47 protein-coding genes, 3 tRNA genes and 3 rRNA genes (1 of these 53 cut by a window edge) are annotated in these 57,671 nt (G+C 33.7%); 39 read left to right on the top strand and 14 right to left on the bottom strand.

The window, feature by feature from the left end; all coding sequences use genetic code 11:
• Positions 1-1,018 precede the first annotated feature (1,018 nt).
• Entirely contained in the window at positions 1,019-3,535 is a 2,517-nt protein-coding gene (locus CGEO_RS08975; protein WP_075540044.1) for a TonB-dependent receptor plug domain-containing protein, read from the bottom strand.
• A gap of 731 nt (positions 3,536-4,266) precedes the next feature.
• On the opposite strand from CGEO_RS08975, the gene CGEO_RS08970 reads away from it, so the two are divergent.
• The 11 genes from CGEO_RS08970 (at position 4,267) to CGEO_RS08920 (ending at position 13,829) form a co-directional block, all read left to right on the top strand.
• Positions 4,267-4,980, top strand: coding sequence for a TorD/DmsD family molecular chaperone (locus CGEO_RS08970; protein ID WP_075493120.1), 714 nt, complete (start codon positions 4,267-4,269; stop codon positions 4,978-4,980).
• On the top strand, positions 4,970-5,155 hold the full coding sequence (locus CGEO_RS08965; protein ID WP_075493121.1) for a twin-arginine translocation signal domain-containing protein: 186 nt from the start codon (positions 4,970-4,972) through the stop codon (positions 5,153-5,155). The genes CGEO_RS08970 and CGEO_RS08965 overlap by 11 nt, the downstream gene beginning before the upstream one ends.
• 25 nt (positions 5,156-5,180) lie before the next feature.
• Entirely contained in the window at positions 5,181-8,000 is a 2,820-nt protein-coding gene (locus CGEO_RS08960) for a formate dehydrogenase subunit alpha (protein ID WP_172658134.1), read from the top strand.
• 9 nt (positions 8,001-8,009) lie between these two features.
• Positions 8,010-8,612 (top strand): formate dehydrogenase FDH3 subunit beta, encoded by a 603-nt coding sequence (gene fdh3B / locus CGEO_RS08955; protein ID WP_075493124.1) that lies wholly within the window; start codon positions 8,010-8,012, stop codon positions 8,610-8,612.
• Positions 8,613-8,696: 84 nt separating this feature from the next.
• A complete protein-coding gene (locus tag CGEO_RS08950; protein WP_075540046.1) occupies positions 8,697-9,647 on the top strand; it encodes a formate dehydrogenase subunit gamma in 951 nt (316 codons plus the stop codon).
• Between the two features lie 11 nt (positions 9,648-9,658).
• Complete coding sequence (fdhD, locus tag CGEO_RS08945) at positions 9,659-10,441, top strand: formate dehydrogenase accessory sulfurtransferase FdhD (protein ID WP_075531155.1); 783 nt, start codon at positions 9,659-9,661, stop codon at positions 10,439-10,441.
• A complete protein-coding gene (locus tag CGEO_RS08940; RefSeq protein ID WP_075531154.1) occupies positions 10,438-11,166 on the top strand; it encodes a winged helix-turn-helix domain-containing protein in 729 nt (242 codons plus the stop codon). Before fdhD ends, CGEO_RS08940 begins: the two co-directional genes overlap by 4 nt.
• Positions 11,166-11,357 (top strand): sodium-dependent tyrosine transporter, encoded by a 192-nt coding sequence (locus CGEO_RS08935; RefSeq protein WP_075493128.1) that lies wholly within the window; start codon positions 11,166-11,168, stop codon positions 11,355-11,357. The genes CGEO_RS08940 and CGEO_RS08935 overlap by 1 nt, the downstream gene beginning before the upstream one ends.
• 61 nt (positions 11,358-11,418) lie before the next feature.
• A complete protein-coding gene (gene yedF / locus CGEO_RS08930; protein WP_075493129.1) occupies positions 11,419-12,015 on the top strand; it encodes a sulfurtransferase-like selenium metabolism protein YedF in 597 nt (198 codons plus the stop codon).
• Positions 12,012-13,034: a selenide, water dikinase SelD gene (gene selD / locus CGEO_RS08925; protein ID WP_082258967.1), complete on the top strand. Its 1,023-nt coding sequence runs from the start codon at positions 12,012-12,014 to the stop codon at positions 13,032-13,034. The genes yedF and selD overlap by 4 nt, the downstream gene beginning before the upstream one ends.
• A gap of 165 nt (positions 13,035-13,199) precedes the next feature.
• A complete protein-coding gene (locus tag CGEO_RS08920) occupies positions 13,200-13,829 on the top strand; it encodes an NAD(P)H-dependent oxidoreductase (RefSeq protein ID WP_075493130.1) in 630 nt (209 codons plus the stop codon).
• 92 nt (positions 13,830-13,921) lie between these two features.
• On the opposite strand, the gene CGEO_RS08915 is transcribed toward CGEO_RS08920, so the two are convergent.
• Positions 13,922-14,173, bottom strand: a complete 252-nt coding sequence (locus CGEO_RS08915) for a helix-turn-helix domain-containing protein (protein ID WP_075493131.1) — start codon at positions 14,171-14,173, stop codon at positions 13,922-13,924.
• Between the two features lie 91 nt (positions 14,174-14,264).
• On the opposite strand from CGEO_RS08915, the gene CGEO_RS08910 reads away from it, so the two are divergent.
• The 5 genes from CGEO_RS08910 to CGEO_RS08890 all read left to right on the top strand — a co-directional run bounded on the left by CGEO_RS08910 (position 14,265) and on the right by CGEO_RS08890 (position 17,883).
• Complete coding sequence (locus CGEO_RS08910; protein ID WP_075540047.1) at positions 14,265-14,843, top strand: TerD family protein; 579 nt, start codon at positions 14,265-14,267, stop codon at positions 14,841-14,843.
• Between the two features lie 9 nt (positions 14,844-14,852).
• A complete protein-coding gene (locus tag CGEO_RS08905; RefSeq protein ID WP_075493133.1) occupies positions 14,853-15,455 on the top strand; it encodes a TerD family protein in 603 nt (200 codons plus the stop codon).
• An 8-nt stretch (positions 15,456-15,463) separates the two neighbouring features.
• The gene (locus CGEO_RS08900) at positions 15,464-15,820 is read left to right on the top strand and encodes a stress protein, tellurium resistance protein TerZ (RefSeq protein ID WP_075531153.1); all 357 of its coding nucleotides are present in this window, start codon (positions 15,464-15,466) and stop codon (positions 15,818-15,820) included.
• 9 nt (positions 15,821-15,829) lie between these two features.
• Positions 15,830-16,834, top strand: coding sequence for a TerC/Alx family metal homeostasis membrane protein (locus tag CGEO_RS08895; RefSeq protein WP_075493135.1), 1,005 nt, complete (start codon positions 15,830-15,832; stop codon positions 16,832-16,834).
• 83 nt (positions 16,835-16,917) lie between these two features.
• Positions 16,918-17,883: a DUF3137 domain-containing protein gene (locus CGEO_RS08890; RefSeq protein ID WP_075540048.1), complete on the top strand. Its 966-nt coding sequence runs from the start codon at positions 16,918-16,920 to the stop codon at positions 17,881-17,883.
• A gap of 939 nt (positions 17,884-18,822) precedes the next feature.
• On the opposite strand, the gene CGEO_RS08885 is transcribed toward CGEO_RS08890, so the two are convergent.
• The 3 genes from CGEO_RS08885 to CGEO_RS08875 form a co-directional block, all read right to left on the bottom strand.
• Positions 18,823-19,689 (bottom strand): transporter substrate-binding domain-containing protein, encoded by an 867-nt coding sequence (locus tag CGEO_RS08885; RefSeq protein ID WP_082255607.1) that lies wholly within the window; start codon positions 19,687-19,689, stop codon positions 18,823-18,825.
• A gap of 314 nt (positions 19,690-20,003) precedes the next feature.
• Positions 20,004-20,561 (bottom strand): Fe-S-containing hydro-lyase, encoded by a 558-nt coding sequence (locus tag CGEO_RS08880; RefSeq protein WP_075493137.1) that lies wholly within the window; start codon positions 20,559-20,561, stop codon positions 20,004-20,006.
• Between the two features lie 10 nt (positions 20,562-20,571).
• Entirely contained in the window at positions 20,572-21,417 is an 846-nt protein-coding gene (locus CGEO_RS08875; RefSeq protein ID WP_075540049.1) for a fumarate hydratase, read from the bottom strand.
• Positions 21,418-24,310: 2,893 nt separating this feature from the next.
• Here CGEO_RS08875 and CGEO_RS08870 point away from each other — a divergent pair.
• From CGEO_RS08870 to rrf, 5 genes are all read left to right on the top strand, one after another.
• A 16S ribosomal RNA gene (locus tag CGEO_RS08870) occupies positions 24,311-25,826 on the top strand.
• Between the two features lie 228 nt (positions 25,827-26,054).
• A tRNA-Ile gene (locus CGEO_RS08865) sits at positions 26,055-26,131 on the top strand.
• Positions 26,132-26,533: 402 nt separating this feature from the next.
• Positions 26,534-26,609 (top strand) — tRNA-Ala (locus tag CGEO_RS08860).
• Positions 26,610-27,257: 648 nt separating this feature from the next.
• Positions 27,258-30,169: ribosomal RNA gene (locus tag CGEO_RS08855) — 23S ribosomal RNA — on the top strand.
• A 271-nt stretch (positions 30,170-30,440) separates the two neighbouring features.
• Positions 30,441-30,559 (top strand): 5S ribosomal RNA (rrf, locus tag CGEO_RS08850).
• Together the 16S, 23S and 5S rRNA genes with 2 tRNA genes alongside form the textbook arrangement of a ribosomal RNA operon.
• Positions 30,560-31,317: 758 nt before the next feature.
• Here rrf and CGEO_RS08845 read toward each other — a convergent pair.
• The 4 genes from CGEO_RS08845 to CGEO_RS08830 form a co-directional block, all read right to left on the bottom strand.
• Entirely contained in the window at positions 31,318-31,542 is a 225-nt protein-coding gene (locus CGEO_RS08845) for a hypothetical protein (protein ID WP_075540198.1), read from the bottom strand.
• Positions 31,542-31,892, bottom strand: a complete 351-nt coding sequence (locus CGEO_RS08840) for a hypothetical protein (RefSeq protein ID WP_075540199.1) — start codon at positions 31,890-31,892, stop codon at positions 31,542-31,544. Before CGEO_RS08840 ends, CGEO_RS08845 begins: the two co-directional genes overlap by 1 nt.
• A gap of 10 nt (positions 31,893-31,902) precedes the next feature.
• Positions 31,903-32,256 (bottom strand): hypothetical protein, encoded by a 354-nt coding sequence (locus CGEO_RS08835; RefSeq protein ID WP_075540200.1) that lies wholly within the window; start codon positions 32,254-32,256, stop codon positions 31,903-31,905.
• Positions 32,257-32,800: 544 nt separating this feature from the next.
• A complete protein-coding gene (locus CGEO_RS08830; protein WP_075493142.1) occupies positions 32,801-33,010 on the bottom strand; it encodes a hypothetical protein in 210 nt (69 codons plus the stop codon).
• Positions 33,011-33,178: 168 nt separating this feature from the next.
• On the opposite strand from CGEO_RS08830, the gene CGEO_RS08825 reads away from it, so the two are divergent.
• Positions 33,179-33,352, top strand: coding sequence for a hypothetical protein (locus tag CGEO_RS08825; protein WP_165589859.1), 174 nt, complete (start codon positions 33,179-33,181; stop codon positions 33,350-33,352).
• A 128-nt stretch (positions 33,353-33,480) separates the two neighbouring features.
• On the opposite strand, the gene CGEO_RS08820 is transcribed toward CGEO_RS08825, so the two are convergent.
• Positions 33,481-33,732 (bottom strand): hypothetical protein, encoded by a 252-nt coding sequence (locus CGEO_RS08820; protein WP_133147232.1) that lies wholly within the window; start codon positions 33,730-33,732, stop codon positions 33,481-33,483.
• Between the two features lie 622 nt (positions 33,733-34,354).
• Between CGEO_RS08820 and CGEO_RS08815 the strand changes: the two genes are divergently transcribed.
• On the top strand, positions 34,355-34,522 hold the full coding sequence (locus CGEO_RS08815; protein WP_165590161.1) for a hypothetical protein: 168 nt from the start codon (positions 34,355-34,357) through the stop codon (positions 34,520-34,522).
• A gap of 9 nt (positions 34,523-34,531) precedes the next feature.
• On the top strand, positions 34,532-36,103 hold the full coding sequence (locus CGEO_RS08810; RefSeq protein ID WP_075540202.1) for a disulfide bond formation protein B: 1,572 nt from the start codon (positions 34,532-34,534) through the stop codon (positions 36,101-36,103).
• 696 nt (positions 36,104-36,799) lie between these two features.
• Here CGEO_RS08810 and CGEO_RS08805 read toward each other — a convergent pair.
• Positions 36,800-37,384 carry a GNAT family N-acetyltransferase gene (locus tag CGEO_RS08805; RefSeq protein ID WP_075540203.1) on the bottom strand — a complete coding sequence of 195 codons (585 nt, stop codon included), beginning with the start codon at positions 37,382-37,384 and terminating at the stop codon, positions 36,800-36,802.
• Between the two features lie 13 nt (positions 37,385-37,397).
• Entirely contained in the window at positions 37,398-38,336 is a 939-nt protein-coding gene (locus CGEO_RS08800) for a DUF2156 domain-containing protein (protein ID WP_075540252.1), read from the bottom strand.
• A gap of 216 nt (positions 38,337-38,552) precedes the next feature.
• Here CGEO_RS08800 and CGEO_RS08795 point away from each other — a divergent pair, with 216 nt between their 5' ends.
• The gene (locus CGEO_RS08795) at positions 38,553-38,681 is read left to right on the top strand and encodes a YHYH domain-containing protein (protein WP_106380113.1); all 129 of its coding nucleotides are present in this window, start codon (positions 38,553-38,555) and stop codon (positions 38,679-38,681) included.
• A gap of 64 nt (positions 38,682-38,745) precedes the next feature.
• Here the strand turns inward: CGEO_RS08795 and CGEO_RS08790 are convergent, their stop codons facing one another.
• Together CGEO_RS08790 and CGEO_RS08785 are read right to left on the bottom strand one after the other, a co-directional pair.
• Positions 38,746-39,924 (bottom strand): BaiN/RdsA family NAD(P)/FAD-dependent oxidoreductase, encoded by a 1,179-nt coding sequence (locus CGEO_RS08790; RefSeq protein ID WP_075540204.1) that lies wholly within the window; start codon positions 39,922-39,924, stop codon positions 38,746-38,748.
• Positions 39,925-39,926: 2 nt separating this feature from the next.
• Positions 39,927-40,397, bottom strand: a complete 471-nt coding sequence (locus tag CGEO_RS08785; RefSeq protein WP_075531852.1) for a hypothetical protein — start codon at positions 40,395-40,397, stop codon at positions 39,927-39,929.
• A gap of 113 nt (positions 40,398-40,510) precedes the next feature.
• Here CGEO_RS08785 and thiM point away from each other — a divergent pair, with 113 nt between their 5' ends.
• From thiM to CGEO_RS08715, 14 genes are all read left to right on the top strand, one after another.
• Positions 40,511-41,320, top strand: a complete 810-nt coding sequence (gene thiM, locus CGEO_RS08780) for a hydroxyethylthiazole kinase (protein ID WP_075531853.1) — start codon at positions 40,511-40,513, stop codon at positions 41,318-41,320.
• A gap of 1,154 nt (positions 41,321-42,474) precedes the next feature.
• The gene (locus tag CGEO_RS08775) at positions 42,475-43,518 is read left to right on the top strand and encodes a type II asparaginase (protein ID WP_075540205.1); all 1,044 of its coding nucleotides are present in this window, start codon (positions 42,475-42,477) and stop codon (positions 43,516-43,518) included.
• Between the two features lie 108 nt (positions 43,519-43,626).
• Positions 43,627-44,334, top strand: coding sequence for an MlaA family lipoprotein (locus CGEO_RS08770; protein ID WP_075540206.1), 708 nt, complete (start codon positions 43,627-43,629; stop codon positions 44,332-44,334).
• Between the two features lie 2 nt (positions 44,335-44,336).
• Positions 44,337-44,936, top strand: coding sequence for an MlaC/ttg2D family ABC transporter substrate-binding protein (locus CGEO_RS08765; protein WP_075493151.1), 600 nt, complete (start codon positions 44,337-44,339; stop codon positions 44,934-44,936).
• Positions 44,937-44,941: 5 nt separating this feature from the next.
• Positions 44,942-47,401, top strand: a complete 2,460-nt coding sequence (locus tag CGEO_RS08760) for an efflux RND transporter permease subunit (protein ID WP_075531855.1) — start codon at positions 44,942-44,944, stop codon at positions 47,399-47,401.
• A gap of 57 nt (positions 47,402-47,458) precedes the next feature.
• Positions 47,459-47,556, top strand: a tRNA-Sec gene (locus tag CGEO_RS08755).
• 79 nt (positions 47,557-47,635) lie between these two features.
• Entirely contained in the window at positions 47,636-51,763 is a 4,128-nt protein-coding gene (locus CGEO_RS08750) for a diguanylate cyclase domain-containing protein (RefSeq protein WP_075540207.1), read from the top strand.
• A 13-nt stretch (positions 51,764-51,776) separates the two neighbouring features.
• Entirely contained in the window at positions 51,777-52,631 is an 855-nt protein-coding gene (locus CGEO_RS08745; RefSeq protein WP_075493154.1) for an ATP phosphoribosyltransferase regulatory subunit, read from the top strand.
• Positions 52,632-52,636: 5 nt separating this feature from the next.
• On the top strand, positions 52,637-53,890 hold the full coding sequence (locus tag CGEO_RS08740; protein WP_075540208.1) for an adenylosuccinate synthase: 1,254 nt from the start codon (positions 52,637-52,639) through the stop codon (positions 53,888-53,890).
• Between the two features lie 31 nt (positions 53,891-53,921).
• A complete protein-coding gene (locus CGEO_RS08735; protein WP_075493156.1) occupies positions 53,922-54,473 on the top strand; it encodes a DUF507 family protein in 552 nt (183 codons plus the stop codon).
• Positions 54,474-54,481: 8 nt separating this feature from the next.
• Positions 54,482-55,600: a glutamine-hydrolyzing carbamoyl-phosphate synthase small subunit gene (gene carA, locus CGEO_RS08730; RefSeq protein ID WP_075493219.1), complete on the top strand. Its 1,119-nt coding sequence runs from the start codon at positions 54,482-54,484 to the stop codon at positions 55,598-55,600.
• Positions 55,597-56,271: a sulfite exporter TauE/SafE family protein gene (locus CGEO_RS08725; protein WP_075493157.1), complete on the top strand. Its 675-nt coding sequence runs from the start codon at positions 55,597-55,599 to the stop codon at positions 56,269-56,271. Before carA ends, CGEO_RS08725 begins: the two co-directional genes overlap by 4 nt.
• On the top strand, positions 56,264-57,484 hold the full coding sequence (locus tag CGEO_RS08720) for a PAS domain-containing sensor histidine kinase (protein ID WP_075493158.1): 1,221 nt from the start codon (positions 56,264-56,266) through the stop codon (positions 57,482-57,484). Before CGEO_RS08725 ends, CGEO_RS08720 begins: the two co-directional genes overlap by 8 nt.
• Position 57,485: 1 nt before the next feature.
• On the top strand, positions 57,486-57,671 hold the 5' end (the start) of the coding sequence (locus CGEO_RS08715; protein ID WP_075493159.1) for a response regulator transcription factor. The gene runs 498 nt beyond the window's last position; only the first 186 of its 684 coding nucleotides appear in the window; the start codon lies at positions 57,486-57,488; its stop codon lies off the right edge, out of view.

Here is a 57,671-nt window from a genome sequence, read left to right as displayed (position 1 = left end):
GTGCTGCTAAAAATGGTTTTAAATTTGCTTAAATTTGATGATATTTTGTTTAAAATTTCATAATTTTTAAGATTAAAAGGATTGATTTCGTTACTTTTGGCACATTTAGACAAAACAGCCACGCGGCTCTAAGAAAAAAGGCATTAGTTAAATTTTGAAATTTGATAGAAAAATGACTTTTGCGATTGCTATAAAAATTGGCTAAATTTCGTAGTAATTGCAAAATTTGCAACAAAGAAAGCTAAATTTAGCTTTTAAAATCTAGTCTTTAGGTTTATAAATTCAACAGCTTTTTTAGTTTAAGAAAAGTTTAAATTTAATCGCTCGTTAAATAGGTTTTTACAAAATAACATCTCAAAAGTTTATCAAAAAGCGCACCGGCTTTACACTGCAAAACTTGGTTTAAAATTTAAAAGCAGTTGTTAAATTAAAATGAAAAGATAAGTTTTTTAAGATAAAAATTTCATCACTTTTAATGGCGAGAAAAAATAACTTAAAGGTTAAAATTGATTAGATTTAACCTTTAAATTTGATTTTTTAAGTATAACTTTTATAATTTTAACTAAACTAAATTTATAGCAAAGTTAATGGTAGTTTTTTATTTGAGATGTTGATTGTATTTTACAACTATAAGCAAATTTGCTCAAATCCTATACTACAACGCTATCTAAATTCATTAACATTATACTATAAATCTAACTAAATTTATTTAAATTTTTTATGCAAAACTTATACTAAATTTGCCAAAATTTTATGTAAAATTATAACTAAATTTGTCAAAAATTCTCGGACTACAACTTTAACTAAATTCAGTAAAAATCGTGGCGTAATTTATAAAATTTGCTAAAATATCGTGTCATGGCTTTAACAAACTCTTTAAATTTTTATTATTACAATTAGCCAAATTTGCTAAAACTTTATGCATAAAACCACAAATTTATTAAAACTCAACTTTGCTAACTCTAAACGATCTAGCAAACACAAACAAAATCGCGCGCAGTTCCTAGCCTCAAATCCGCTAAAACCTAGCTCCGATTTCAACCCAAAGTTGGCGACCAGGAGCGTAAATGCTTGAGCTGTTTTCTGTATCATAGTCAAAATTCGAGCCAACATTTACCTTGCGATTTAACACATTTAAAATATCTAAATTTATAAAATACGCATCTGTTTTCCTCCCTAAAATGTCAAGCCCAAGTCGCATATCCCAGATAAAATTTGAGCCAAAATGTTTAGTTTCGTATCTGTCTATCCAGTAAGTTTTATCCAAGCCAGCGTACCTGATACCGTTATATCCTGCGTTAAATTTAAAAAAGTTGTTTATCCGCACAAGACCGAGTTTGGTTTTTAGGCTTGAGTAAGTGTTAAATCTAAGCGAGTAAGGCACGTTAAAATCCTCTCTTGCTATATCGTTTTTATGCGTTAGTTTGCCATCTAGCACGACTTTATCGCCTCGCTTTTTATCTTGTGTGGTATCTTTGTAGCTGTTATAATTTCTTTTTATTTTAGTATAGTCAAATATCAGTTCAAAGTTATGATTTACACCGATGAAATAAAACGGTTCGTTGTTTCTTAAAGCAAACGATACCACATCAGCTTCGCCTCTTCCGTTGTTGGTTAAAATTCTATGATTTGCTGTGTATTTTGGATCTGTGCTTGGATCTAAGTTTTCTACGCTTCTCCACGTTGTCATTATCCCATCTTTGTCTTTTCGCATGATGTATTTTAACTCAAAACTAAGAAAATCAAGCTCTTGAAAGTAGCGAAAACTAAGCTCATCTGTGTAAGGGGTTTTAAGGTTAGAAAAGCGGTAATTTGCTTTATAATCATCTTTTTTAATCTCCCATGGCGAGAGCTGATCTTTTCGTACAAGCTCGGTTTTTAACCACTCTTTTCCCTCATCTAGCGCATAAGAAAAGGAGTTTCTGCCATAGTATCTGTTTGCACCAAATCCTAAAAGAGAGGTTTCATCATCAAAAATATCATAAGTAAGACTTAGTCTTGGCGCGATATTTGTGTTGTTAAAGAAGGTATCTTTATCCATTCTTAGTCCAAAACGTGCGGTTAGGTTTTTAAATTTAACTTTGTCTTGAGCGTAAATTCCATACGAAGTGATGTTTTTCTTAGTTTTTCCTTTATATCTAGTAGCTTGATCAAAATACTGCCCATTTCCGATAGTATCATCATCGTATGGGTGTTCCCAGCCATCATTTATGCACAATGGATCGCCATTTTGGCAAGCTCCATGAAGCTCGCTTGCACTCCCATCGCCTATAATGCTATCTTTGTAGATAAGCGTGCCGCTTTTTTGCGATATATCGCCACCAAAACTAAATGTATGAGAGAGATTTAAAGCAAGTATCTCATCAAAAGTAGCATCAAATGAATACTCATAATTTTCTTGAGTCTGCTCTACGCTTGCAAAAGTCCCCTCTTGCGCGACTCCATCGCTTGCCCAGTTTTTAACAGCCGATGGGTGCCATGCTGCTTGATAGTTTTTGCTTCCTATGCGAGAGCTTTGCATTTTTGAGTATCCAAAGTTTTGTTCTAGCAAAACGCTATTTAGAGCGCTTTCTACCTTAACCGAGCCCATTAATCCATCGTTTTTATAATCATATATACTATCTTTCATAAACTCAGTGTGATACGTAGCGCTACTTGGCGTATAAATAAGCGTTGGGCGTATGACGTGTTGTCCAACGTACCAAACTCCAGCTAAGAAAAAGTTCTCATTTTTTCTATGCATTTTGCGAGTTTGATTAGCGTGTGCGTCGCTGAAGTATTTTGGGTCGTATTTTATAGGGATTGTCGAATAAGCTTGAGTATAACTTCCAATAATGCCAAAATTTTCAGTTACAAAGCCCTCTAAACTAGCCCTTGCAATGCTTTTTTTAAATTTGGGTTGAGCGTTTGGCGAAGTTGAGTTTTTAAATTTTTCTTCATCTTCTACGTGATAGCTAACCCAGTTGTTACTTGAGTGAGTAAGGCTAAATTTGCCAGAAAATTCGCGTTTTGGATCTCTTGTTTTTGCATTTACAACTCCACCCATAAAATTTCCATATCTAGCAGAAACATCGCTATCAAGGACTTCAATGCTACCGATTAAATCTGAATCTATCATAATGCCTTGTGAAATCGAGCCGATATCTGGCTCTTTTACGTGCGTTGTATTTTGCCCAGTTCCAAAGCGTTTGCCGCCCGGATTTAGGTCGTTGTTTACGTTAAAACCGTTTATCATAAAGTTATTTTGGTAGGTTAGAGCCCCGTTTATGCTGATATCGCTTGGGTTTATATCGCCTAAATTTTGTGAAGTTGTGCTTGTGTTTGAGAAACGAACGTTTGGATTTGATTTTAAAAGTTCGCTCATAGAGCCATTTAGCGTGGGCGAGTTTTCTATCTTTTGACGTGAGATGGTGTTAAAGTTGTTTGGCTTAGCTTTGACTACAATCTCATCTAGTTTTACAACTTCTGCGTTTAGCCCAAGTGGCATAAGTGTAAAGATAAGTAAATTTTGGCTTAAATTTAGCCTTTTTAACATCGTTTCTCCTAATTTGCAACTGAGTTGCAAATAATGCCAAAATAAAATTAAAACAAGATAAATTTAAAGATATTTATCTATTGTTTATATAAATTTTGATGATTTTTTGCGCAAAATTTTGAAATTTATGGCTAATTGATAGTTTTACTAAGATGGAATTTTTAATTTGTTTTCTAAATTTAACAGTATTTTGAAATATCTGGTTTTATAAAATTTAAAGTATTTTATAAATTTATCGTTGTATTTTATAAAATACAGTCGCGAATTTTGATAAATCAAAAAAATGTTTTAAAAAGTAAATTTTGATATAAAATTTGTATTAGAAAGTGTAAATTCGCTTTGTAAATTTTAGTAAAATTTAATATTTATTTAAGAAATAAAATAACATATAGCAAGTAAAAGATAAAAAATTTAGTAAATTTGACAAATTTATTCTTTAAGGTAAAAAACTATATTTTGCTAAATTTCGCATTATATAAAATTTTTATTAAAATTAACTATTAATATTAATATTTAATTTTAAATCTTTAGGAAAATGCCAAAATACCCATTTATCATATGTGCAACACGCAAAAGAAAAAATTAAAAAGAAATATTCAAATATAGCATATTTAAGAAAAAATTAATTATTGGAGTTAGATTTTAATTTTATAATGTAACTAAGTAATTTTGTAGTAAAGTACTAAAAGTAAAAAAATTTGAACATTAGCAAATTTTAAAAAAGGAAGATGATGATAGATAAACAAAGTGTTGAAAATGCCAGAGTTGCTTACTACTCTTTGTTTTCAAAACTATTTGTTTTTAGCTATGACAAAGATAGATTTTGTGGAGTTAAAGGCGTCATTGATATGATGTTGCAAGCGCCACTAGATGAACTTAGCGAGTTTGCTTTAAAAGAGCTAAGCATAGACTTTGAAGATGAAAATCGCGTGATAAGCGAGTATGATGCTGTATTTCACGCACCACCAAAGCCTTTAAGAACGACAATCAGTTTTTATGATGAGGGGTATGAGAGTGGAGTTGCCTGTTTAAGGGTTAAAAATTTACTAGCTAAGACTAAATTTAGAAGAGATGAGATTAAGTATAAAGATCAAGAGGATAATTTTGGCTTTTTATTTGCTTTGATGAGTGAGTTTATAACGTTACAAATAAAAGGTGAAAAAGAGTATGAAGTTTACGCAAATGAGCTTTTTACAAGCTTTATAAACCCGTTTATAGATGAGTTTTGCGATAACTTATATATACACGAAAAAAGTGAAATTTATAAAAATATCTCAAATCTTATGACAAGTTTTTTTGAATTTGAAAGAATTTACTATGGGGTTTCTGCTCCAAAAGATAGTAGAAATATCAAAGTTTCAAAAGGGCTTTCAAGATCTGAAGCAGCAAGAAGACTATCAAATAAACAGAAAAAAAGAAGTAGAGGAGCAAGAGATGGAGTCTAAAAGAAGAGATTTTCTAAAAAAAGCAGCCGTTGGCGCTGTTGGAGTCGCCGCTGTTAGCGTAAATGCATCAGCAGCTGTGCCAAAAGACAAGATTAAAAAAGATAGTGGTAAAAAAGCTGAAACGCTTTATCAAAGAACCCCACAATGGGAACTTTACTACACAAACGCAAAATAAAAATAAAATTTAAGAAAGGATAAATATGTCACAAGTTGATAGAGAAATGCTTAGCTCAAAAATCGGTCGTAGATCGTTTTTGAAAATGGCTGCTCTTTCAAGTGCGGTTGGTGCTAGCGGTTTGATTGCTAGTGCTAATGTCACAAGAGAAGCAACCAGCCAAGAACTGTCAAACCCATATCCAAACTCAAAAAAAGTTAAAACAGTTTGCACTGCCTGTTCAGTAGGTTGTGGAATTATAGCAGAGGTTGAAAATGGCGTTTGGGTTAGACAAGAGGTCGCTCAAGATCATCCGATTAGTTTAGGAGGTCATTGTTGTAAAGGTAGCGATATGGTAGATATGGTTAGATCTGCTGTTCGTTTAAAATACCCAATGGTAAAAGAAAATGGCGAGTGGAAAAGAATTAGTTATAACGAAGCTCTTGATAGAATCGCCGAGCAACTAAACAAATACCAAAAAGAAAACCCAGAGCAAGTTATGTTCTTAGGCTCAGCAAAAATGAGTAATGAGCAGTGCTATTATATCCGTAAATTCGGAGCATTTTTTGGAACAAACAACGTAGATCATCAAGCTAGAATTTGACATAGTGCAACAGTCGCCGGTGTGGCGAATACATGGGGTTATGGCGCTATGACAAACCATCTTGGGGATATGCAAAATTCAAAAGCGATTATAATTTTTGGAGCAAATCCAGCAGTAAACCACCCAGTAGGTTTCTCTCACTTTTTAAAAGCGAAAGAAAATGGTTCAAAGCTGATTGTAATTGATCCACGTTATACACATACTGCAGCTAAGGCTGATTATTTTGCTCAAATTCGTCCAGGAACAGATATCGCATTTATGTATGGTATGTTAAATATCATCTTTGCAAATGGTTGGGAAGATAAAGAGTATATCAGCGATAGAGTTTATGATATGGAAAGTATCAAAGAAGAGGCTAGTAAATGGACTCCTGAAATAGTTGAAGATGTAACTGGAGTTAAAAAAGAGATTTTAGAAGAGATTACTAAAATTTATGCACACAACCGTCCAGGAACGCTTATATGGGCTATGGGACTTACTCAACACAGCATTGGTACATCAAATACTCGCCTTGCGCCGATTTTGCAGCTTAGCTTAGGAAACGTAGGCGTAGCGGGTGGTGGATGTAATATCTTAAGAGGGCATGATAACGTTCAAGGCGCAACTGATATGGGTTGTGTTAGTGATAACTTGCCAGGATATTATGATATAAATGAGACTTCATGGAAATACTACTGCTCGCAATGGGGAGTGGATTATGAGTGGATGGTATCTCGATTTTTCTCTAAAGAGTGGATGCATAAAAAGGGCTTTACTCTTTCTCGTTGGTGGGCAGGAGTTTTAAATGGCAAAGATGGAAATGACAAAATTCACAACGCTGGAACTAGCTTAAAAGCTTTATTTGTTTTAGGAAATGGTATAACTTCAACCGCTCAACAAGTAAAAGTAAAAGAAGGGCTTGATAACTTAGAACTTTTAGTTATCACAGATCCATTTGTAAACGAAGCAGCAGTTATAACAGATAAAAAAGATAACATCTTTATCCTTCCAGCAGCTACTCAGTTTGAAACTTCAGGCACAGTTGTAGCTACAAACCGCTCAGCTCAATGGAGATATAAAGTCGTTGAGCCGTTGTTTGAGAGTATGACAGATGAGAAAATTTTGTTTGAATTAGCAAAAAGAATGGGCTTTTATGATAAATTTATAAAGGCGATGGGCGATGGAAAAGGAAATTTCCAGTGGCCAGAAGATGCTACAAGAGAAATAGCAAAAATCATCAAAAGTATCGGCATGACAGGCTGGACTCCAGAGAGGATTAAAAAACATACTGATAATTGGGATAAATTTGACCAAATTACTCTAATGGGAATGGGCGAGTGTGAGGGCGAATACTACGGACTTCCATGGCCTTGTTGGACAGAAAATCACCCAGGAAGCCCAAATTTATATGATATAAGCAAGCCGGTTATGCAAGGCGGAATGGGTTTTAGAAACAGATTTGGACTAGAGCATAATGGCGTAAACCAACTTGCAAGCAAGGGTTCGGCTCCGGTTGATTCAGCGGTTGATGGCGGATATCCGCAAATTACTAAAGCAAATATCGAAGAGGTTTTAGGAATCACTCTAAGCGAAAATGAAAAAGCTAGAATGGGCGCTAGTTGGTCAACAGATGCAAGTGATATAATAGCTAAAAAATGTATGGAAAAAGGCATAGCTCCGTATGGAAACGCAAGAGCAAGAGCAAGAGTTTGGACATTTGCTGATCAAATCCCACTTCATAGAGAGCCACTTCACACAACAAGACAGGATTTAGCGCATCAGTATCCAAGCTTTGAAGATAAGAGTGATCATTTTAGAGTAGATACTAAGTATAAATCAGTTCAGTTAGCAAAAGATTACAGCAAAGAGTTCCCTATAAATTTAGTAACTGGTCGTTTGGTAAATTTAAACGGAGCTGGTATGGAAAATAGAGCTTCAAAATATCTAACTCGCCTAACTCCAGAGATGTTTTGTGATATCAACCCAGAGTTGGCTAAAAAATATAGCATTAAAAACAACGATATGATTTGGGTTTATTCACCTGAGGGAACTAAAATCAAAGTTAAAGCTAGATATTCACACTCTGTAAGTAAAGATATGGTCTTCTTACCGTTCCATTTTACGGGCATAATGCAAGGAGTTGATATGAGTAAAAACTATCCAGAGGGAACTAAACCATACGCTTATGGCGAGAGTGCAAATACAGTAACAAACTATGGATATGATATCGTAACTCAAATTCCAGAGACAAAAGGCGGTGTATGCCGCATAGAAAAAGCGTAAGGAGTAAAAATGTCATCAGTAAGAATGAAATTTCTATGTGATTTGGATAGATGTATAGATTGTGATGGCTGTTCTGTAGCTTGTGACAGCGGGCATGAACTTGCGCTTGATGTTAGAAGAAGAAGGGTTATAACGCTAAATGAGGGCATTCCTGGCAAGGAGTTTTCAACATCTATGGCGTGTATGCACTGCACAGACGCTCCTTGTGCGCAAGTTTGTCCGGTGAACTGCTTTTATATAAGAGAAGATGCGATTGTGCTTCACGATAAAAATACTTGCATTGGTTGTGGATACTGCTTGTATGCATGCCCGTTTGGTGCACCACAATTCCCACGAGGCGGCATTTTTAGCACAAAAGGTGCTATGGATAAATGTACGATGTGTGCTGGCGGACCAGAGGAGACAAACAGCAAAGAAGAGTTTCATATCTACGGTCAAAACCGCATAGCAGAGGGTAAAGTTCCACTTTGTGCTGCTATGTGTGCTACAAAGGCTCTTTTAGTCGGCGAAAGCACAGAAGTTGATAGAATTTATAGAGATAGAGTTGTTGCGCGAAAATACAGTAGAGGTGCTTCACAGACTCCTTCTACATATCCTGGTAATGCTTGGTAGTAACGACATAGCCAAATTTAGCAGGGATGTTTTAAAGTTTCCGTGCTATAATTTGGCAAATATTAATATTAAAAAGGATATGAAATGAGAAAAATTTTGTTTTTCATAACCCTTGCAACTGGCTTATTTGCCGACAATAAAGAATTTATTGATCAAATTCAAGGCGATAGCTCTGTGTGGGGAGAGGGAAGATTTATAAATATACCAACTTATTATGATAATGGATTTGCTAAATTTTTTGTAGATTGGCAAGGAAATGGCTACTTTGCTATGCTTGCTGCGGTTGCGATTTTAGCTGTGATTGTAGCTTTTGCTGGGCATTATGCGATAGTTGGTCCAAAACATTTTTCGCACAGTCATGGCAAAATTTACGCATTTAACGTCATAGAAAGACTTGTACATCTAATAGCTGCAGTTGCGTGGGTAGTGCTTGTGCCAACTGGTGTTATCATGATGTTTGGGGAAGAATTTGGCGGTGGATTTTTTGTAAGACTTTGTAAGAATTTACATGGGTTAGCGACTATTTTATTTGCTATATCTTTGATACCTATGTTTGCATTTTGGTTTGTTAGAATGCTTCCAGCGACATATGATTTAAAATGGATGTTTATGGTCGGCGGCTATCTTTCAAAAAACAAAAAACCAATCCCAGCTGGCAAATTTAACGCAGGTCAAAAAGCGTGGTTTTGGGTAGCGACTGTTGGTGGGTTTTTTATGATAGTAACTGGCGCTTTGATGTATTTTTTAGACTATCCAGCTCCGGTTATAAATGAAACATTAGGACTTAGCCAAATAGATGTTTTAAGACTATCTGCCATAGTTCATAACATTCTTGGCGCGGCGTGTGCTGTGTTTTTACTAGTTCATATTTATATGGCTGTCTTTGCGATAAAAGGTTCAATCCACGCGATTATAACGGGATATAAAGAGGAAGAAGAGGTTTACATACTTCATCATTATTGGTATCAAGAGCTTCTTAAAAAAGGTGAAATCAAACCATCTGTGTTTGAGCAAAAGTATACAAATTTAAAATAAAAGGGTTAAAAATGGAGCCGATTTTTTCTACACAAATCACTAAGATAAAAGGCGATGATAGCTTTTCTTGTGATGATACTTTGGTGCGTGAGATAAAGCTTGAAATTTTAGTTAATGGAGAAAAAGTTGGCGCTGTTATGGCAACTCCAGTTGATCAAAAAGCTTTGGCTGTTGGATACTTGATGAGCGAAGATATAATCGCCGATGTTAAAGATATCGAAAATATCGAAGTGATTGATGATGGTATGAAAATTGATATCAAAGCTAAGATAAATGAAAAAAGTTTAAATAGGCTAAATGCTGAGGGTGTTGTTATAAGCGGTTGTGGTAGAAGCAACACAGCAAATATCGATCCAAACGCCATTTCAGCAAAAGTTATAAATAATCCCATTAAATTTAAAAGAGATACCATCTCATCAAATATGGCGACATTTTACACTCAATGTGAGCTTTATGAAAAGACAGGTTGCGTTCACACTGCTAAACTTTATGTAAATGATAATGAGTTTTTTATCGGCGAAGATATAGCTCAACACAACACTATCGATAAGGCTATCGGCAAGGCGCGTTTGGCTGGAGCGGATTTAAGCAAAACTTTTTTGATGGTAAGTGGCAGACTTAGTTCAGAAATGGTTGCAAAAGCTGTTATGCATCAAATTCCAGTTCTTGTTTCAAGAACCGCTCCAACCTGCCTTGGCGTGATGATAGCTAGGAAGTTTAACCTAACGCTTTGTGGTTTTGCAAGAGGAGAGAATATGAATGTTTATAGCGGAGCTGAGAGAATAGAGATATGAACGATGAGGTTATAAAGCTTATAAAAGAGCTTTTAAACAGCGAAGGCAAGCTTGATTGTGGGACTGCTTTTAAAATTTCAGCTAAAACTGGCGTGGATATAGCAGAAGTTGGAAAAATAGCTCAAGAGATTGGTGTTAGGATTGATACTTGCGAACTTGGGCAGTTTGGTAAATTTAAAAGCGAAGTTGCAAACGGCGATGCGAAAGTTTTTAGCGCGCTAAAACCACTTATAGATGAGAAAAAGAGAGTATTTTGCAAAGATGCCAGAGAAGCGGCAAAAGGCGTCGGGCTAAAGAGCGTTCGCGCTACGCTAAAAGAGCATAAAATAGATGTAAAATACTGTGAATTAGGCTGTTTTAAAGAGAAAAAAGGCAAAAAAATGGTAATCAAAACTAAAACTTGGATAGAAAATGGTAGCGGTGAGTTGCTTTTTGGTAAGGGAAAAACTGAAGTTTTAGATGTGATTTCTCAAACTGGAAGTATAAAAGCTGCGTCTGAGGTTTTGGAAATGAACTATAAAAAATGCTGGACGCACCTTAAAATTTTACAAACAAATTTAAACGAAGAGCTTTTTGAAACTACACAAGGCGGCGGGAAAAACGCTGGAACAGTACTAAAACCACGAGCATATGAGCTAATGAACGCATATAAACAGCTTGAAAAAGATATAGAAGAGTTTGCAAACAAACGCTTTAAAGAGTTATTTTTAAAAAAGGATAAATAATGTATATAAAACTAAACGATAGAGTATATTTAAACAAAGATAGAATCACAAGAATCAAAGTTGATGATGTACAAGATGGTATAAGAATTCGCTTTTACGAAGGCGCAAATCAAGTAGCAAAAAGTGGTAAATTTCCAACTATAGAAGAAGCACAAAAATGGGTTGATGAAAATTTTTGCAGTCAAATTTAACTAAATTTAGCTATAATTTTTCAGCTTCAAGGTTTGAAGATACTAAAATATAAGGAAAAATATGCAAATCGATTGCAGAAATTTGGCTTGTCCAGAGCCAGTTATAAAAACAAAAAATGCTTTGAATTCTCTTAAAATCGGACAAACTCTTGAGATTTTAGTCAATGACATTGCTCCTAAAGAAAACATAAAAAGATTTCTTTCAAAAAACTCGCTTAGCTATGAACTTAGCCAAAATAATGATGAAACAACGATAAAAACAGTTAAAACAAACGAACTTAAAAACACATCCACAGATGAGTACGCTTGCGAAGTCGCAAATTTAGACAAGCAAAAAGTTATCTATCTTAACGAAGAGAGTGCTGGAAGTGGGGCTGTTGGAAAAGGTTTACTTTCTAAATTCTTGCTTGCAATGCTGAATTTAGAAACAAAACCAAAAGCGGTAATTTGCGTAAACAGTGCTGTTTTTATGACTACTGATAGAGCGCACGTTAGCTACCAAGCTTTAAAAAATTTAGAGGCAAATGGAGTTGAAATTTATAGTTGTGGGAGTTGTTTGGAAGCTTATAAAGTGGTTGATAAGCTAAGTGTTGGAAATATCACAAACGCCTATGAAATCATGGAAATGCTAAGCTCTTATGAGGTTATAAAACTGTGAATTATAGAAATTTTAACCTAACTAAATTTGTAAAAGCCGCTGGTTGAGCTGCTAAAATTGACCCGGCGGGTCTAAACAAAAGCATTGGCAACTTGATAGATAAAAGCTCAAATTTACTTAGCTCTACTGACTCAAACGAAGATGCAAGCGTGTTTAAGATAAGTGATGATTTGGCACTTGTACAAACGCTTGATTTTATAACACCGGTTGTTGATGACCCTTTTGTCTTTGGGCAAATCGCGGCTGCAAACTCACTAAGTGATATTTTTGCTATGGGAGCAAAGCCCTTAAATGCGTTAAATATCGTTGGTTTTGACTCTTGCCATTTTAGCGATGAAATTTTAGCTGAAATTTTAGCTGGTGGTAAAAGCAAGATTAGCGAGTGTGGCGCACAGCTTGTGGGAGGGCATAGTATCCAAACGCCTGAGATGTATTATGGGCTAAGTGTAACTGGAGTTGTAAATCCGACTAAATTTTGGGCGAATAATACAGCTAAAGTTGGCGACTTGCTAATCCTAACAAAACCCCTTGGCACCGGTATTTTAAGCACGGCTATAAAGGCTGATTTTCTAAGCTTAGATGAGGTTAAAGAAGCTGCTTTTTATATGAGTCAGCTTAATTTTTATGCACTTAGCGCACTTTGTGATGTACAAGTTCACGCTTGTACTGATATAACGGGTTTTGGGTTTTTAGGGCATAGTTTAGAGATGATTCGAGATGATATAAGTTTTGAGATTCAAACTATGAGTTTGCCTATTATAAAAAGTGTTCAAAAATGCCTAGATATGGGGTTAATCCCGGCTGGAAGCTATAGAAATCAAGAGTTTATAAAACCAAATTTAAACACTTTGCCAGATATTTTACTCTGCGATGCTCAAACAAGTGGCGGACTTTTAGTTGCCATTAGCGAAAAAGAGGTAAATTTAGCTCTAAAAAGACTAAAAGAAGCAGGGTATGAAAGTGCAGCCATCGTAGGAAAAGTATGCCAAAGAAAAGAGCATAAAATTTATCTTTCATAGCTTGAGTTTTAGCAAGCAGATATAAATGCCTTTAAAATGGTATTTTGTGAAAATTGTTTTTAAATTTAAAAGATAATTTTTAGAGTATTTATAATTTATGTATAAATTTAAACTTATAAAACATGATAAAATTTAGAATAATTATATAAATTTAAAGGAGATAAAATGACTTTTAAAGAGAGTTTGAACTTTAGACACGCGTGCAAGGTTTTTGATGAAAACAGAAAAATCAGCGAGGCAGAATTTGCTCAAATCCTTGAAGCAGGGCGACTTTCGCCATCATCTTTGGGTTTAGAGCATTGGGATTTTTGGCTAGTTCAAAACCCAAAAATGCGAGAAAAAATACAAAAAGCTTGCTGGAACCAAGTGCAAATCCCAACTTGTTCGCACCTGCTTGTGATCTTTGCTAAAATTTCTGATTTTAAAAGTGGTGGCGAGTATGTCAGACAGATGGTTGAGAGAAGATTTGACAAAAACTCAGCTCAACACGATGCTTATATCGCTAAGATAGAGGATTTTTTAGTTCATAATGTTGGGCAAAGCGATTTAGAAATTTTTGCATGGAGCAAGGCTCAATGCTTCTTGTGTGCTCAAAATATGATGAGTATGGCGGCTGTTTTGGGTATCGATACATGTCCGATTGAAGGCTATGTAGAAAGCGAGCTAAATAAAGCGCTTGAGCTTGATACCAGCAAAAAACGAGTTGCGATGCTGCTCCCTTTTGGCTACAGAGTAAATGAGCCAAAACCAAAAGTTAGGCGAAACCTAGATGAGTTTTTGACTGTTTTTGAGTAAAATATAAAATTTTAATTATTAAATTTTATAAAATAATTGCCAAAACGTAAAAGGCGGCATTTTGGTTAGCCTTTTACGTTTAATAATCAAATTTAATATACAATCTTTGATATATCAACATCTAAAAGCTTAGATATCTTATAAATATGCTCCAAATTAAAATGCTTTCCATATCTACAATTTTCACAATTTGAATAAAAAGCCACAGATTTTATACCCATAGCTAATGCTAAATCAAGTTGAGAAATTTTGTTCTCTTCTCTTAAATTTCGAACATTTTCTGAAACTTTTTTATAAAACATTTCTATTTCATCTGTTTCTATATATAAATTTTCGTTAAACATAATTTTATCCTATAGAATAAGTTTTGTTTAAACAATAATTAGTTAAAATAATTTTATCTATATCCTATAGGATAAAATTAAAGGAGAAAAAATGGGTGTAAATTTATCTAAAGGCGGAAGAATCTCGCTAAATAAAGAGGCTCCAGGCTTAAAGAAAGTGTTGATTGGATTAGGTTGGGATACAAACACCAGCGATACTGGAGTTGAGTTTGACCTTGATGCTTCAGTGTTTTTGTTAAATGAACAAAATAAAGTTCAATCAGATAGAGATTTTGTTTTTTATAACAATCTAACAAGCTCTGATGGTTCAGTAAACCACACTGGCGATAATAGAACCGGCGAGGGAGATGGTGATGATGAGAGCATAAAAGTTGATTTAAATAAAATTTCATCTTATATCAAAGATATATCGATTGTGGTTACGATACACGACGCGGTTGCAAGGCGTCAAAATTTTGGTATGGTAAGAAATGCTTTTATAAGATTAGTAAATGATAAAACCGGAAAAGAGATAGCAAGGTTTGATTTAGAAGAGGATTTTTCTACTGAGACTGCATTGCTTTTTGGGAGATTGTATTTTAAAGATAATGAGTGGAAATTTAATGCAGTTGGGACAGGATATAAAGAAGGATTAGAGGGATTTTGCAAATTATATGGTCTTAGCATATAAGGCAAAAAAATGGCGGTAAATTTAATAAAAGGTCAAAAAATATCATTAAAAAAAGATGATGGTTCAAATTTGGTTAATTTTTGTGTTGGAGCAAACTGGGGTGCTATAAGCGAAAAGGGCTTTTTTAGAGATAAAGTTGTTCCGGTAGATTTGGATTTAAGTTTAGCGCTTTTTGATACAAACAAGCGACTTTGCGACATCGTATATTTTGGTAAAAAATCAGCACCAGGAATTTTTCACAGCGGAGATGACTTAACTGGTGATGTAGATGGGGATGATGGGCTTGATAATGAGGTTATAAGTATTGATTTAAATAGAGTCGAAACTAAGGTTGAGCAGATATTTTTCGTGCTTAACTCATATAATCAAGTTGAATTTAACAAAATACCATTTGCAAGTATAAGATTATACGAAGGCACTCCAACTCGCGTTTCTAAAGTATTTGCGACATATAATGTTGCAAATGATCATACATTTGCTTATAAGGTTTCTATGATTTTAGGCAAACTTTATAAAAGAAATAATGAGTGGAAATTCTCGGCTATCGGTGAACCAACTAGTGATAGGAAATTAGAAGATTTAATAACAATTTCTGTAATGAAATTTTTATAGGCTTGCTAATGAAAAAAGTAGTAATTTTCATGGGGTTTGTTATTTTTGCGAGTGCAAACCCCAGCTATGAAATACCACCGAGTGATACAACAACAGCTTATGTTGAAGTTATTAGTGATGAACTTATGCAAGAGTGTATTAAAATTTATAACGAAGCTAAATGGTTAGAGCAGGATTTAAATAGCGAATTCGTAAATCAGTACTCATCTTATGAGGTAGATAAATACAATCAAAAAGTAAGAAAATATTCGCAGATGATAGAGTGGTTTAACCTTAATTGTGCTAACAAACAGTCAAAATCGGCTTGTAAAGCAGCTAATAAGCTAAATGAAAAAAATGGTTTGCCATTGCAAAATTGTAATTAAGGAGGTTGGATGGAGCATTTAGGATTTCCAGTAGAAACTATCATCGTTTTTATTGTTTTTGTTTTAGTTGCGTTTTGCATAGATTTTATGGCGCATAAAAAAGATGATGTGATATCTTTAAAAAGCGCTGTGATTTGGTCTGTATTTTGGGTAGTGATTTCTGTGTTATTTGGTCTTTATATATATTATCATCACGGAAGCGAAATGGCAAGTTTGTTTTTTGCTGGCTATGCGCTAGAAAAGGCGTTATCGGTTGATAATTTGTTTGTGATGATGGCAATATTTTCATGGTTTAAAATACCTGAAATTTATAGGCATAGAGTTTTGTATTTTGGTATTTTAGGAGCTATAATTTTTAGGCTCATTTTTGTAGCGATTGGTTCATCTTTATTGATGTTAAGTTCGTGGGTTGAGATTGTATTTGCTTTTGTTGTTGCATATACTGCAATTATGATGTTAAAAGGCACAGATGATGGCGATGAAATTGAAGATTACTCGCAACATCTTGCTTATCGCTTAGTTTATAAATACTTTCCAGTTTTTCCTCGCTTTGTAGGGCATAGTTTTTTTATTAGTCGTAATCAAGCAAAAAAAGAGATTCAAAAAGATAAAAGTATTAAATTTATAAGCAAAAAGGGATTATTTATAGCAACTCCATTGTTTTTATGCCTTTGTGTTGTAGAAGTTAGCGATGTAATGTTTGCTTTTGATAGTGTTCCTGCGATAATTGCAGTTTCAAGAGAGCCTTTGATTATATACTCTGCTATGATTTTTGCTATACTGGGTCTTAGAACGCTGTATTTTGTGCTTGAGGCGTTAAAAAGGTATTTGATTTATCTTGAAAAAGCGGTGATTGTATTGTTGTTTTTTATAGCGTTTAAGCTTTTGGTAAATGGAATAAATCATATATTTAATTTAGGATTTGAAATATCGGCTAATTTGAGTTTGATTATAATTTTAACGATACTAGCAGTTGGAATAATAGCTAGCTATCTATTTCCGGAAAAAAATTAATTAATTTGCAAAATTTAATTATTTAGTAGTTTTTAATAAGATAAGTTTGTCTAAATTTAGCAAATTTATCTTAAAATACCGCTATGAAAACATCTTCACTACAAGAGCTTGAAAAGAGCCGAAAACTTATCATAAAAAGGCTAGTGCTTCACATTATCGTGGGTTTTGCGATTTGTTATTTGCTGATAAATTTGAGTTATGACTGGCTTGATAGCGAGAAGCTTTTTGTTTATAAAGAGGTGGTTGGGGCGTATTTTATAGCGGTTTATCTGCTTTTATCTGGCTTTTTGAAGTATTCTTTGGCAATTTTTAAAGATGAAGAGAGGGAATTTAGACAAGCTTATAAAGATATCGTCTTTGTTCCGTTTTTTAAAAAGCTAAATTTAAAATACAAAAAATACTACCACGTTCACGCGATAGATATCCTAAATAGTGGGCTTTTTAGCAAGTTGTTTGATACTCAAGATGGCAATGACTATGTTTATGGCAATGTTGGCGAGGTGCGATTTAGCTTTAGCGATGTGTTTTTATACGACATAAAATATAGCCTTTTTAAAGATATAATGTTTGGTTATCTCTTTTCTAGAAAGCGAAAAAAGACCTTTGCTGGGCTGGTTTTCGTGGCGGAATTTAACAAAGTGGTAAATTCAACGACTAAAATTCAGTCAAAAAACTTCATCAAAAAAGAAAGTCTTAAAAAAATAGTGATGGATAATGCCGAATTTAACGATATCTTCAATGTTTTTACCGACGATGAGATAAATGCTAACTACATACTCTCGCCAAAATTTATGCAAAATTTAATCCAGCTTAATGGGTTTGTTAAATTTGGCATTAGAATGAGTTTTAATAGACAAAAAATTTACATAGTCTTAAACCATGGTAAGGATAGTTTTGAGCCAAGTCTTTTTAGGCAAGTGATAAAAGATAGCGTTACAAAGGGGATAAAAAAGGAGATTTTATCTGTGGTTGGTATCATAAAAACGCTTGATTTAAACAACAAAATTTGGCTTGAAAACAGCGCGTGGGCTGATGAGTTTTATAGGTAGATTTTTGACTGCGAATTTCTAGCTCGAGTTGGTTTTAGGTTCGCTATTTATGACCACGCCGCAACTTAGAAAAATTAATTTGGTTTTTTTAAAGCCCGTTTTAATCTTATCACTTTTTTAATTTGCTTTATTTTGATTTAAAATTTTGTTTTGGCATGCGTTTTGCTTAAGCGATGTATGTAGCAGTTGTCGCTACTAGAAAGTTTTCTAGCCTTTTTTAAGCACCCAATCTGCTAACTCTAGTGTATAACTTTTATGCTATAAAAATGAGTAGTTAAATATATGCTAAAATGCAAGTGCGATTGCTAGTACAGCTCCTGCGAAATCGCATTTAGTCAATAAGCTACTTACTTTTTGCCTTGCATATTTTATATTTAAATAGCATTAAAAGCCCTTTTTAGCGAGTTTTAAAATGTTTAAAAAGGAAATCGTCTAAAAAAGTTTGATTTCTAAAAAATTATATCGAAATCCCATGCTATCGATATCTAAGGCAAATTTTTATCAGTTTGATTTCTAAATTCTTTATACAAAATCAAAATAAAATTTTATATTATGCTAAATTTATACTTTTTTAACGTAGCAAAACCATCTTTTACACTTTAAATTTGTCCATACGCAAAGCTTATATTCTTAAGCTTTTTTCGTTATGAACGTGCGAATGAAGTAAAATTAACTTTTTTAGTGCTTTTTAAAAATATTTTTATAAATTTTAATTAAAGCAAATCGCCTATTTATCGAGATTATTAAAGTAATTTTAAAAGTTATTTTGAGATTGCAAATTTAAACTATTTATCTAAATTTAAAAGGATTTCTAGCTACTCGAGCGAAAATTTTAATAAATTTAATATCTAAAATCTTTTAAAATGAGTGTTAAATTCATCAAAATTTAAAATAAATTTGCTTAAAAAGTGGCTCGCAAAGCGCAAGCCACGATAAATTTTAGCCAAACATGCTGTATAAATCATCTAGTAAGAAGTATTTTTTCTCCGCTGCACCTTTGTAAAATGGTTCAAAAGTTTCGTTATATGCTTTTTTGAAAAAGCCGTTTTTGCTAAGTTTGATTAAAGCCGCATCGATTGCGCTGCGCAAACTATCATTGCCTTTTGAAACGCCAACGCCGATAAAAGTTAGCTCTCCAAGTTGTCTTAAAGGAACTTCCATACTACTATCCATGATAGGATACGCAAGCACGGCGATGTTATCACCAGCGCAAACTCCAGCAGTTCCGTCCTTAACCGCTTTATAGCAATCCTTAAACCAGTTTACATAGACAAAATCTTTGCTATCAAAGCCTTTTTTCTCTAAAAGAGACTCTGCGACTGTGTTTTTTTGTAAAGCGATTTTTTTGCCTCTAAAATCATTAATTGATTTTATATTATCGCTTTTTTTGCTTAAGATTCCAGTTGCGACGGTTAGATATGGCATGGAGAAATCAACAACATGTTTTGCTTCTTCTGTTACTGGAAATAGCGCTATTGTGGCGTCTACTTTGTTTTCTTGTAAGAATGTTGTTCTTTGTGGGAATTTTGTTGGGACAAATTGAATTTTGCCGTTGCTGTTTTGAAAAATTTCATTTGCTAACGCTTTTGCTAGTTCGATTTCAAAACCTCTGAAATTTCCATCTTCAACCTTGCTAAATGGCAAGTAGCTCTCAAGCACGCCAACTCTTAAAACGCCATTTTGTCTGATTGTGTCTAAATCGTTTGCACTAGCGGTTTGAAAACAGCATGCAAAGGCGATAAATAGCCAAAATTTTGAGAAAAATTTGGCAACTTTGTTAAAAAAGATTCTGATAAAACTTTCCATCTTTAACTTCCTTTTGTGAAATATTTTTAATTTGGTTTTATATTATACAACTTATGCGATAAATTTAAGAGATAATTGTGTGATTTTTTAAATTTATTTTTATAAATAAATATATAAATTTAATATAAAAAAATAAATTTATAGTTAGAAAAAAGCTTTAAAGCCGATATGTAAATTATAAGCGATTTTATATATTATTTAAATTTAAAATAAAGATTTAATCTATTTTTTAAATTCTATTCTTGAAAATTTATCGCAAAAATAATATATAAATGATAATTTATGTGGCAGAAAATTTCTACCACATAAATTTATTAGATTTTTTTAAATGGAGCTTGTCCAACTTCGTAGAAGTTATTTCCCTCGCAGTCAATCGCAACAATCGCAGGAAAATCAACAACCGTAAGTTTTGCCACAGCCTCAGGACCAAGCTCAGGGTATGCTAAGACTTCGTATTTTTTGATACTTTGGCTAATAAGCGCTCCAGCGCCACCGATAGCGACCATATAAACCGCACAGTGCTTTTTCATCGCATCAACGACTTCTTGACTTCTGTAGCCCTTGCCGACCATTCCGCTAATGCCAAGCTCTATCATAGTTGGAGTGTATTTATCCATACGTCCACTTGTTGTAGGGCCTGCTGCGCCTATGGCGTCGCCTGGTTTAGCTGGAGTTGGACCTACATAATAAATAATTTGATTTGTAAAATCCAAAGGAAGTTTTTCACCTTTAGCTAAAGTTTCGGTTAAAATTTTATGAGCCGCATCTCTAGCTGCGATGATTGTGCCGCTGATTAGCACGTTATCGCCTGCTTTTAAGGTTTTTACAACTGATTTATCAAATGGTGCTGTTATTTTTTTAACTTCTGACATAATTTATCCTTTAGAGTATGACATCTGCGTGTCTAGCTGCATGACAGTTGATATTTATAGCCACTGGAAGACCTGCTATGTGGGTTGGAAACCACTCGACATTTACCTTAACAGCGGTGCTTATACCGCCAAGTCCTTGTGGGCCAACGCCAGTTGAATTTGCTAACTCAAGAAGCTCTTCTTCAAGTTTTGCATATCGTGGATCTACGTTTTTGCTATCTGCTGAGCGTGCGGCTGCGATTTTGGCAAGAAGGGCTACTTTATCCATTGTGCCACCTATGCCAACACCGATAACCATCGGAGGACAGGCATTTGGACCAGCGTATTTAACAGCTTCTAAAAATACTTTTTTAACGCCTTCAAGCCCATCGGCTGGAACAAGCATTTTAAGTATGCTTTTGTTTTCGCTACCAAAGCCTTTTGGAGCGATTTTGATTTTAAGCTTATCGCCTGGAACTATGCGTGTGTTGATAATCGCTGGAGTGTTGTTTCCAGTGTTTTTTCGCTCAAAAATCGGATCATTTACAACCGATTTTCTAAGATAACTTTCAGTATAGCCTTTAGCTACACCCTCATTTATCGCATCTTCTATGTATCCGCCTTCAATGCGAGCATCTTGACCAACATCTAAGAAAACAACCGCCATTCCGGTATCTTGACATATAGCCATTTGCCTTGTTTCTGCGATTTGTGCGTTTTCTAAAAGCTTACCTATGATATCTTTTCCAAGCGGTGAAACTTCATTTTCTCTAGCTTTTTTAAAAGCTGCTTTCATGTCCGGAGTGACGATACAACAGGCTGTTTTACAGAGCTTTGCGACTTCTTCTACGATTTGAGAGTATTGTATAACTTTCATATCTTTCCTTTCGTATAATGTAATAAACTTAACATGATATTATACCATAATAAAATTAAATTTTTAACTTTTAATTTTAAGAAATATTTTATAATCTGACTCATTTTTACAGAGCAAATTTTATCATTTTTGTATTAAATTATAATCTAATTTAGTTTTGAATATATTTTTTAAAGGTATTTTTATATTTGTGATTTTTATGGAATTTTAACGCTAATAATTGATTAAATTTAGTTAAAGTTTGGATTCTTAAGTTTGAGTTTTTAGTTTTTGGGCGAATTTATAGATATATTTGTATTTAAATTTTAGATTTGTGATAGAATTAAGATGGCTTTTGTTTAAATAAAAGATTTTAATATAAATGTCAAGCTTTTTTTATTTGAAATTTTATAATATTTTTTTATTAGTTAAGCTTATATTTTATAGCATTGAATATCAAGAAATATTTCAAACTTACTGTTTTATATACTGATTCTAGCGATTCTTTTAATACTTTTTAATTATAATTAATTCTAATATATTTTAAGTTTTTTTAACAGTGAATGGTTGATTTGGTCGATTTAAAAATACTAAATTTTGCAAGCTTACTATATAGTATTTTTGGGGAGTATCTTACAAGTATTTTATTGTTAAATTTATCTTTATTATTCGCTTGCGTTAAATTTGACATTATAACCGCTTTAAATTTTTACATTATCATATATTTTTATAATTTTGTTTGTAACTTAAACAATTTCCTTTTTTACTACATTTTAAATTTATGCTTTTTATATATAAATTTATCAGGCTGTTTAATTTTTCATTGTTTCATGACTTTATATCTTTACTATAGCTCTTTAGTTTACTTAAGTTTTTTCATTTTTTATAATTTTATAATTTTATAATTTTTCCAAAAACTTTTTTCCAAATTTTTATTATAAATATCTCTTGACTATCATCATTCTAAAGCCATTTTCTACTCAACCCCATTCTTTCTCTATCTTTTTGTTTTTGCTGTTTGTCTTAACATTTTTATTTTCTCAACTCTAAATTCAATATTTGCTTCACTTTCCTCACTTTTGCTCTGTATGTACTTACACAGCTTTTATGCCATAATTTTGCTGGTAGGCTTTCACCGCTCACTCCACCTCTGTATTTTACTTACACAACTATGGCAATTAAACATCTTCTATTTTCTTCTATTTTCCACCCACTAATTCTAAATTCAATATTTGCTTCACTTTCCTCACTCTTGCTCTGTATGTACTTACACAGCTTTTATGCCATAATTTTGCTGGTAGGCTTTCACCGCTCACTCCACCTCTGTATTTTACTTACACAACTATGGCAATTAAACATCTTCTATTTTCTTCTATTTTCCCACCTCTAACTCTAAATTTTCTCTTATCCTATCCTATTTCTTGCATATATTTTTTACTATTTTTTTAATCAAACATCTTTCTATCTTCTTTATATTTCAACCTATAGCTAAATTTAAATACAATATTTACTTTACTTCATACACTCTTATCCTACATCTTTTCACCACTTAACCTTAAAAAAAACTCTAAATCCAAATTTTTTTATTTCTAATACTCTTTGTTATAAATTCTATATTTATTTCCACCTCTCTAACCCATAAACTCATACTTTATCTAACTCTTATCTTTATTATGCAATGACTATAAATTCCCAACCTATAACTCTAAATACAATATTTACTTTACTTCCTACACTCTTACCCTACATCTTTTACCTTCCCTCAAAAAAAACTCTAAATCCAAATTCTTTTATTTACTATACTCTTTATTATAAATTTGATATTTATTTCGACATTTCTAGCTCACAAACCCATACTTTACTCCTTAACCATAAATCCCAAATTCTTCTATTTTCTTCACCCCTTAACCCCAATTCCACCTCTTTATCTTTTTTACAATAGTTTTAAACTTTAACCATAAACCCAACTTCTTATCTTTCTACATAATAACCCTAACTCTTTATCTTATTCACTCTCAACTTAAACTCTCTATCTTTTCCATTTTGCTTCCATCTCTACATCATACATCAGCTTTTTTACCTTCTTTTACTTTTTCCACTTAATATCCTCTAAATCTTTCTGCACTCTTTCCTACCCCTTAATATTCATTTCCACCTTACTAGCCACAACCCCATACTTCACTTCTAACCCCATACTCCACCTCTTTATCTTTTTACAATAACCACAAACTTTAACTCTAACTCTAACTCTAACTCTAACTCCTTATCTTTTTTGTTCCTAACTCTAACTCCAAACCTTAACCCTAATCCTACCTCTTTATCTTTTTACGCAATAACTTCAACCCCTAACCCTAACTTTCCTTACATTACTATTGCTTTTATCATCTCATCATATATTTTTACCATATTTTATTTTTTTTCACTTTTTCACTATTTTTTTATTGTAATTAAGCTAGTTTTAAGTGTTGCTTTTATATACTTTCATTTCCGCTTCAAAGAAAGCCAAGATTTTAAAACTCTTAACTTTCTTATCTCATCTATGTAGATGAAGCTTTTTACATTAAATCTAATAAGATTAATGTTACTAAGATTATAAAGATAAAGAAGCATGTTTTTTAAATTATAATTGTTAAACTATAAATTTTAAAGTCAATCTTTGAAATCTAAACAAGTGATCGATTGAGCCACTTTTTAATTTTATTAAAAAGAAAAACAATTAAAACTAATAAAGTTTTTATGATTAAAAACTTCATAATTAAATCCAAATTTAGGTTATAGCAGTATATGCTTTTTAAGTAAAATACTCAATAACTTTAATTTGGTCATTTGCTAAATTTACACCAACACTTTGTGTTGGTGTGCTTTAGTATTTGTTACTTTAGCACAGACTTTGTTTGTGCGCTAAAAGTAAATTAATATGGAGAGTTTGATCCTGGCTCAGAGTGAACGCTGGCGGCGTGCCTAATACATGCAAGTCGAACGGAGAATTAAGAGAGCTTGCTCTTTTAATTCTTAGTGGCGCACGGGTGAGTAATATATAGCTAACCTGCCCCTTAGAAGAGAACAACAGTTAGAAATGACTGCTAATACTCTATACTCCAACTAAACATATGTTTGGTTGGGAAAGTCTTTTCGCTAAGGGATGGGGCTATATTGTATCAGTTTGTTGGTGAGGTAATGGCTCACCAAGACTATGACGCATAACTGGTCTGAGAGGATGATCAGTCACACTGGAACTGAGACACGGTCCAGACTCCTACGGGAGGCAGCAGTAAGGAATATTGCGCAATGGGCGAAAGCCTGACGCAGCAACGCCGCGTGGAGGATGACACTTTTCGGAGCGTAAACTCCTTTTGTTGGGGAAGAATAATGACGGTACCCAACGAATAAGCACCGGCTAACTCCGTGCCAGCAGCCGCGGTAATACGGGGGGTGCAAGCGTTACTCGGAATCACTGGGCGTAAAGGGCGCGTAGGCGGATGAATAAGTCTTTTGTGAAATCTAACAGCTTAACTGTTAAACTGCTTAGGAAACTATTTATCTAGAGTAAGGGAGAGGCAGATGGAACTGGTGGTGTAGGGGTAAAATCCGTAGAGATCACCAAGAATACCTATTGCGAAAGCGATCTGCTAGAACTTAACTGACGCTGAGGCGCGAAAGCGTGGGGAGCAAACAGGATTAGATACCCTGGTAGTCCACGCCCTAAACGATGTATACTAGTTGTTGCTTTGCTAGTCAAGGCAGTAATGCACCTAACGGATTAAGTATACCGCCTGGGGAGTACGGTCGCAAGATTAAAACTCAAAGGAATAGACGGGGACCCGCACAAGCGGTGGAGCATGTGGTTTAATTCGAAGATACGCGAAGAACCTTACCCGGACTTGATATCCAACAAATTCTTTAGAGATAGAGAAGTGCTAGCTTGCTAGAATGTTGAGACAGGTGCTGCACGGCTGTCGTCAGCTCGTGTCGTGAGATGTTGGGTTAAGTCCCGCAACGAGCGCAACCCACGTGTTTAGTTGCTAACAGTTCGGCTGAGCACTCTAAACAGACTGCCTACGCAAGTAGGAGGAAGGTGTGGACGACGTCAAGTCATCATGGCCCTTATGTCCGGGGCGACACACGTGCTACAATGGCATATACAATGAGAAGCAATATCGCGAGATGGAGCAAATCTATAAAATATGTCTCAGTTCGGATTGGAGTCTGCAACTCGACTCCATGAAGCCGGAATCGCTAGTAATCGTAGATCAGCCATGCTACGGTGAATACGTTCCCGGGTCTTGTACTCACCGCCCGTCACACCATGGGAGTTGATTTCACTCGAAGTCGGAATGCTAAACTAGCTACCGCCCACAGTGGAATCAGCGACTGGGGTGAAGTCGTAACAAGGTAACCGTAGGAGAACCTGCGGTTGGATCACCTCCTTTCTAGAGTACATATGTATATTTCTCACAAGATATACATTAAGAAAGAACGACACTACTAAATCAAATAGTAAAAACAAAGATAGCGATTATTTATCTTTGAAAACTATTTGTGGTAAGAACTAGTTAGATAGTTATTGTACTAACTAGTTCTTAAGAGCTTAACACTCTTAGTAGTTTCTCTCAATCGCACTTGTTTAGTTTTGAAAGATTGACGCCCAGATATGTTAAGGGCCTATAGCTCAGCTGGTTAGAGTGCACCCCTGATAAGGGTGAGGTCATAAGTTCAAGTCTTATTAGGCCCACCACAAACCAAAGATTTTATAATCTATGTTGAGTAGTAGATAAAAAGAAATTAATAATAGAATAGAAGTTTATTTAAGTCTTTTAAATTTAATTGATTAAGTCTAAGAATTTGGAAGAATTTTATAAATATTTTTGCAAACTATTTTTTCGCTAAACAAGGAACACGAGCAAAAACAAATGAGCAAACTTATGTTTGTGACTGCAGTTTGAAGCAAAGTGTAACAAAGTTTAGTAGAAAAAAGAGAAAGCAAAAATGGGGAATTAGCTCAGCTGGGAGAGCGCCTGCTTTGCACAAGAAAAAGCAAACTTCTTTGCTTTTTAGGATTTGTCGTTGTGAGTGTAACGAACCGACAAAGACACTGCGTGTATAAAGGATAAGTCTTAGCATAGGTAAAGATAGAATTGGGGAATTAGCTCAGCTGGGAGAGCGCCTGCTTTGCACGCAGGAGGTCAGCGGTTCGATCCCGCTATTCTCCACCACCACGTATTATAGAAGTATTAAGTATATAGTTTAACATAATCTAAAAGATTAAAAATCTAATTAGAGAGTTTATCTAAATTTAAAGCTAACTTTAAATTTATTAAGATACAATTCGAACTTTCTAATTAGACTTTTAAGTCTAATGTTATTTAACTTATCATTGTTAATAGTCACAAACAAGTTTTAATAAAATAAAACAATTTTACAGGATCTTGTTAAAGGTTGTAATAATATAACTTTGTAAATTTTATCTCAAACAAATCTGTTATCCCAATAACTACTAAGAGATAAAAGAAGTTTAACCATCACAAAAGATTTAGTCTTAAACTTACTAAATGCTTTGGTTAATGCTTTCCGTCTTGGGTTATAGATTATAACTATATTAAATTACATCAAGTAATTTATCTTTAACAAGGAAGTGATGCAAATTAGAATATGAAACATATTTAAAAATAAATTATTACTCTGCAAATTTACTATCTTCTAAATCTATATTTAAAAGATAGCTTGTGGTTAGACTATACATTAGTTTATCATTTATGAAAAAACTTTAGTTTTAAATAAATGTTTATACTTTAGGTAGGTCAAGGGAGTGTTTACACTCCTTGCCGCAAGGACTAGCTTTGCTAGTCTGTGGAGTAAAGAAAAGGTAAGCTACTAAGAGCGAATGGTGGATGCCTTGGTTGGTAGAGGCGATGAAGGACGTACTAGACTGCGATAAGCTACGGGGAGCCGTCAAGAGGCTTTGATCCGTAGATTTCCGAATGGGGCAACCCAATTAACAGCAATGTTAATTACCTATATGGAGCGAACGTGGGGAATTGAAACATCTTAGTACCCACAGGAAGAGAAATCAATTGAGATTACGCAAGTAGCGGCGAGCGAACGCGTAAAAGGGCAAACCACTAGTTTACTAGTGGGGTTGTAGGACTGCAATATGTATAAAAACATGATAGTAGAATAATCTGGAAAGATTAAGGATACAGGGTGATACTCCCGTATACGAAATCATCTTTTTAACTAGCAGTATCCTGAGTAGGGCGAGACACGTGAAATCTTGTCTGAAGCTGGGTCGACCACGATCCAACCCTAAATACTACTACCAAACCGATAGTGCACAAGTACCGTGAGGGAAAGGTGAAAAGAACTGAGGTGATCAGAGTGAAATAGAACCTGAAACCATTTGCTTACAATCATTCAGAGCACGATTCTTTATGACGTGTGATGGACTGCCTTTTGCATAATGAGCCTGCGAGTTGTGGTGTCTGGCAAGGTTAAGGAAACCCGGAGCCGTAGCGAAAGCGAGTCTTAATAGGGCGACAAGTCAGATGCTGCAGACCCGAAACGAAGTGATCTATCCATGAGCAGGTTGAAACCGGTGTAAGAGCCGGCGGAGGACCGAACCCGCTGACGTTGAAAAGTCTTGGGATGACTTGTGGATAGGGGTGAAAGGCCAATCAAACTTCGTGATAGCTGGTTCTCTCCGAAATATATTGAGGTATAGCGTTATGTAGTAACTATGGGGGTAGAGCACTGAATGGGCTAGGGCATATACCAATGTACCAAACCCTATCAAACTCCGAATACCCATAGCGTAATCATAGCAGTCAGGCGGCGAGTGATAAAATCCGTCGTCGAGAGGGGAACAACCCAGACTACCGACTAAGGTCCCTAAATCTTATTTAAGTGGAAAACGATGTGAAGTTACTGAAACAACCAGGAGGTTGGCTTAGAAGCAGCCATCCTTTAAAGATAGCGTAATAGCTCACTGGTCTAGTGATTTTGCGCGGAAAATATAACGGGGCTAAAATAAGTACCGAAGTCGTAGACTTGACACATTAGTGTCAAGTGGTAGGAGAGCGTTCTATTCAGCATTGAAGGTGTACCGGTAAGGAGCGCTGGAGCGGATAGAAGTGAGCATGCAGGCATGAGTAGCGATAATTGGGGTGAGAATCCCCAACGCCGAAAACCCAAGGTTTCCTACGCGATGCTCGTCATCGTAGGGTTAGTCGGGTCCTAAGCAAAGTCCGAAAGGGGTATGCGATGGAAAATTGGTTAATATTCCAATACCAATTATTATGTGCGATGGAAGGACGCTTAAAGTTAATGGAGCTAACTGATGGAATAGTTAGTCGAAGGAAGTAGATTGAGTTGTAGGCAAATCCGTAACTCTTTATTCGAGATCTGACAGGCAAACAACGCTCTTCGGAGCTGCGTTTGAATCCATGATACTATCGAGCCAAGAAAAGTTTCTAAGTTTAGTAATAATTGCCCGTACCGTAAACCGACACAGGTGGGTGGGATGAGTATTCTAAGGCGCGTGGAAGAACCCTCTTTAAGGAACTCTGCAAAATAACACCGTATCTTCGGTATAAGGTGTGCCTCTTTTGGTGAAATCCCTGCGGATCTAGCTAGAAAGGTTACAACAAAGAGTCCCTCCCGACTGTTTACCAAAAACACAGCACTCTGCTAACTCGTAAGAGGATGTATAGGGTGTGACGCCTGCCCGGTGCTCGAAGGTTAATTGATGGGGTCAGCAGCAATGCGAAGCTCTTGATCGAAGCCCGAGTAAACGGCGGCCGTAACTATAACGGTCCTAAGGTAGCGAAATTCCTTGTCGATTAAATATCGACCTGCATGAATGGCGTAACGAGATGGGAGCTGTCTCAAAGAGGGATCCAGTGAAATTGTAGTGGAGGTGAAAATTCCTCCTACCCGCGGCAAGACGGAAAGACCCCGTGGACCTTTACTATAGCTTGACACTGCTACTTGGATAAAGATGTGCAGGATAGGTGGGAGGCTTTGATTATATGACGCCAGTTATATATGAGCCATTGTTGAGATACCACTCTTCTTTATTCGGGTAGCTAACTAGCCTAAGTATATCCTTAGGTAGGACAATGTCTGGTGGGTAGTTTGACTGGGGCGGTCGCCTCCCAAAATGTAACGGAGGCTTACAAAGGTTGGCTCAAAACGGTTGGAAATCGTTTGCAGAGTATAAAGGTATAAGCCAGCTTAACTGCAAGACATACAAGTCGAGCAGAGACGAAAGTCGGTCTTAGTGATCCGGTGGTTCTGTGTGGAAGGGCCATCGCTCAAAGGATAAAAGGTACCCCGGGGATAACAGGCTGATCTTCCCCAAGAGCTCACATCGACGGGAAGGTTTGGCACCTCGATGTCGGCTCATCGCATCCTGGGGCTGGAGCAGGTCCCAAGGGTATGGCTGTTCGCCATTTAAAGCGGTACGCGAGCTGGGTTCAGAACGTCGTGAGACAGTTCGGTCCCTATCTGCCGTGGGCGTAAGAAGATTGAGGAGAGTTGACCCTAGTACGAGAGGACCGGGTCGAACCAACCACTGGTGTACCAGTTGTCCTGCCAAGGGCACCGCTGGGTAGCTAAGTTGGGATGTGATAAGAGCTGAAAGCATCTAAGCTCGAAGCCAACTCCAAGATGAATCTTCTTTTAAGTTCTCTAGTAGACTACTAGTTTGATAGGCTGGGTGTGTAATGGATGAGAGTCCTTTAGCTGACCAGTACTAATAGAACGTTTGCTTATCTTTTTTAAGCATCACTTCCTTGTTAAGGATAAAACTTGCTTTGTCTTTTTTCTACTATGCGGCGTTAGATTACGCTTCACACTTCGGTTACGAACTTTAAGTTCGCTCCCTTGTGTTTGCTTATCTGCCTTGCCTAGCGAAAAAATACTTCGCAATTTATTAATAAAAACAAGAGATAAAATTGTTTTTATTAAAACTTAGACTATTAACTAAGATAGAACACATTACAGTGTTTAATAAGAGAATTGAGAGAAAAGTTCTTTTATTTAACACTGTCCGTGACTATACAGATGAGGAAACGCCTTGTACCATCTCGAACCAAGAAGCTAAGCTCATCGTGGCTGATGATACTCTCTCTTACTGGGATGTTGGGAAAGTAGGTCGTTGCGGACTTTGTTAATCTTTTTATACAAATAATTAAATCAAAAAAGTAAAATATGACAATGTTAATAATAAAAATATTAGTAAATCTACTATTTTTATAATACAATACTAAGCTTCTTTACTAGTCTATGCTTGTAATATCTTTAAAATTCTCTACTTTATTTATTGTGATAGTTTGGTTATAACTGTAAATCTAAAATATCTTTACAATTCTCTTTCCTTGCTGTTTATTTGGTATATTAAAAGTGATATTAGAGTTTATATATTTGTGTGCTTATAAGATATACTTGCTTTTAACATTAAAATCTTAATTTAGAGCTTGTTTATAAGAAGTTACATCTTGAGGTAAATCTAAAATATCTTTACAATTCTCTTTCCCTGCTGTTTATTTGGTATATTAAAAGTGATATTAGAGTTTATATATTTGTGTGCTTATAAGATATACTTGCTTTTAACATTAAAATCTTAATTTAGAGCTTGTTTATAAGAAGTTACATCTTGAGGTAATTTATATATTTTATAATATCTCTATGTTTAAAACAGTTTAATCATATAGTTAATATAAATTTGGTATTTTTTATCAAATTTGACTAAAAATTTGATTGATAGTATTAAGATAAGCTAAAGATTTTTTCTTGTTGATTTGAGTAAAATCAGTTTCGAAACACAGTCTGTGATTACAAATCAAAATATTGATAAAATTATTGAATTTTTTAAATAATATAAGTTTTAAAGATTTAAAAGTATGTTAGATTATCAAATAAAAGTCAAGGGTTTTTCTGATTTTTTTGTAAAAAAGTGATAATAACATCAAGTTTTCCTTTTATGTTATGTATCTCTTTGTAAAAATCTTTAGTCTCTTTTTCAGACTCTTCTAATCGCTTTAAGCGAGTATCTACAACATTGATTCTTTGACTTATAAGCCAATTTAGCAAAGTTAAGATACAAGCAACTAAAGTTATAATAAGTTCAAAACTTAGTATAAAAGGCATTATGCACCAGCTATCGCTACTGATTCCATGCCGATAATATAAATTTCATCGGCTTTTACGCCATTAACAGTTATTCCAATTAAACCTGCTCTTATTTCATCTTCGCCAAGTGTAGATTTAGCATAAAAACTAAATGTGTATTTATCACCAGTTGTACTATTTTTAAGAGTTAGAGTTACCTTGTTACAATTTGCAACAGTTTCATTGCCAACTTTACTTACAACTTCATAAACAACATAGCTGCCATCAAGATGAGCGTTAGCAAAGGCTAATGCTTCAGCTCCAGCAGCTGGAACAGCAAATGTAAATGTTCTACTTCCAAGAGTATTTTTTATTATTGATTTTGACATATCCTATCCTTTATGCATCAAATTTCATTTTGGCGTAATCGCATTTTTGAACTTTATCAGGCTCATAGCCGATTGTAAATTGTCCTACAATGCTAGCACTAATATCTGTAAACTGGCTGGCTGGTTTTACGTGCGGAAAACTTACCTGCGTACTTTTTCTTGCACCCATTTCACCCTTTGCACCAAGAATAAATGTTTTTTTATTTAGAGTTGCTGGTAAAGTTCCAGCAGTTCCACCTTGTCCAGCGCTTTTATAAGTTTCAACGCTTCCTTCCATTATAGTTGCAATCTTTGCTAAATCAGCATCGCTTGCAATCACATTTACAGTTGTGGTTTGAAGTCCACTAATGTATTGTTTTAACATTCCTTATCCTTTAAGATATATTTTTGTATTGTATACATACGTAAAAATTATAGAGCCTATTAAACTTAATACAAGCCTTAACGCATATAAAGACCATATATTAGAGTTTTGTAAGATATTAATACAAAAGTTGATAATTTAAAAAAGTGTAAATTTAATATATTTATCGATTCTAGTGAATCAAGTTGCTAATAGCGCATAGTAGGCAGATTTGTGAATTTGGTAAAGGTGGAGAGTTTAGCTCTTTTCATATTCTGACTTATACACGCCCAGAATAACCTTTTTAAGCTGGTGACTTCGCGTAAGGCTATAAAAACTTGCACGGCGCAGAGCGCCTGAAGTTTTTATAACGCCCTAAGCTCCGCACAAAGCTTAAAAAGAAAGCTCAGTGTATAGGTCAGAATAATGAAAAAGAATATTCAAAGTTTAAAGAGGTGAAAAACTGAAAAAAGAAGCAACTACAAATTGCAAATTTTAATCAAATTTTAAAACAAAAGAGTTTCCAAAAGGACTTTAAATTTTGTCTATAAAACAAAAAAATAACTTAAATTTCATCTTTTAATAGTTCTTTTATCTTATCAAATTTAAGAGATTTTTCGTAGTAATAAAACCAAGAATTAAGCCAAGATGGAAACGGTTTACTTATTCCATTCCAATTATTTACAGTTCCATAAGGTAAACTAAGCAAATTAGCTAAATCTTTTTTATTTAAATTGAATTTTTGTAAATAATTATCAAAATTATCTTTCGTCACAGCAATCCTTTTATTTATTTATAGACAAAATTATATCATAAAATAACTTTTAAAGCAAATAAAATAACGATTCGTTACTTTATTAAGATAATATTAAGTAACTATTAGTTATAATACTAGTATAAAAGATAACAAATAATTACTTTTAAATAAATCAAAAGGATAAAAATGAAAAAAGAAGTAAGCGAAAAAATAGAAAAACAGGTTAATGCCTTGTTTGACGATTTAGACAACATAGCAAATAATCTAATTTGGTGGAATATAGCAACAAACATAACAACAGAGAAATTGTTATATATATTGGAAATAAAGATAAATGAAAAAAAAGAAAGGATAAATTAAGATGTATGAGCTTATAAAAAACATAGGTTTAGGTATGTTTGTAAATGGTGCGTATGCTTGGCAATTTAGCGAAGCTACAAATAAAGGTTTTTTAGCTATAATTGAAGGAGTTTTAATAATGGCTTTGGCTATTTACCTTTATTATCATCACTTAAACCAGGCTTTTTAAAAGTATAAGTATATAATGGATTTACAGAGCCTATGTTATCATAATATAAATTAATAAGTTTACCGCCAAGAGTAAAGATATTACGTCTCCTATCTTCAATACTATGCTTGACAATTTTTCCATCTTCTGTATAAAATCCAAGGTATCCATAATAATCAACGAATTTCTCATAGTTATCATAGATAACATTGCCTTCTCCGCTATCAAGCACAAAATCAATATTACTAGTACGATTTTCAGGGGAGATTAGCAAAGGTGCTAATTTTTAGTATTACAATTGCTCATTTTTTATAACAAATCTATGCCGTAGAGCCGATAGCTTGGAGGGTTAATGATATCTTGAAAATTAGGAGTGGATAGTCAACTATACTAACATTTCTTAGAACGGTTTGATTAGCAAATAAATTTATAAGCATAAATTCTAAAACTGCAAATCGATTTTTTCAAGTGCTAAATTGTAGTTTAAGTCTTATTTAGCAGAATTAAGGTAAAAGAATTGGTTTTTATAGTTTTATACGCTTTAGCAAGTTGCATAATAGCGATATTACGTTATAAAAAGACTGCACGGAATTTTTTCTTTATTTTTACATTCGTTAGCAAATATTTTTATCAGCCATTTTATCATAGAAACTTTTTTTAAAAAACCAAATTTAGAAAATTTAAAAAGATTATATAAGATATTTTTTTGGCATAATAATTAAATTCTATATAATTATATATTGATTTTAGTTATTAATTGCAAAAAAATAGTTAAAAAATTATGTTAAACTTAAAAAATTTAACTAATTATAAGTTTTATAACAATAGAATATAACATCTTAAAAGGAGTATATATGGAACTACTTTCACTCGTGCTTTTCGCACTTAGCATTTTAGTTTTGTGGTTTAAGCCACAAAAGGAAAAATTATCATTTGGGTTATTTTTAGGTGGAACTGCCATATGCTTTGGCATGTTTTTTATCGCAAGTTGGACATCAGTCTTGCCACATTGGACATTTTAAGGAGAGATGATGAAAGACTTTTTAACTCAAAAATATTTTGATATTTTAATCGCAACTGCTGTTTTGCTAGTGCTTGGAATCCCAGTTGGTATCGCAAACATCTATCTTGGCTACATCATCGGCGAAAGCCCATGCACGCTTTGTTGGAACGAGCGAATCGGCATGGTTGTCGTTGGTATGCTTGGAATTTTTATACTTAGATATGGACTTAGAGCAAAATACCTCGTAATGGTATTTTTAAGTGCTGCTTATGGACTTTTTATGACATTAAGGCACTCATCTTTTGATGGAACTCAAGCCGATGTTGGCATGGGATTTGGTGGTGCTATTTTTGGAGCGCATACCTATACTTGGGGAATTTTTGTATATTGGGCTGTGATTATAGCTATGAGTTTGCTTCTATTTTTTATGCGAAATGAAAATATTGCCAAAGAACTTTACGCAAAAGAATTAAAAATAAAAGAATTCTCTCCTTATTCTAAATTTGTTGTTGGCTTATCGCTTTTCGTTATACTATCAAACGGACTTCAAGCTTTTATCTCAACTGGAATTCCACCATATAGTGGCAAAGGAGAGCCAGAGAGATTTAGTTTCGAGTATGTTACACAGCGTTGGACTTCTCATGTTTGGGATAGGCTTGCAAAACCTATATCATTTACAGGTTCAAGTGTTGTTGATTCGCCGTTTGTCGCCGGAGAAAGCGCACCTAAAAAATTTGCATTTAATAGCGATGAGAATGCAGGCGTAGCTGTAAGTTTAAAACCAGCGCCAGCTGTGCTTGAGTCAAAAGAGTTACCATTTCAAGCGGTTGGACTTTTCGAGCATGGAAATGCAGCAGATATCGCTTATAATAGTGAGAAGAATCAATTTGCTATCACTTCAACACAAGCTGGAATTTATTTTACAGATGATAAATTTAACCTCAGAGAAAATGCTATTTTAGATAAACCAAACGGTTATGACATTCCGCTTACCGTAGCTAGTACATTTGTAGGAAATCAAGTAGTTTCAACAGCATATAACAAAACTCTTTGGATAGTTGAGCAAACTCCGCAATCAAAAATCGATGAGTTTAAAGAGTGGAATGTGTTTCGTAAAACAAGTGGTGGATTAATGGCACCGCTTTATAGAGAGCGACCTTGGGTAAATACTGTGCGTGCAAAAAAAGCATATATATTAACTTTAGCTTATGATAAAGATAGTAAATATATGTATATGTTAAGTGTGCCAAATCCAGCTAGCCAAAAAATCATCCTTATCAAAGTAGATCCAAAGGACAACACGCTAAGTGGCGAACTAGTCGTTAAAGCTGGCGAGAACTTCGCTATAAAGGATAAAAGAAAGATATCTGAGTATTACATCACTGCTGGCGATATAAAAGATGGTAAATTCGTAGCTTATAGCAAGAATTTTAATACTTTGCTAGTTATTGATTTGCAAAGTGCGATGGTTGAGGATGCTTATGCGATGCCAAAAATCAATGGCGAGATAAGCGGACTAACATTTAAGGGCGATAAAATAGTGATTTTAAGTCATAAAGATAGTAAAGATTACGTAAGCGAAATTCAAAATCCGTTTTAAAATTTAGCCCTTTTTTGGGCTAAATTTCTACGTTTTCTTGCTAAAGATAAATTTTAAAAAATTCGTTTTCAAATTTTCTCTGTTTTTGTTAAAGACAAATTTTAAGAATCAAATTTATCCAGTTTTTATAAAGCTAAATTTAATTGCTTTGCGGTTGTGAATTTTCTAGTATGGTTTGTGTTTTTGCAAAAAGCTTTACTTAAATTTAGTTTTAAAATTTAGAAAAACAAACTAGACAAGCTTTTTGCTAAGTTATTTTGTGTAAATTTAAAAATCAAACTTTTTATTTTATACTTTTTTTATTTTTTAAATTTTTAATGGGTTTTAAATATTTCATTATAAATAAAATCATTTATTATCATTTTAGAATAGAAATAAACGCATCAAAAGCCATTTTTAAAGGACTAGCGCCGTTTTGTTTTTGACAAAGTTGCAAATAAATCGTTTTGTTTTGTGCGCTAAATTTAAAAATATATAAATTTAGTAAATCTTTATTGGCGGAGATTTGACCTATAAAGTTCTACTGGTGTTTAAATTTATTTAGCGGTTTAAATTTACAAATTTATTTATGCACATTTCTATTTTATCGTAGTTGCACCATAAAATATAAAATTTATTTTTATAATTTTTCATATGTTTAACTAGATAAAATTATAAAAATTGTTAAATTATCCAAAAATCCAAAAGCTTGTTAAGCTATAAAATTTGCTCGCTCTTAACCATCAAAAAAGCATCGCACCCATCATCGTAGTATTTTGGCAAAGTTTTTATACTCTTAAATCCAAGTTTTTCATATAAATTTATAGCTTTCGCGTTATCTGTTCTAACCTCGAGTTTAAGAGAGTTAAAACGCGAAATTCCAAACTCAAGCAAGGCTTTTGCAACGCCAAGACCGCGTGCATTTGGCAAGACTGCAAGAGAGTAAATACGCGAAGTTTTTAGCTTAGGTAAGATTAAAATATAGCCTAAAATTTTGCCAAATTCACCATAAATCAAGCTGTTTTTTATAAAATTATACTTTAAATTTGCCCCGTTTTCTTTCTCTTTAATCAAGCTAATTTCAGCGCTATTTTTAAAATTTAGCTTACAAAAATTATCTTTTTTGACATCGCAACCAGCCCTTGCGACATATAAAAAATTTCTTTTTATGTGGTAGTAAAAACTCGCCTTTGAAAGCGGTGAGTTAAATTTATCAAAGCATTCATTTTCGAGTTTAAAAAGTACGCCAGTATCGCAAATGGTCGCTTTTGTGATTATAAATTTTGTTTTTTGCTCGTTCATTTTTTCTCATTATTCATATTTTTTGATATATCGAATACTTTGTGTTAAGCCTGTATGGATGATAACTCATCTTGACTTTTTTAAGGTTTTCAAAGCCCATATCATCGCCTACGTTGATAAATTCGCAAGAGTATTGGCTGCTTAAAATTTTGCTAAATTCACGGAAGATAAACTGAGCGCACCCAAGAACTTCAAAATTTGTCTTTTCTAACAAAACGCTAGCAACGCCCTCATTGATTTTCTCGCCGACCGTGTAGCCTTGCAAACGCTCATCGATATATAGCACGATACCCATAAGTTCGAGCTTTTGATGGTATTCAAGCATTCTTTTTATGGCGGCTTTTTCTTGATACATTCCCTCCATAAAGTCATCCATTTGTTCTTTTGGTGTGTATTTTAGGCGGTTTTGAACCCAAGTGTTTGAAAGTGTGATAATCTCTTGTGCGTGTTTTTCTGGCTCAAGTGTGACAATTTTAAAGTTTGGATATGTGTTTTTAAATTTATTTATCTCTGTTCGCTTTGTGTGATAGGCATTTCCGTGCAGACTTATCAAGTCATCTGCCTTATAAATGTAATCCACAAGCTTTTTTTCAAAGATAAAATCAGCAAAAACATCAAAAATGCTTGCGTTTTTATCAAGCATTTTGGCAAATTTTTCCAAAATGCACTGCGCGACATAGTCGATACGCGAGTAGTGGGGTGATGAGTTGTTTGAGTTCATTATCTCAAAGCACTTATTTATGGCTTTTTTGAGGTTTTTTAGCTTGCCAAGTGGCGGAAGTAGCATGCTAAGTTCGCTTCCGCTCATCGCAAAAAGACAAAAGCAATCTTCGATGGTAGCGTAAAATCCGCTAACGTTGCCAAGCCAGATAAAATTTGCTGCAAATGTATAGTCGCTGATATCGACAACTTGATCTTCTCCAAGCTCTAAAAGATACTTTTCCATCACCATTTTAGCGCTAATATCAAGCTTTTTAAGCTCGATGTCGTTTATGATAAATTTCAACTTTTTTCCTATGTAAATTTTCGCAATTATATTCCAAATTTAAGAAATTTAAGCAAGAAATTTGCGAAATCGTATAAAGTAAATATTAAAATATAAATTATTTACCAAGTATATTTAAGATATATTATTATATAATTTTTTCCTATATTTAAAGGAGGATTTATGAAAAAAATATTTATTGTTTTGACTTTGTTGTTTTCTTTTGCAACTTTGGCGATTGCACATTCTGGTGGAACCGATAGAAACGGATGTCATACAGATAGCAAGACTGGCTCATACCATTGCCATTAATAAAATCAGCCAAAATGGCTAGTTTATGACAGGTGCGCTTTTTAAATCTGCAAACTTTGATTTGTTAAAAAGCGCTTGTTTTGCTAAATTTAGCATTTAAAAACTCGCTTAAAATTTTTGCACTCGCAAAGGCAAAGTGCAGGTTGTATCCTCCAAGCATTCCGCTAACATCTAAAATTTCCCCTATAAAAAACAGCCCTTTTTCTTTTTTACTTTGAAAATTTGGCAAAATTTCATCTGTTTTTACACCACCTTTGGTTATCTCTGCTCTTTCAAAGCCAAAATTTCCAGCTGGAGCAAAACTATAAGAAAAAAGTTTTAAAACCTTTGCTTTTTCAACTTGATTATAGCTATCATACGGCTTATCAAGCAGGTTTTGTGAAGATAAAAATTCCTTTGTAAAACGCTTTGGAAGTGGCAAAAGTGTGCTAAGCTGTTTTTTGCTGTTTTCTAACTTTTTTATAGAAAAATTTGGAACAAAATTTAGAGTGATTTGCCCTTTTTGCCAAAACAAAGAAGCGTTTAAAATAGCTGGTCCGCTTATGCCTTTATGCGTAAATAGCGCGTCTTGATTAAACTCAAATTCATTAAATTTAAGACAAACCGGCAAAGAAACTCCGCTTAAGTGTTTAAACCAAAACTCATCTTTTTGCACGGTAAAGCCAACAAGAGCAGGGAGAGGTTTTTGCACGTTTAGGCAAAACTGCTGGGCGATTTTATAGCCGATATCGCTACTTCCAAGCGCTTTATAGCTTAGTCCGCCACTTGCGATGATGAGATTTTGAGCTTTAAATTTGGCATTTTGCGTTGTGATGATAAACTCATCTTTGTCTTTTTGCACCTCTAAAACTTCGCTGTTTGGGTATAAATCGCACTCTTTAAGCTTTTTTAAAAGTGAGTTTAAAACCGCTTTTGATGAGTCGGCGCAAAAAAACTGGCTGTCTTTTTGCTCGCTAAATTTTAACTCACTAAAAAAGTTTAAAACATCGCTAAATTTGAGTTTTGATACGCTTTGTTTGATAAACTCAACATCGCCTAAGTAGTTTTTAAAGCTTATATGGCGGTTTGTGATGTTACATCTGCCGCCGCCACTTGCTAGAATTTTTTTGCCAAACTGCGCGTTTTTTTCTAAAATGGCGGTTGAATTTTGTAAATTTTTATCTAAATTCGCAGCTAAAAATAGTCCAGAAGCGCCACCGCCGATGATGAGAATTTTATAAGTTTTAGCGTTTGGATTACTCAAATTTATGCTTTAAGACTATCTGATTTTTGGTTTTCTAAGCTATCTTTTAAAATTTTAGTTATCTCATAAAAAGATTTTTCATAAATATCTGGCAAAACCGCCTCTTTATCGCAGTAAAATCGCAAGAAGTTAAATTTATCCTCGCCTTTGTATGGCTTTTTAAATTCAATGTTTAAAACTTGTATATTTTTCTTTGATTCCATCGTTTTTGTATCGATTTTTTTGATATCTTTAAAGTTAAATTTAGCCATTTTTTTGTTTTTTTCTATGACAAATCCATCATCTAAGATTTCTAAAAAGTTATTGCTAAGTAGTTTCTTAACACAAGCCAAAACCGAAATAACACCCACAACAAGCCCAAACACGGCACTTCCACCATATCCTTCAAAGACAGCTATAATGCTAAGTATGATTAAAACTACGCCAGCGATACCGGCAAAAATGGCTGATTTTTTGTTTTCTTTGATGATCATTTTTACTCTTTTTATTAAATTTATCAAATTATATAGAGTAAGAGGTTAAATTTGATTTAAATTTGTATTTATGGTTTTTATGAGATAATTAAAAATCAAAATTTGGAGAGAAGATGGAAAATTTTATTAACAAAATCAAGGCAAAAAATCCGCTAATCCACTGCATAACAAACTACGTAACCGCAAACGATGTCGCAAATGCGCTCTTAGCAATCGGCGCGAGTCCGATTATGGCTGATGAACCAGAGGAAGCGTATATGATGAGTGCGATTTCTAATGGGTTGGTTGTGAATTTAGGCACGCTAAACAAGCATAGTATCGAAGCGATGAAAAGTTCGCTTGTAACGGCGAATTTAGGCGGGATTGCAACTGTGCTTGACCCTGTTGGCGTAGGTGCGAATAAATTTAGAACAAATATAGCAAATGAGCTTTTGAAAAATTATAAATTTAGCGTTATTAGAGGAAATATATCTGAAATAAAGGCGCTAGATGGGCTTGTTTCGCAGACAAAAGGCGTTGATGCAAACGAAAAAGATGAAGAGTGTGAGCAAAGCAAGGTTGATTTGGCTAAAAGCTTAAGCCAAAAGACAAACGCTGTGGTCGTGATAAGTGGTAAAATCGATGTAATTTGTTATAAAAACAGAGCATTTATCTGCGAAAATGGTGATGCGATGATGAAGGATATAACAGGAAGTGGCTGTATGCTAAGTGCGCTAATAGCGGCGTTTTGTAGTGTTAGCAAAGATTTGTTTGAAGCTAGTTTAAAAGCGGTTGTTCTATCTGGCGTGGCTGGAGAGTTGGCAAGGAAAAAGACTGATGCGCAAAATGGCGCAAATGCAAGCTTTAGAAACAATTTTATAGATGAAATTTATAAAATGGATGATGAAAAGCTTGAGAAATTTGCTAGATTTAGCGAGATTTGATGGTAGTTTTGCTTGATAGCGTTAGGTTGCTAAAAGCTTAGTAAATTTGTATTTTTAGATGAATTTTAAATTTGGCTTTAGAATTTAATTATTAAAATTTTATAATATATGACAATAAAAATATTATTTAAAATTATTTTTTAAAAATGCAAAATGAATTTGGAAAAGTAAAAAAAATTGTTAAATTTAAATGCTAAATTTGACAAATTTTTATGGTTTAAGAGCGTTGTAGAAAATTTAACAAGCGCTTATGCTTACGAAGTGCTTAGCGTGAAATTTAGTTACAAAGGGCAAATAAATTTTTTATTATAGACCCTAAATTTAGAAAATTTTACACCATAAAAATGCATGAAATTCTACAGCCATCTTAAAATCGATATTTAGTTAAGATGAATTTGGTGCTAAATTTGCATTAAAAACGCAAATTTAAAAGAAAAAAAGTATATAAATTTAAAAATATATAAGAAAACCATAGCCAACTTAAAAATCAAATTTAAAGCAGATAGACTAAATTTTGATAAAAAGTGCAAAGGTTGATTTTGCTTATTTTAAAAGTTGAGTAAGATAAATTTATGGTTTTACAACCGCAAAAATATGGGTAAAATCTCGGGTGCTAGGCGTTAGTATTTTATTAAAAGTAAACTAAACGCACTTTGTCATGTTGATATAAAAGTTAAATTTTATATCAAAGTAGCAAAATTTATAAAATAATAATAAATTATAATTAAACTCAAATTTGAAATACAGTTATAAAAATTTATTATATAAATAAATTCAAATATATCTTTAGTTCACTGAATAAATTTAGCACAGAAAAACCTTGTCTTAAAACAAGAGAATTCAATAGCGCTGATTTTAGTCATAAACCGTAAAAAACGGGGATAAAATAGATTTTACCGGATAATTTTACATAAAATTGTATTAAATTTAGTAGATAATTTTATAAAATATTATTAATAAAATTCATATAAGTACAAGAAAATTAAGTAAATTTATATAAATTTAAAAGTGAAATTCAACGTAAATGCAATATAAAATCACAAAAATATTTATAAATTTAAGATAAATTTAACAAATAAAACTAAATTTAAATAGTATAATTTTGCTAAGTTTTTGCGTTAGCAAAAGCAAAATTTGATTACAAGGAGTTTAAAATGCGTGCATTGAAATTCTTAGCCATTGTGTTGTTTGGCGCTACGATTGCGTGGGCTAAACCTACTATTTATATCCTAGCTACTGGCGGAACAATAGCTGGTGGCGGTGCTGGCGAGTTGGGTACTAACTATACTTCTGGAACTGTGACAGTTGATAAACTAATAGCAGCAGTCCCTGAAATCAACAAAATCGCTACAATCAAAGGTGAGCAAATCTCAAACATAGGCTCTCAAGAGATGAACAACGAAGTTTGGCTAAAACTTGCTAAAAGAGCAAACGAGCTTTTAAAAAGCGGAAAAGCCGATGGTATCGTCATCACTCACGGAACTGATACGATGGAAGAGACTGCTTACTTTTTGGACTTAGTTGTAAAAAGCGATAAACCTATCGTGCTTGTTGGTGCGATGAGGAATTCAGACTCGCTTAGCGCTGATGGACCACTAAATTTGTTTAACGCTGTAAATGTCGCGATGAGTAAAGATAGCGTTGGCAAGGGCGTTATGGTTGTGATGAATGATGAAATTCACGCTGCTAGAGAAGTCACTAAGACTAATACAACTAGCGTTGATACATTTAAATCCCCAAACACTGGTAAAATCGGCACTGTATTTTACGGTAAGGTTAAATTCTACATGGCTCCAACTAGAAAACATACAAAAAATAGTGCTTTTGATATCGCTAAAATCGAGTCTCTACCACGAGTTGATATCATCTACAATCACTCAAATGATGACCCGGACTTCGTAAATACTGCCGTCGCTAATGGTGCAAAAGGTATAATTAACGCTGGAATGGGAAATGGAAATCCATATCCAAGCGTTTTAGAAGCGCTAAGCGAAGCTGTTAAAAAAGGCGTTATAGTGGTTCGTGACTCTCGCGTTGGAAGTGGCGAAACAACCGCTGGTGGCGAAGTTGATGATAGTAAATATGGCTTTTTAACAAGCGATAACTTAAATGCGCAAAAAGCTAGAGTTTTGCTTATGGTAGCGCTTGCAACTACAAATGATAAAGATAAAATTCAAAAATATTTCTTAACTCACTAGAGCTTAAAAAGGTGGCGAATTTGCCACCTTTTACCTAAATTTACCATTGATTTACCTGTTTTAAAGTTATAAATTTGTAAAATCATAGATTACTTTAAAGGAAAATTTATGAAAAAATTAATAGCTATAATTTTTATCGCAATTTTTGCTTTTGCAGATGGTAAAATTTCGCAAAACGATATGGACGAGTTTGATACTGAATTTGCTAAAAAAGAGGTTTTTGACCCACTTTCTGGCTATAACCGCGTTATGACAAGTGTAAATGATGCGTTTTATGACTATATACTTAACCCAGTTGCAAGCGGATATGACTATGTGATGCCAGATCCCATTCAAGGGGCATTTTCAAACTTTTTTCACAACCTTTTATATCCTATGCGTTTGGTTAATAACTTGCTACAAGGCAAATTTCAAAACTCATGGGAGGAGACTCAGCGCTTTTTGATAAACTCAACTATCGGGTTTGTCGGGCTTAGTGATGCGGCGACTATGCATTTTAACATACCTCGCCATAATGAGGACTTCGGACAGACTTTGGGGCATTGGGGTGTTGGCAGCGGGTTTCATATCGTGTGGCCGATTCTTGGACCATCAAATTTAAGAGATAGTTTTGGGCTAGTTGCAGATCACTTTACAAATCCGATTAGTTATGTTGATGATGAGTGGGAAGCTGCTGGTATCAAGGCATTTTCAGTGGTAAATGAAACATCGCTTAACCCAGATGAGTATAAAAATATAAAGAAAAATGCCATAGACTTATATCCGTTTTTGCGCGATGCATATGAGCAAAGACGAGAGTATCTAATCAAGGAGTAAAAGTGAAATTTATCCAAATTTTAAGTGCTTTAGCGCTTGTTTTTAACCTAGCATTTGGCTTAAGCAAAGATCAAATCCAAAGTGTGATGACACAAAAAGTCGCGATGGCGGTTGATATTTTAAAAGATAAAAATATCGATAAACAGGCTAAGCCTAGCAAGATATTTGCACTTTTTGATGAGTATCTTGACTACTCGCTTATGTCAAGACTTTCGTTATCAAACTACTATAAAACGCTAAGCAAAGAGCAGCAAGCGCAGTTTAACAAAGCTTATGAAAACAGACTCAAAAAATCTTTTATCGCAAGTCTTGAAGAATACAGCGATCAAGATATGAAGGTTGTTGGTGCGCATATGCCAAGTCCAAAGCGTTTTAACCTTGATACGCAGATCATCGGTAGTGAAAAAAACTACCCTATAAATTTCAAATTCTATCCAAAAACAAGCGATGAGTGGCTCATATACGATGTCGATGTTTTGGGCGTTAGTATCATCCAGACTTATAGATCTCAGTTTGATGACTTGACCAAAAGAGGCGTTGGGTTTGATGAGATTTTACAACGACTTGAAAACACAGACTTTAATGCAAATACTAAAAAATAGCGTTTATGAGTAAAATTTTTCGCCTTTTAGTAGCGTATCCAAAAAGTGTTTTAGCGTTAGTTTTAGCGCTTTTTGTGGTGCTTGGATTTTACAGCAGTAAACTTGAGATAGATGCTTCAAGCCAGACTTTGCTACTTGAAAACGATAAAGACTTTCAAATCGCCAAAGAGGTTGATAAACGCTATCAAACGCCAAATTTTTTAGTTGTAGCTTATACGCCAAAAGATGATATCTTAGCGCCAAATACGCTAAATTTAATCACAAATTTAAGCGCTGATTTGGAAAAATTTGACTTTGTAAAAAGCGTTTTAAATATCACAAATGTCCCGCTTTTAGAAAACAAAGATGGCTCGCTTTCGCAAAAAGCAAAAGATATATCAAATTTAAAAAGCAAAGATGTCGATATAAACGCTGCTAGAAAAGAGTTTTTAACAAGCCCACTTTACTCATCAAATTTAGTTAGCAAGGATTTAAAAACCACAGCGATAGTGATAAATTTAAAGCCAAATTTAAAGTATGATGAGTTTATCCAAAAGCGTGAAAATTTAACTAAAAAAAAGGCAAATTCCACTATAAGCGAAGCTGAAAAAAACGAGCTTTCACGCCTTGATAAAGAGTTTAAAATTTTTCGCGATAAAAACCGCATTAAAGAGCATAACGATATCACGCAAATAAGGGAGCTTTTGCAAACTTACCGCGTTAAAAGTGGCGAAAAGCTCTTTTTAGGCGGGATTAATATGATAGCCGATGATATGGTAAATTTCGTAAAAAACGATGTTGTAACATATGGTGCGGCGTCTTTGGTTATGCTGATTTTATGTTTGTGGCTGTTTTTTAGACAAATTCGCTTTGTTGTTTTGCCGATTTTGATTTGCGTTATCAGTGCGGTTTATGCGAGTGGACTTTTTGGGTTGCTTGGATATGAAGTTACGGTTATTAGCTCAAACTATGTAGCACTTCAAATCATCATCACAGTCTCAGTTGCGATTCACCTTGTTGTAGGATATAGAGAAAGAAGTCTAAAGTATCCTAGTATGAGCCAAAAACAGCTTGTTTATATGACTTTAAAAGATAGATTAACGCCTTGTTTTTTTGCCATTTTTACCACGGTTATAGGCTTTTTCTCTCTTGTTTTAAGCGATATAAAACCGATAATTATGCTTGGAATTATGATGAGCGTTGGCATTTCGGTTTCGCTTTTGGTGGCGTTTGTTGTTTTTGGTTCGGTTATGGCTTTGCTTAAGAAAATTCCAGTTAAAAGTAGCTTTGAAGATAGTTTTAAATTTACTCTTTGGTGCGCAAAACTTGCTATAAATAGGCGCGGCGTGATATATGCGTTCTCTTTGGCGGTGCTTTTGGCTGGAGTGTATGGTATAAGTAAAATAAAAGTTGAAAATAGCTTTATAGGATATTTTAAAGATAGCACGGAAATTCACGCTGGAATGGTGGTAATTGATAAAGAGCTTGGCGGAACTATTCCTTTTGATGTGGTTATTAAATTTAAAGATAGCAAAAATGATTTTGTAAGCAGTGGTGATGATGTTATCGACTCTTTTGAGATGGAGTTTGAAGAGGCTAAAAACGATGAGCAGTATTGGTTTTCAAGCCAGAAAATGCGAGTTATCCAAAAGGTTCATGACTTTTTAAAAGAGCGTGAGTTTGTGGGAAATGTAGGCTCGCTTGCTACTCTTTTAGAGATTGGAAAACGTATGAATAACGGCGTAGCACTTGATGATTTTATGCTTTCAGTTATTTATAATGAGCTTCCAAAAGAGTATAAAGATCTGATTTTAACGCCATATGTGAGTATCGAGCATAATGAGGCGCATTTTAGCGTTAGAACTGTTGATAGCGATGATAGACTTAGGCGAAATGAGTTTTTAATAAGCCTTAAAAAAGAGTTAAATGAGCTTTTAAAAGATGATGATGTAGAGGTTCAAGTAAGCGGTATAATGGTGCTTTATAACAATATGCTTCAAAATTTACTTAGCTCTCAAGTTGATACTCTTGGCTTTGTTCTAATCTCGCTTTTTGCGGTTTTTGTGCTACTTTTTAGAAGCGTTAAATTTGCTTTGATTGCGCTTATTGTAAATTTAATCCCACTTAGCTTCGTCTTTGGGATAATGGGATTTTTTGGAATCCCACTTGATATCATGAGTATCACAATCGCTGCTATTAGCATAGGAATCGGCGTTGATGATGTTATCCACTATATTTATCGCTACAAAATCGAGCGAAAACATCTTGGAGTTAAAGAAGCAGTCTTAGCAAGCCATGCAAGTATCGGATATGCGATGTATTACACATCATTTGCGATATTTTTAGGTTTTTCTGTGATGAGTGTAAGTAACTTTTGGCCGACTATTTACTTTGGACTTTTGGTTGATATGGTTATGGCGTTTATGCTAATTGGTGCTTTGATTTTACTTCCTGCGATGATAATTAGCTGGTTTAAGGATAAATAGCTTAAATTTAAGATAATTTTGATATAATTTTTTTCTTAAATTTATACAATTTCCTTTGGAGAGTAAGACGACCTGGTGGCGTTCGCGGACTTCAAATCCGATGATGGGGCGGTTGACCGTTTCGTGGGAGGTTCAATTCCTTCACTCTCTCGCCAAATTTTTATCACATTTAATTATAAGTAAAACAACAGCTAAATTATGCTAGACTCAGCAAATTCTATTTTTGGGTGTTTTATGAGCAAAAGTAATAACGCAAATAACATAAAAAATTTTTATATATTGGTTGTATTATTTATGCTTTTTGTTATAATGTTTGCTACATTTTGTATCTATAAAGAGTCTATAAGCACACAAAAAGAGCTTCAATCAAACGCTAAAACTATAAACACTTTTATATCAAAACATCAAAAAAATATAAATAATTCTATCTTATCTTTAAACAGTGATATTATAAATAACATAAATTATAAAGAGATTTTAAATTTAATAGAGCAAAACAACCCAGACTTTGACGCTCTGTTTTTTATAGATTCAAACGAAACGTTTAGTTTGTTGCTAGACAAGCTTGCATATGCAAAACAGATAAATTTAGCCAGTAAAATAGGCGCAAAAAGCCTAGATTTGCGCTATTTAAGCGTGGTTATAGATAACAAGCAGTCAAATTTCGTAGTTAAAAACTTAGGTGAAGAAAAGCAGATAATCGCTTTTTATAATCTATTTTTTTTAAAAGAGTTAGCAAGTAGCATAAAAAGAGAAAATTTAAGCTCATTTCTTATCGTTGATGAGGATTTTAAAAACGTTATTTTTGCAAGTGATGATAAACTTTATCAAAATAAGTTAAATTTAGACTTGATTTATGAGAAAAAAATCATAGATTTTAACGACCAAAAACTACATTTTAGTAAAAATAGCATAAATGGAGAGTGGGAACTTTTTGTTATCAATAGACTTATTGGATATAAGTATTTCGTGCTTTCTTATATAAATTTATCTGATGTGATTTTTAAAAATATAGCTTTTTTATCATCTTTGGCTTTGCTGTTTTTAAGCATAGTTTTATTTTTTATGTTTGTAAGATATAAATTTATAAAACCGCTAAATGAGTTAAAAAGCGTTTTAAAAAACGTATGTGCAAACTTTGATGAAGCTAGTAAAACTTTTATAAAAAGTAAAAAATTTGGTGAAATTTCTACTAATATAGCTGAAATTTTAAAAGAGATAGAGCGTAGTAAAAGCAGTGCAAAGTCTGAAAAAAATAAATTTGAGTATATATTTAAAAGTGATTTAGTTGCTATTTTACTGGTTGATTCTATAAGTTCAAAGATTATACAAGCAAATCAGTATGCAAAAGAGCTTTACGGATATGGTGAAGATATCTTAAAAATGTATATGTTTGATTTAAGCGATGAAAGACCTTATAACAATAAGGAAAATGCGCTAAATTACGAATATGAAAAAAGCGGATTTGTTTTGCAAAAGCACAAATCATCTAAGCAAAAAGAGCTGTTTTTAAGAGTTTATAAGACTTATGCGTTTATAAATGGGCGAAATTTAACCATATATATTATGAGTGATGTAACTTGCTATGAGCAGTTTTGCATAGAGTCAAAAAGCCAAATTCAGATGCTTGAAGGCTCGCCTTTGCTTAGTATAGAATATGATTTTAGTATACAAAAAGTAGTTTTTATAACTGATAATGTAGAAGAAATTTTAGGGTATGAAAAAGAGGATTTTTTAGAAAATAGAGTAAAGCTTTCTAATATAATATACCAAAATGGTATAAAAATTTTTCCAAAACTAGAAAAACTTTTTAGTGATGGTCTAAATTTGCAAAAACCAAAGGTTTTATCGTGCAAATTACAGCATAAAGATAGGTTTTATCGTGGGTTTAAAGTTTTTTTAAAAGCTAGCAATACGCAAAAATCGCACGCCACGTTGTATTTTGAAAACATAGATGAGTATACTCAAAAAGAGGCAAGCTATATAAAAGAGTTAAAAAGATATGAAAACATCATCGACGCGGCTAGTTTTGCTACGTGGGAGTGGGATTTGGAAAAAGATATGATGTTTTTTAGCAAGAAATTTTTATCGCTTTTAAAGAGCCAAGAAAAAGAGTGTGAGACTGTTTTGGACTATGAAAAATTTAGAAAGTTAATACATCCAAAAGATTTAGAACTTTTTGACAAAAAGATAAAAGATCATATAAATGGCTTTGTGCCTAAATTTGGCGTTGAGGTGCGAATTTTAAGCAAAGATAATAAATTTATTTATATGAGTATGCAAGGGGCAGTTTTAGAAAAAGATCTTAAGGGAAATGTTAAATTTCTTTGTGGAACAATCGAAGATATAAGCCAAAGAAAACAGAGCGAGTATACATTAAGACTGATTGCAAGCGTGTTTTCTAACTCGCATGAGGGAATTTTTATAACTGATTCTAAGGGCGAGGTTATACATATAAACAAGGCTTTTGAACGCATAACTGGTTATGAAGAGAAAGAAATCATAGGCAAAAAATCTCACCTTCTAAACGAAAATGAAAATAGCATAAAAATACATAAAGAGATAAATCAAGCTGTTAAAGAAAATGGATATTGGCATGGTGAGATTTGGGATAGGCGAAAAAATGGCGAAGTTTATCCAGAAATTTTAACCATAAATGCGATTAAAAATGAGCGAGATGAGCTTCACTATATGGGAATTTTCTTAGAGATAACAAGCTTGAAAGAAAAAGAGAGTAGGCTTGAAAAGATAGCTCATTATGACCATTTAACAAAGCTTCCAAACAGGCTTTTGTTTGAAAATTTAGCAAGTAAATTTATAAAAGAATTAGAAGATAAAGATGGGCTAATTGCAATTTTGTTTATAGATTTTGATGGATTTAAAGATATAAATGATAAATTTGGACACGAAATCGGCGATATCTATCTGCAAAAAATCTCGCAAAGCTTAAAAGAAGCTTTAAGAAGTGGCGACATTATAGCTAGACTTGGCGGGGATGAGTTTGGCGTTGTGGTTACAAATTTAAGCACTAAAGAGGAGTTAGGCGGCGTTTTAACTAGACTTATAACGGCTGCAAAAGATAAATTTAGCATTGCAGACAATGAAAACATCGGAGCAAGCGCAAGCATTGGCGTAAGTTTTTACCCACAAGATGAGAAAGTAACATTTAGTCAGCTTCTAAAGCAAGCCGATAAGGCGATGTATAGGGCAAAAACGACCGCAAGGGCTAGTTTTCATATATATACTAAAGATGATTATGATATTGATACGTCGGCGAAAAGCGAAAAAGGAAAGCTAGAATTTGCTATAAAAAACGGCGATTTTTTTGTCCTTTTTCAACCGGTTTTAAATGCAAGCGAAAACAAAATCGATGCTTTTGAGATACTTTTGCGTTTTAAAGATAGGAATTTAGCCATCGTAGAAAAGAGGGATTTCTTAGATGAGTTTAAAACAGAGATGGCTTTAAAAACTCTTGGAATTTTTACGATAAAAGAGGCGATTAAATTTTGGTTTTGGTATAAAAATAGCTATAAAAAAGAGATTTTTATAGAAGTTGGAGTGCGCGTAAGAGAGCTTTGCGATAATGACTTTTATAAAAAATTTAGTGCGCTTTTAGATGAAAATTTAGACTTTAACCCAAGTTTTTTACGGATTTTAATAGATGATTTAGATGAGAAAAACTATCTAAAATTTACCCAAACAGCCCATAACTACGCCAAATTTAACATAGAGTTTATACTAAATAATGCTGATTTAAAAAGCTTAAAATATATAAAAAATCTTCCTATAAAAACAGTAAAAACAGATATAAATTTATGTTTTGGTATGACAAATAGCTATGAAAATTTAAGAGCGTCAAAAGCTATAGCGATGTTTGTTTCAAAATATAATTTAAAAAATGTAGCCAAAGGTTTGCAAAGCGTTGCTATAAAAAACTTTTTTGGCAAGCTTGGATATGAATATTTACAAGGAGATTATATAAGTGGCGAATTAAGACAAGATGAAATTGCTAGTTTTATCAAGCGATTAGAAGATGAAAAAAACTTTATAAATATCGCTGAAGAGGACTTTATCGCCTATAAAGCTGCTTTAAAACACAAAGAAGAGGCGAGTAAATTTTTATCGTTTATAAAAAGTCAAAATTTAGAAAGATTTGATATAAAAAACTACGAAAAAGAGTATAAAACGATATTTGCCAGACTCGATGGTGTGGTAAAAAGTGAAATTTTAGAGTTACATACAGAGCTACATAAGCAAATTTTAGATATCCTTACGTGTAAATTTAGTGATGAAAGTTACAAAAATTTGTTAAAAAGTATCGCTAAGTTAAACAGCAGCATTGTAAGCTACTTAAAAGCGTAAAAGGGAGAGATATATGGATAGTGTTAGAGCGGATTTAGAACATGAGATTCCTAATGGCTCAAGGCTTTACTTTGGCAAAACAGCAAGTATTAAGCGAGAGATAGAAAACTACGCAGCAACTCTTTTTAAAGAGTATGGATTTGAAGAGATTTTAACACCATATTTTTCTTATCATCAGCATTTAAGCGTTTCATCTGAGCAGCTTTTGAAATTTCCAGATATGACAAATCATACTATAAGTTTAAGAGCTGATAGCACAGTCGATGTGGTGCGTATAGTTTTAAGGCGGATTAAAAATGAGAATCTAAAAAGGCTTTTTTACATACAGCCGGTTTTAAAATATCCAAATATAGAAAACTACCAAATAGGCGCAGAACTAATCGGTGAAAGTAACTTAGCTTTAAGTATCGAAATAGCCAGCAAAGTTTTTGATAAATTTGGGCTAAAGCCAAATTTACAGATAAGCAACATCGAAATTCCAAAGCTAGTATGCCAAATTTTAAACACATCAATATCTGGTTTTGAAAAAGGCGATATGGAGTGGATATTTAAAAAAGATATAAAGTGGCTAAGCTCTCTTGCAAGGCTAACGCATTTAAAAGATTTAGAAGATGTCAAAAAAATAGTGCCAAATGAGCTAAAAGCGCCACTTGAACGCCTTGAAAATTTAGCCCATAGCAGTAACGAAAATATAAGGCTAGCACCGCTTTATTATTCTAAGATGAGGTATTACGATAAGCTATTTTTTAGATTTTTATGTGATAATTACGTTTTGTGTAGTGGTGGGGATTATGAGATTGACTCATTAGAGTCTAGTGGTTTTGCGATTATGACGGATGCGTTTTTAGAAAATATATTAGAAAGGTAGTAGTTATGAGTAAGGTTGATTTAGTAGTTGGATCTCAATGGGGAGATGAAGGCAAGGGAAAGATAGTTGATATGCTTTCTGGAAATTATGATTATGTTTGTAGAAGCGCAGGCGGACACAACGCAGGTCATACTATATGGGTTGATGGCGTAAAATACGCACTTCATCTTGTTCCAAGTGGAGTTTTGCATAAAAATATAATAAATATCATAGGAACTGGAGTTGTAGTAAACCCAGAAGTTTTAATAAAAGAGTTGAGCCAATTTGAGGATTTAACAGGTAGGCTTTTTATAAGCGATAGAGCTCATTTAAATTTAGAGTATCACTCACTAATCGATCAAGCAAACGAAAAACTAAAAGGCAAAAACGCCATCGGAACTACAGGCAAAGGTATCGGACCTTGCTATGCTGAAAAAATCAGCCGAACAGGTCATAGAATGGGCGAGTTGCTTGAGCCAGAATTGCTTTGTAAGAGCTTGATGGAAAATTTTGAAGCACATAAATATGTTTTTAAAACATTAGGCATTGAAATTCCTAAAGAAGATGAAATTTTATCAAGTTTAAAAGAGTATAAAGACAAATTAGGAAAATACATCGCCGATACTACAAGAATCGTTTGGAAAGCTATAGATGATAACAAAAAAATCTTGCTTGAAGGCGCTCAAGGCACGCTTTTAGATGTTGATAATGGAACATATCCATATGTAACAAGTTCAAGCACGATTGCGGCTGGAGCTTGCGTAGGTCTTGGGTTAAATCCAAAAAACATAGGCGAAGTTATAGGAATACTTAAAGCTTATAGCACAAGAGTTGGACATGGGCCATTCCCGACTGAGGATTTAGGTCAAATGGGCGATAAGATGTGCGAAATAGGAAAAGAGTATGGCACGACTACTGGCAGAAAAAGAAGATGTGGTTGGTTTGACGCTGTTGCTGTTAAATACGCGGCTAGATTAAACGGGCTAGATAAATTTGCATTGATGAAAATCGATGTTTTAGATGGATTTGATGAGATAAAAATTTGCACCGCCTATCAACTAGAAAGTGGCGAGATAATCGACTACTTCCCAACAAATTTAGATGGAGTTAAACCAGTTTATGAAGTGTTTGATGGTTGGGATAGCGTAGTTGGTATAGATAAGTATGAAAACTTGCCGCTAAATGCAAGAAAATATATAGAAAAAATAGAAGAGCTAACTGGAGTAAAAGTTGGATATATATCAACAAGCCCAGAGAGAAAAGATACGATTATAAGATAAATTTGGTATAAATTTAGAAGAAAGGGTTTAAATGCGTATAAGATTACCACATATTCCATATATCTCGCGTAAAATCGCTATAGATATGTTAAATTCGGGCTTTATAACATTTAGTAGTGGTATTGAATCTGTTGCCCAAGTAGCAGATGAAATTTTGCGAGAAGATGTTGCAAAAGAGAGAGCCTTAGATGAGAAAGTAAATGAAATTTTAGATGATAAAAGCGAAGATATGCATATCATGCAAGTGGATAAAAAAAGTATGTTTTGGCTCGTTAAAAAGCGCCTTGCAGAAGAGAGTGGGCTTATCTTAAACCACGAAGATAGATACAACAGCCTTTCGCACAAAATTTTAGAGGTTTCATGGAAAAGAAATTTAATTGATTATAAAGTTTCTGAAAACAGAGCTAAAAACGTCATATATCTATCCATCGAAGGATATTTAAAGAGTTATGAAGATATCGAAGATGCGGTTATCGACAAGATAGATAATCTAAGCAAAAAGCTTATAGCTGGCACTGAAGAGTATGATTTGACTTTTGAGCGATACTATGAAGATGAGTTAAAAAGACGAGGAATGTTTTGATGAAGAGTATGAAAGCATATATTTATCTTGAAAACGGAGTCTATCTTGAGGCAAAAGCCTTTGGAAAAGGTGGAAGTGTTTTTGGCGAGATGATTTTTAATACTTCGATGACTGGATATCAAGAGATTATGAGTGATCCAAGTTATGCTGGACAGTTTATCGTATTTACCATGCCAGAAATCGGTATAGTTGGGGTAAATAGCGAAGATATGGAAAGTCGCAAAATCCACGCAAGCGGAGCTTTTATAAGGAAATTTAACAACAAACCATCAAATTTTAGAAGCCAGAAAAATTTAGAGCAGTTTTTTATAGAGCAGGGTAAATTTTGCGTTTACGACATAGATACAAGATATCTTACTAAAATGCTTAGAGATGAGGGGAATTTACGAGCTTTTGTTTCAACTGAAATTAGCGATAAAGAGAGTTTAAAACAAGCTTTGCTTAGCTCATCTAAAATCGATGAGGTAGATTACGTTGGCGTAGTAAGCACAAAAAGCGTTTATGAGCACAAGCACGGCTCATGGAACCCAAATACTTTATCATACTCGCCATTTAAACCAAATGGTAAAAAAGTCGCGGTAATTGATTATGGAGTGAAAAAAAATATCTTAAATGAACTATGCGAAATCGGGCTTGAAGTCACGGTATATCCGCACGATACAAAGGCTGATTTTTTAATAGATAAATTTAAAAATGGCGAGATTCATGGGGTATTTTTATCAAATGGCCCAGGTGAGCCAAAAATGCTTAAAAATGAAATAGAGCAGATAAAAAAACTTTTAGAAGCTAAAATTCCGATGTTTGGAATTTGCCTTGGACATCAGCTTTTAAGTAACGCGGCTGGTTTTGAGACATACAGGCTTAAATTTGGACAACATGGCGCGAACCATCCAGTTCAAAATTTACAAACTAAAAGCATAGAAGTTACTACTCAAAACCACAACTATAACGTTCCTGAAGAGATTTGTGAGATTTGCGAAATCACACATAGAAATCTTTTTGATGGGACAATTGAAGGTGTAAGATACAAAAATGCTCCAGCATTTTCAGTACAGCACCACCCAGAAGCAAGCTCTGGACCAAATGAGAGTAAGTATATCTTTAAAGAATTTTTAGAGTTATTATGAGCCTTTACCAGACCGCACTGAACATAGTTCCGATGGCTTTTTTCTTAAGCTTTGGACACTGCCTTGGGATGTGCGGTGGGTTTGTGATGGCATATAGCGTAAAGTTAGCAAAAAAGTCTAAATTCGAGGCATTTTACTACTCGCTCTCTTTTCATATATCAAGAGTTTTTGCTTATGTTTTGCTTGGATTTATAGCTGGATATTTTGGCTCGATTTTTGCCTTTAGTAGTCAGATAATGGGATATGTTAAATTTGCTATAGGGCTTTTTTTGGTAGTTTTAGGAGTTGCTTTAATCAAACGCGGAGAGCTTTTAAAATTTATAGAAAATGATAAAATTTGGAAAAAATTCTTTGCAAAACCAACCAAATTTGCTATGCAAGAGAGTTCTTTTGGCTCTTTTGTTTTACTTGGTTTTTTAAATGGTTTTTTACCATGTGGAGTTGTCTATACTTTTTTAGCGATGGCGATAATGTCAGGAAGTGCCATAAAAGGAGCTTTTATCATGGTTATTTTTGGAATTTCTACTATACCATCTATGCTTGGACTATCTTTTGTTACAAATTTATTAAATTTAAAGCTTAAACAGATTATGCTATACATTTCAGCTATTTTAATAATAGCTTTTGGAATTTATAATGCATATTTAGGATTTGAGGCGACAAATGGATAGAAATGAGCGAAGACTAAAACAGTATCAAGATGCAATCGATGCTAGTAATATTGTTTCAAAAACCGATGTAAAGGGCTATATAACCTTTGTTAATGATGAGTTTTGCAACATAAGCAAATACTCAAAAGAGGAATTAATCGGCTCAAACCACAATATCGTTCGCCATCCAGATGTTAATCCAAAAGTTTTTAGATGCATGTGGAACACGATTTTATCTAAAAAGGTTTATAAGGGAATTATTAAAAATTTAGCTAAAGATGGAAGCGTTTTTTACTTAAATGCGACGATTATACCGATTTTAGATGAAGATGGAGAGATCGAAGAGTTTGTTGCTATTAGACACAACGTTACTGAAGTTGTTGTATTAAATGAAAGATTGTTAGCGGCAAGAAATGAGCTAAAAGAGCTAAATTTATCGCTTGAAGAAAAGGTTTTAGACCAAACAAAAGAGCTTATAGAGTTAAATAAAAGCCTTGAAGAAAGAATCGCTTTAGAAGTTAATAAAAACGAAGAGAAAAACAAGCTATTATTCCAACAATCTCGCCTTGCAAGCATGGGAGAGATGATAGGAAATATCGCTCATCAGTGGAGACAACCGCTAAGCGAGCTTGGAATTGATCTGTTTAAGATGAAGCAACAAATTGATGATAAAGAGAGCTTTGTTGCTATTTATGAGCATGCAAAAATCGTTATAAAAAATATGTCAAAGACGATTGATGATTTTAGAAATTTCTTTAAATCCGATAAAGAAAAAGAGCTATTTTTCATAAGCGAAGCAGTAAATGACGCTTTTACTATGCTTAGAGGAACTTTTAAAAAAGAGAGTATAAATTTTGATTTAGTTAATAAAAAAGATGTGGAAATTTCAGGATTTAAAAGCGAACTATCGCAAGTTTTTATGAACCTTTTTACAAACGCAAAAGATGCTATGAAAGAAACCCCTATAAAAGATAAAAAACTTGTAGTGTCTATACAAAAATCTACAAATTATGTTATAGTTTCGATTTTTAATAGCGGAAAACAGATAGAAAAAGAGAATTTAGATAAAATTTTCGAACCGTATTTTACTACAAAACACCCAAGTAGCGGAACTGGACTGGGCTTGTATATAAACAAGATGATATTAGAGCGTATGGGTGGAGACATTGATGTTAAAAATTTAAAAAATGGCGTAAGTTTTAGTATAAAATTGCCTATTTGCAAGGAGGTATGATATGAGCGGCGTAGTACTTAAAGATTTAAAAATTTTAATCGTAGAAGATGAAAAGGATATTCGAGAGTCTATGGCAGAGGCTATGAGATATGTTTTTAGCGATGTTATAACTGCGCAAAATGGCGATGAAGGGGTTAAGAAATTTAGAAAATTTAACCCAAATATGGTTATAACAGATATTGCTATG

The sequence above is a fragment of the Campylobacter geochelonis genome (assembly GCF_013201685.1).
Taxonomy (GTDB): domain Bacteria; phylum Campylobacterota; class Campylobacteria; order Campylobacterales; family Campylobacteraceae; genus Campylobacter_B; species Campylobacter_B geochelonis.
Note: the sequence above shows the minus strand (reverse complement) of the source record. Positions and strands in the feature narration are given on the sequence as shown.

Coding starts and splice junctions, on each gene's coding strand:
- CGEO_RS08975 (WP_075540044.1), bottom strand. CDS start 3,535: ATGTTAAAAAGGCTAAATTTAAGCCAAAATTTACTTATCTTTACACTT.
- CGEO_RS08970 (WP_075493120.1), top strand. CDS start 4,267: ATGATAGATAAACAAAGTGTTGAAAATGCCAGAGTTGCTTACTACTCT.
- CGEO_RS08965 (WP_075493121.1), top strand. CDS start 4,970: ATGGAGTCTAAAAGAAGAGATTTTCTAAAAAAAGCAGCCGTTGGCGCT.
- fdh3B (WP_075493124.1), top strand. CDS start 8,010: ATGTCATCAGTAAGAATGAAATTTCTATGTGATTTGGATAGATGTATA.
- CGEO_RS08950 (WP_075540046.1), top strand. CDS start 8,697: ATGAGAAAAATTTTGTTTTTCATAACCCTTGCAACTGGCTTATTTGCC.
- fdhD (WP_075531155.1), top strand. CDS start 9,659: ATGGAGCCGATTTTTTCTACACAAATCACTAAGATAAAAGGCGATGAT.
- CGEO_RS08940 (WP_075531154.1), top strand. CDS start 10,438: ATGAACGATGAGGTTATAAAGCTTATAAAAGAGCTTTTAAACAGCGAA.
- CGEO_RS08935 (WP_075493128.1), top strand. CDS start 11,166: ATGTATATAAAACTAAACGATAGAGTATATTTAAACAAAGATAGAATC.
- yedF (WP_075493129.1), top strand. CDS start 11,419: ATGCAAATCGATTGCAGAAATTTGGCTTGTCCAGAGCCAGTTATAAAA.
- CGEO_RS08920 (WP_075493130.1), top strand. CDS start 13,200: ATGACTTTTAAAGAGAGTTTGAACTTTAGACACGCGTGCAAGGTTTTT.
- CGEO_RS08915 (WP_075493131.1), bottom strand. CDS start 14,173: ATGTTTAACGAAAATTTATATATAGAAACAGATGAAATAGAAATGTTT.
- CGEO_RS08910 (WP_075540047.1), top strand. CDS start 14,265: ATGGGTGTAAATTTATCTAAAGGCGGAAGAATCTCGCTAAATAAAGAG.
- CGEO_RS08905 (WP_075493133.1), top strand. CDS start 14,853: ATGGCGGTAAATTTAATAAAAGGTCAAAAAATATCATTAAAAAAAGAT.
- CGEO_RS08900 (WP_075531153.1), top strand. CDS start 15,464: ATGAAAAAAGTAGTAATTTTCATGGGGTTTGTTATTTTTGCGAGTGCA.
- CGEO_RS08895 (WP_075493135.1), top strand. CDS start 15,830: ATGGAGCATTTAGGATTTCCAGTAGAAACTATCATCGTTTTTATTGTT.
- CGEO_RS08890 (WP_075540048.1), top strand. CDS start 16,918: ATGAAAACATCTTCACTACAAGAGCTTGAAAAGAGCCGAAAACTTATC.
- CGEO_RS08885 (WP_082255607.1), bottom strand. CDS start 19,689: ATGGAAAGTTTTATCAGAATCTTTTTTAACAAAGTTGCCAAATTTTTC.
- CGEO_RS08880 (WP_075493137.1), bottom strand. CDS start 20,561: ATGTCAGAAGTTAAAAAAATAACAGCACCATTTGATAAATCAGTTGTA.
- CGEO_RS08875 (WP_075540049.1), bottom strand. CDS start 21,417: ATGAAAGTTATACAATACTCTCAAATCGTAGAAGAAGTCGCAAAGCTC.
- CGEO_RS08845 (WP_075540198.1), bottom strand. CDS start 31,542: ATGCCTTTTATACTAAGTTTTGAACTTATTATAACTTTAGTTGCTTGT.
- CGEO_RS08840 (WP_075540199.1), bottom strand. CDS start 31,892: ATGTCAAAATCAATAATAAAAAATACTCTTGGAAGTAGAACATTTACA.
- CGEO_RS08835 (WP_075540200.1), bottom strand. CDS start 32,256: ATGTTAAAACAATACATTAGTGGACTTCAAACCACAACTGTAAATGTG.
- CGEO_RS08825 (WP_165589859.1), top strand. CDS start 33,179: ATGAAAAAAGAAGTAAGCGAAAAAATAGAAAAACAGGTTAATGCCTTG.
- CGEO_RS08815 (WP_165590161.1), top strand. CDS start 34,355: ATGGAACTACTTTCACTCGTGCTTTTCGCACTTAGCATTTTAGTTTTG.
- CGEO_RS08810 (WP_075540202.1), top strand. CDS start 34,532: ATGAAAGACTTTTTAACTCAAAAATATTTTGATATTTTAATCGCAACT.
- CGEO_RS08805 (WP_075540203.1), bottom strand. CDS start 37,384: ATGAACGAGCAAAAAACAAAATTTATAATCACAAAAGCGACCATTTGC.
- CGEO_RS08800 (WP_075540252.1), bottom strand. CDS start 38,336: ATGGTGATGGAAAAGTATCTTTTAGAGCTTGGAGAAGATCAAGTTGTC.
- CGEO_RS08795 (WP_106380113.1), top strand. CDS start 38,553: ATGAAAAAAATATTTATTGTTTTGACTTTGTTGTTTTCTTTTGCAACT.
- CGEO_RS08785 (WP_075531852.1), bottom strand. CDS start 40,397: ATGATCATCAAAGAAAACAAAAAATCAGCCATTTTTGCCGGTATCGCT.
- thiM (WP_075531853.1), top strand. CDS start 40,511: ATGGAAAATTTTATTAACAAAATCAAGGCAAAAAATCCGCTAATCCAC.
- CGEO_RS08775 (WP_075540205.1), top strand. CDS start 42,475: ATGCGTGCATTGAAATTCTTAGCCATTGTGTTGTTTGGCGCTACGATT.
- CGEO_RS08770 (WP_075540206.1), top strand. CDS start 43,627: ATGAAAAAATTAATAGCTATAATTTTTATCGCAATTTTTGCTTTTGCA.
- CGEO_RS08760 (WP_075531855.1), top strand. CDS start 44,942: ATGAGTAAAATTTTTCGCCTTTTAGTAGCGTATCCAAAAAGTGTTTTA.
- CGEO_RS08750 (WP_075540207.1), top strand. CDS start 47,636: ATGAGCAAAAGTAATAACGCAAATAACATAAAAAATTTTTATATATTG.
- CGEO_RS08745 (WP_075493154.1), top strand. CDS start 51,777: ATGGATAGTGTTAGAGCGGATTTAGAACATGAGATTCCTAATGGCTCA.
- CGEO_RS08740 (WP_075540208.1), top strand. CDS start 52,637: ATGAGTAAGGTTGATTTAGTAGTTGGATCTCAATGGGGAGATGAAGGC.
- CGEO_RS08735 (WP_075493156.1), top strand. CDS start 53,922: ATGCGTATAAGATTACCACATATTCCATATATCTCGCGTAAAATCGCT.
- carA (WP_075493219.1), top strand. CDS start 54,482: ATGAAAGCATATATTTATCTTGAAAACGGAGTCTATCTTGAGGCAAAA.
- CGEO_RS08725 (WP_075493157.1), top strand. CDS start 55,597: ATGAGCCTTTACCAGACCGCACTGAACATAGTTCCGATGGCTTTTTTC.
- CGEO_RS08720 (WP_075493158.1), top strand. CDS start 56,264: ATGGATAGAAATGAGCGAAGACTAAAACAGTATCAAGATGCAATCGAT.